Genomic DNA, 57,671 nt, shown 5'->3' with positions numbered 1-57,671 from the left:
TTCTTTGGTAGAATAGGAGATAAGTACGGCCGAAAAATCGTGTTAAGTACTACTATTATTTTAATGGCACTTTCTACATTATTCATCGCATTACTACCAACCTATGAACAAATTGGTGTATGGGCACCAATACTACTTTTAGTTGCCCGAATGATTCAAGGCTTCTCTACAGGCGGCGAATATTCAGGTGCAATGGTTTATATCGCAGAATCTTCTCCAGATAAAAAGCGTGGTATACTCGGTAGTGGTCTTGAAATTGGAACACTCTCAGGTTACATTGCTGCATCGGTAATTGTTACCATTTTGACGTTATTGTTAACAGATGAACAAATGCTCAGCTGGGGCTGGCGTATTCCTTTCTTAATAGCTGCACCAATTGGTTTGGTCGGTTTATATTTACGCCGTCATTTAGATGAATCTCCCATCTTTGAAGAGATGGAAAAAGCACAAGAGGAATCTGAAGACAACGAACAATTTTCATTTATGGATATATTAAAATATCACAAAAAAGACTTCTTATTAAGCACAGTAATTGTCGCCTTCTTTAATATTACGAACTATATGATTCTTTCGTATATTCCTTCTTATCTAACTCAAGTACTTAAAGTCAAAGAAACAACTGGCTTATTAATTATTTCTATTACGATGGCACTTATGATTCCACTAGCACTATATTTCGGTAAATTAAGTGATAAAATTGGTAATAAACGCGTCGTGCAAATTGGTTTACTCGGTTTAACAGTATTTGCAATTCCAGCATTTTTACTAATAGGTAACGGACATATTGCAGCTATATTTGCAGGTATTTTCATTTTAGGATTCTTCCTAAGCGTATATGAAGGAACATTACCTTCATTATTACCATCACTATTTTTCACTGATGTACGTTATCGAGCGCTTTCGATCTCATTTAATATTTCTGTATCGATATTCGGTGGTACAACGCCGCTCGTATGTTCATACTTAGTTCATGCAACCGGTAACCCGCTTGCACCAGCATTTTATTTAGCAGGTGTTAGTGTTATTGGATTAGTCGTATTTAGTGTATTATTCGTTACAACATCAGGACGTGCGCTAAAAGGTTCATATCCTACAGTAGAATCGAAAAAAGAAGCACACCAAATTGCTAAAGAAGACCCTGAAGAAACACTTTGGTGGCATGAAGAGTCATTAGAAATTGAAGCAGGGAAAAACGCTTCAATTTAAAAAGTAACGTAGAAGTATAGAAAGACTCCTATGAAAATAGGAGTCTTTTTGTTATGTTATGTTATTTCTTTCTTTTTTTCAAACTCTTCTGATACACATAAAGCTTATGAACCTCTTCCTTAAATTCCTGAAGTAGCATCATATTCTCACCATTTGAATAACGCACTGTATTATAAGCATCTATAATAATATGACTCTGAATATTTACAACTTCTTCACTATTTATTCTATCTAACCATGCCTCAATAGTTTCTCCTCGATTTCTATTTAAAGGGTGAGTTAACTTACTTTCAAGCTTGAAAATCTCTCTTCTAATTTCGTTATGTGGCGGTTTGTTCCGTTTCAAACGTTTTTGGCTCGTTCCTTCTTTATCAGTGATGATAGTAGATTCGAAGGCAGGCATATTTGGTAAACTGAATTGTTTTCGTCTTTTTATTATTTTCCAAACGACGTAAATAGCAATAGCAGAACAGGCTATTATGGTAATGCTATTTATGAGAGTTGGATCAAAAGCACGCTGTCCAAACTCATCCTTAATTTGAGGATCCTTTAAATTCCCTTTATTCGACCAAAAATCGTCAGTATCTTTTGATTCAGCTACCGAAAATAACGGATTAATGGCGTATCCAAATCCTAATGCAACTACTTGGACAATATAAGAAAAAAGAAGCCGAATGTATGGGAAAATAGGAATAAGGAAAGCACTAATTATTCCAATCGTAATAAGAGAAGCGAAACGTAATAGTTGTTGATTACGATTAGCACCAGTTAACCAAAATGCAATCATAATGTGTAAGACTAATAGTAACAATTTCCATAATGGTGGAAAAGGTGCATAAAATATAGCTGAAAAGACGAACCATACAATACTACCTAATGACTTTTGAACTGGATATCCTGGTCCGACTACATGTACGATAAAAAAGAAAAGCGGTAACATAATTGTGCTAAACAGAGAGAAAGGAAGAAAGAGTGAACAACCGATTATTTGAGTAATTAACAGTATGACAAATCCTGTTGTTCTTTTCTTCATAAATTTATTAATAAGAAATACACCCATATAGCCTATTGCTAAAAATATAGCAATAGCAATAAGTTCATCCCTTTCTGTTAATAACGAAAGGAGGAGCAGCAGAATAAAGTCATGAACGTGATAGAGCCAAGTTTTCAAGCTTTTCCACCATCCCTTCGTTATTAATGAGAAACGTAGGCTGAGGGTGAAGAGGGAGTTCATTTCTTTGTAAACCAATATATATCATTGTAGAAGATCGTTCCCTTTTTCTCTCTACGTAGTGAAGGAATCCTTGTTTTGGAAGTAACGTACTATCATTTGAAATACGCGCTAATTCCTCTAAAGATATTCCGTAATGTGTGTGTCCGTCATTTAATGGTAAGTGCAGAGGACCACCTTCAGCTAGTACACTAATAAATAATTCAAATGGTATTTGATGCTTCGTTGCGTATTGGCAAATGTATGTTGCAAATGAAATCAGGTCTTCTATATTATCTTTCCAGCCAAACCCGCGATCAGCAGCTAATGAAAGACAGATCGTCCAACTATAATTTTTTACAGGTTCATATTGCTTCGCCTGTAATGATTGCATTTTAGCAGATGCTTTCCAATGAATAGAACGGAAAGACTCACGTTCATATCGTTTAACTCCAATAATAGATGTTTCATCATTGTAAAAAGAAAAATTCGTTCGATAAGATCCATTTAAAAGTTGCTGTAGTTCTTGCAAACCTGCTACTTCCTTAGGAGAAGGGTACACAATAATTTCAGTTCGTAATTTATCGAAAATAGGTAAATGTACAGTTAAAAGATGAAAAGGATCTTTCAAAACGCATTCGAACTGTTCAATTTGAAACACACCACGCTTCGTCGCGGTTAATGTTAAATCCCATTTTTGCGCTGAATGAGCAGGCTGTGAAAACGGGAAAGAAAATAACGTTTTCGATATTTGTTCAATACCTTGATCTTTTTGTGGTAGTAGGGACGAATTTATATGAAAATAACAAACACCGTTAACGAGTGGTATATTTGCTCCATTTTTTAAATGAATGAAAAACTGTCCAGATTCATTAGGGAATAACCGAGTTGTTTGTTTCTCGTTTACCACTTCAAATTTTTTCTCTATATAAGCGACGTATTTATAAATAAAAAACGCAAATAAATAATAGAAGAAAAAGAGAAACATAATAATTCGTTGTGGCATAAAAAATGTAAATAGTATAGCGCCTGGGACAGTTAGTTGAATAATATGGAGTTGGAAAAATAACGGTACAGTTACAACGCGCTGTCCATTCATGCTTGCTCAATCTCCACTGGTACGTCAACTTCTTTTAAAATCCTTTGCATAATTTCATTTTTTGTCGTACGTAATGCACCTTCCATTGATAAGACGATACGGTGATTCCAAATAGAAGGAACTAAAAATTGTATATCTTCAGGCGTACAATATTCTCTGCCGCGTAAAAAGGCTAACGCCTGTACTGCACGCACTAAAGCAAGTGTGGCACGTGGGCTTACACCGTTAGCGATGTAATCATGATTTCTTGTAGCATGAGCAAGTTTAATAATGTAATGTTCTAACGGTTCTGATACGAAAATTTCTTTTACTCGTTTTTGTGCTTCTAAAATGTCTTCTAAAGAAATAACAGATTTGACGCTTTCTAACGGTACATCGCTACGAAAACGTCGCATCATTTGTAGTTCATCCTCTGGAGATGGATACCCAATTGAAATTGTCATTAAAAAACGATCAAGCTGTGCATCTGGAAGAGGAAACGTTCCTTGTGATTCAATTGGATTTTGCGTCGCAATTACAAAGAACGGTTTTGGAAGAGGAGTAGATTGCTTTTCAAGCGTTACTTGTCGTTCTTCCATCGATTCTAATAAACTAGACTGTGTTCTAGGCATAGCGCGGTTAATTTCATCCGCAAGCAAAATATTGGTCATGACGGGTCCAATTCTTAACTCGAATTCACTCGTTTTCGGATTGAAATATTCAATACCTGTTACATCACTCGGAAGTACATCCGGTGTAAATTGAACGCGAGAAAAATTACCACCTATACTTTTAGAAAGTGTTTTCGCAAGTAATGTTTTCCCCGTACCTGGCACATCCTCAAGCAGTACATGTCCATCAGCAAGCAATGAAACGAGTAATAGATCAATAACATTTTCCTTACCGACAAAAACTGATCCTATGTTTTCTTTCAATTTATTTATCATATGTATCATTCCTTTCAAAATATAAACGGATATTTCTATATTTTAACAAATTATTCAGAAAATTGATATGATTTTCAATTCAAAGAAATAAATATCCAGTTATTAAATTATACTTGCATATTTTGGAATGTAGTTATACAATATCGATATACGATGTATCGTTAGTCGATATATCAGAAAGCGATGTATCGGAGGTGGTTATAATGAATGCGAAAGCGAAAAAATATATTCCGTTAACAGAGGCGACATATTACATATTGTTATCACTAGTGAAACCAATGCATGGTTACGGAATTATGCAAATGGTAGAAGAGATGACAAATGGAGAAGTAAAGCTCGGTCCAGGTACTTTATATGGGAATACGACAAAGTTACTAAAAGAGAAGTTAATAGTTGAAGTGGCCTCTACAGATAGAAAGAAGTGCTATGAGTTAACGCCACTTGGTAGAGAAGTATTAGAGCTAGAGTATAACAGGTTGCAGAGATCTGTAAGGAATGGGAATAGTATTTTAGGGGAGTGAATGGAAGATGGAGACTAAAAGGGTATTTAAGTTTTTTACGGCATGGAATTTAGAAAAAGAAGAAGCTTTTTTACGAAAGATGCATCAGCAAGGTTGGGCATTACAAAAATACAATTTAATGTATCTGTTTAAGAAAACTGAGCCAAAAGATGTAATATACAAAGCTGATTTTAGATTGGTTTATAGAGATTCGAAAGAACAACGACAAGAGTATTTCGAAATATACGAAATGTCAGGTTGGAAACGCGTAACAAGTTTCACAAGCTGGAATTATTTTTGTAAAGAAGTAGAAGAAGTAAATGAATTGCCTGATATTTACTCAGAAAAGGAGACGAGAATACAAAAACTAAATCAGTTATTAGTATTCTTTGTTATTATGTTAGCAACTATATTACCATCAATGTACAATCTATTTATAAGCCCGATGGAATCAAGAGTGCCAATGTGGGCGAAAGCTATGACGGGTCTTACAGGTTGTATGTGGATATACTTCTTTATAAGACTCACTTGGAAAATTAAGAAATTAAAAAGTGAAATATTATAATAAAAAGTAGAGTTAAAAAGAAGTTGATGTTGTAGGGAAACTGGGATCAACTTCTTTTGTTTCTATATAATTGTATTTTTGTTCACTCTTTTTTATATAATAAAAATCTGTATGAATGTACAAAATTAACAGTTACAAAGATAAAGTTACAATACTTCAAAAATAATAAATGAAGAAAATACGATTTATTTTGAAAATCAAAAAATAAAAGATGACTAAAAAGGTGTGGGGTGTAATTTATAATAAGGAAGAAAAACGTTTTTCATTAACATATGAAACAAAAAACCCCCTATAGAAAATTGGTAGGGGGTAATAAAAATGTTTAAGAAAAAGACTGATTTTGCGCAGGTTTAATAAATTGTTCCGGGTTTTCAACGAGTCCGCATACAGCGCATTGGACTCTGTATGTTGGTCCTTGATAGGCCATATGAAAAGCATTCATATTTTCATTTGTGTATTCTTCTTCTACTTGACCAGTTTGTGGATTTAACTTGACTGGTTTTACTTGTTGCTCAAGAATATTAAAGCGAGTACGGTTCGTTTTACAGCTTGGACATAGCATTGGTTCCATATGTATACACCTCCATTTGTAGCATTTCTTAAATTCTTTAATTTTATGCAACCGAAAAAACTTTCTCAATATAAATAGGTGTTTAATGTATTTAAAATTCAGAAAAAATAAAATATAATAAAGATACGAACTGGTTATGTCCAAACCAAATCTCCTGTTTTATGCCAATAAGCTGGGGGGCCGAGAAATCGGCCTCATTTTTTTTGCTCGTTCCTATAGGAAACAAGGTTTTTATAAGACTTTTGTCGAAATTTTAGGGATAGATATAAAGGGGGATGTAAAATGAATTTAAAAATGAAGTATATCATTTTATACGTAGAAAAGTTTGAGGAATGTCTAAGATTCTATAAAGATGTATTACAGTTACCTATAAAAGCAGAGCACGGTACATATATTGAATTTAATACGGGTACTACCATATTAGCGATGAATACGCGGCAAGACGTAAAAGAATTAACAGGACTACCACTTACAGAAGGTGAGTTACAATCTTCCCATTTTGAATTGGGATTCGTTGTCGAAAATGTACAAGAAACGATTGAGCAACTTAGAGAGCAAGGTATTAAGATTTTAGTTGAACCAATTGTGAAACCGTGGGGACAAACAATTGCATACATTGCCGATCCAGATGGGAATTATATTGAAATTTGTAGTTCATTAGAATAGAAGGAGAAAACGAGATGGGGTTTCCGAAACTAGAAACAGAACGTTTAGTATTAAGAGAACTAACACTGTTAGATGCAGAAACGATGTTCCGTTATTTTTCAAAAGAATCTGTTATACGTTATTTCGGAATGGATTCTTTCGAAAATATTGAGCAAGCGAAAACGACTATTCAAACGTTTAAAAATCGTTATGAAGAGGGAAGTGTATTTCGCTGGGGAATAGAGAAAAAAGGGACGGGCCAATTAATCGGGACGTGCGGATTTCATTTAATAAACAAACATCATAAGCGAGCTGAAATCGGTTATGAATTAGACGATACATATTGGGGACAAGGGTACGCAACAGAAGCATTACAGGCAATTTTAACTTGCGGATTTGAAACATTGCAACTGATAAGAATTGCTGCTGTTGTATACGTAGAGAATAAAGCTTCTCAAAAATTATTAAGTAAAGCAGGTTTTCAAGAAGAAGGATTACTTCGAAAACATATGATTCAAAATGGAGTTGCTCATGATACGATTTTATATTCTTTATTAAAAGAAGAGTGGAAGAAGTAATGCGTACAAATGAGCTTATAAATATAATGAAGAAACATAAAGAAAACAGGTTCATTCTAGGTATAGATGGTTTAAGTCGATCAGGAAAAACAACGTTTGTAACAAACTTAAAGGAAAATATGAAACAAGAAAGTATTCCGTTTCATATTTTTCATATTGACGATCACATAGTAGAGCGTAATAAACGATATGATACAGGATTTGAAGAATGGTATGAGTATTATTATTTACAATGGGATATTGCATACTTGCAGGAGAAGTTTTTTCAAAAGTTACAAACTGAAACAAAACTGACATTACCGTTCTATTATGATGGGACAGACTCAAGTGAAATGAAAAAAGTACAGATCCCTATAGTAGGTGTAATTGTAATTGAAGGTGTTTTTTTACAGCGAAAAGAATGGAGAGATTTCTTTCATTATATGGTGTACTTGGATTGTCCAAGAGAGACAAGATTTCTGCGCGAGAGTGAGGAAACGCAGAAAAACCTTTCAAAGTTTGAGAATCGGTATTGGAAAGCAGAGGATTATTATTTAGAAACTGAATTGCCGAAGGACCGAGCGAATTTAGTCATAGAATCATTGAAAAATAGAAGGTGAACAGAATGAATATTTTATGGGATTTTGATGGGACGTTATTTGATACGTATCCAGTTTATACAAAAATTCTTTCTCAAGTTTTAGGGAAGGAAATAAGTGAAGAAGAGATCTATACAAAGTTAAAGGTTTCATTTTCACACGCAATTGATTATTATGAAATATCAACAAAACAATTAAGTGAAATTGATGTATTAGAAAGTCGCATTATGATAGAAGATATTAAGCCATTTGAAAAAGTGGAAGAGGTTTTAAAGTTTGCTGATAAAAATGTAATTATGACTCACAAAGATAGAGCAGGAGTATTATCAATATTAAATCATTACGGCTGGGACAAATACTTCGTAGACATGGTAACAATTGATGATGGCTACCCCCGAAAACCGAACGCTTTATCTTATAATCATTTACATAAAAAGCACAATATTGATCTAGCTATTGGAGACAGGGAGTTAGATCTAATACCTGCAAAAGAATTAGGTATTTCGACATGTATGTTTCAAGGGAATTGTGATGTAGCGGATTATTCTTTATCACATTACTCGGAATTTTTTAAGGAAGTGATTGATAGAGAGGTTATTTTATAAATAATTTAAATAAAACCTCTACTTTTTGATTGAAAGTAGAGGTTGTTTTCTATGCTTTATAAAAACGAAAGAAAATTAATACTTTCAAATATTTAGAAGGGGATTGGTATAACAATTTAAATTATATAGTTATAGATAAATCTATAAATAAAAAGATTTCTATAAAGCGAGTGATCACATGAGTATTTTCATATTAGAAGATGATGTCATACAAGCACAGCGAATGAAACGGCTAGTTGAAGAGATTTGCGAGAAATATATGTTGCCTTTTGATTTTATAGAGGTGACTAGTAAAAGTGAAAACATCATTACCAACATTCCTAAGGCGAGGTATGTTCCAATCTATTTTTTAGATATAGAGATAAAAAGAGAAGAGCGTAAAGGATTACAAGTGGCGCAAGAAATACGAAAGTATGATACGCAAGGGATTATTGTGTTTGTAACGACGCATTCTGAATTTGCACCTATTTCATATCAATACATGGTATCAGCTTTAACTTTTATTGATAAAGGGTTGCCATACGAGGAGAGGCGTAACGTTTTTGAACAATGTTTACTCCAATATGAAGCGCGTAATAAGCATCTTATTCCGTCCGATGACTTTATCGTTGAGAATAGTAATACGACTGTGCGGGTTCCTTTTCATGAAGTTGAATATGTTATGACTGATGAACCGCACCGTTTAGCATTAGTAACGTTAGATCGAATCGTTTCTTTTTACGGGACTTTAAAAGAAATTGAAATAATAGATGAACGTTTATTTCGTTGTCATCAATCATATATTGTGAATACGAAGCAAATGTCTTCTTATGATGCGAAGCAAAAAATGATAGTTTTAAAAAGCGGGAAACGTATTCCAGTAGCTCGTCGTTTAGTGAGTAAAGTACGTAACATATTAAAGGGTGAGATGTAATGTATATTTATGATTTATTTGCAATACTGCTTACTAGTATAAGCCATACGTTTTTATACATTCAATTAATCCGGTACAATAGATTATCAGTTAGAATGTTAATAGCTTTAAGTGCAGTATTCATTATTTTACTTGCTATTGTCGTAACTGTTACGAGATATCCAGAATTGAATAGTACCATTGTGTTGTTTCTAATAAGTTTAGGATTAATGCAAAATGAATTGAAATTTAAGCATAATGTATATTTTGCACTAGTGAGTATGGTAATTATAACGTTAGTAAAAATGTTGCTACTTGATTTAGGAATGAAAATCTTTATGCTAACAGCATTCAATTTATATTTATGGACAGGTAGCATAATTCATCTAATCGTATCGACACTTACTTTTATCGGTATTTTTGTAGCCCGTAAAAGAATCCAAAAAATTGCTCAATATATAGTAGGTAGTCCGCTATACTATGTAACTTATATATTATTAATTGCCGGGTTTATTATTGAATTAATCTTAACTCAGCCATCTTCTGCGTTATTAGCACAATTAAATCAACAATACAGTGAAGTAAGTTATATTTCAGCGATTATTATATTTTTATTATTACTAATCATTGTGCTAATAAGCTCACACTTATCGAAAGAAAAGTTGCAAGAAGAGCATGAAAAACGCTTAGATAAAGAGTTATTAGATTATGTGGAGAAATTAGAGGATATGCATGATGAGCTTGCTAGTTTCCGTCATGATTATATGAATGTATTACTATCGTTAGAAGAGGGCATACGTACAAAAAATGTGAAAGAAATTGAGCAAGTGTATTATGACGTTGTAGCTCCTACGTTAAAAACAATAAATGATCATGAACTTGATATTGCGAAATTATCTCGCGTACATATTCCTGAAGTGAGAAGTGTATTAAGAGCGAAAGTTGGCACTGCTCAGCAGCATCAAATAAAAGTAATGCTCGATATACCAGAGAACATTGAAAGTGTTTCGATGACGATTATTTCATTTATTCGCATCATTTCAGTTTTAGTAGACAATGCAATTGAAGAAGCGGTACATAGTGAGGAAAAGATATTGCAAATCGCCTTCTTTGAAATGGATTCACGACAATATTTTATCGTGCGTAATAGTTCAAAGAGTGAAGCGATTGATTTGCAAAAAATTTATGAGAAAAACCATTCAAGTAAAGACGGAGCTCGAGGATACGGGCTATTTTCGTTAAAACGGATTATGAATAAAACAAATAACGCGACGTTAGAGACAACTTATGTAAGTCCTTATTTCACACAAACATTTATATTAAAAGAGATGAAATGACCATCTATGATGAAAATGAAACCGAATAGGAAAGAACTACATACTTCCTTCACTTATTTTTATACACTTCAAGTAAGAGGTGAAGCGAGATGAATGGTCTTATTTTTACAACAATGATTAGCTTTGGTTTACCGCTTGTAGCACTTTTATATGCAGTTTGGAAGAAACGCTATATTCCATATATGTTAGGTGTATTGGCTTTTGTTGTATCACAAATATTGATTCGCATACCAATACTGAATTATGTAAATGGAACTAGCACAGATTTTCAAATGTTTTCAGTCATGCAGCCTGTATTATTTGTACTTTTGCTTAGTTTATCAGCTGGAATTTTTGAAGAGATAGCTCGTTTTATTGCAATGCGTTATTTTATGAAGCAACGAGATTGGCAGTCTGGCTTTTTATTTGGAGCAGGGCATGGTGGTATTGAGGCAGTGTTGATAGTTGGAATTCCGGTAATATCCTTATTATTGTCACAAACAGCCATTCAAAATGGCGACAGTTACTATTTCGGCGGTATTGAGCGCATCTTCGCGATGGTATTGCATATTGGGCTTTCCTTCATTGTATTGCAAGCTGTCGTCCAAAAGAAATTATGTTATGTTGTATATGCAATTTTCATCCATGGGACTGCAAATGCATTAGCGGGCATTATATCGCTATATGTACAAGGGAAAAGCGGGATCATTATGTCAGAAGTTTCAATAGCAATTTGTGCTTTACTTGTTTTTAGTTATAGTTTCATTTTAAAAAGAAAGGGTGTATGAAAATGAGAAGAATGTTACTTATTATTATAAGTGCTATCGCGGTGTTTGCACTTGCAGCATGTACCGGTAATAAAGTAGATGAAAGTACGTCTAAAAAATTTATTTCGAAAGCGGAAGAAGTTGTATCATTATTAAATGAGGCAAAATATAAAGAAGTGCATGAGAAATTTGATAGTAAAATGACAGCTGCATTGTCAGAAGAAAAGATGAAAGATCTTACACCTATAATCGAGAAAGCTGGTACATTCGAAAAAATTGAAAAACAATCGATTGAAGAAAAAGATGGTTTATATACGGTTATTCTTGTAGCGAAATATAGTAAAGAACAACGGACATTTATTATAACTTATAATGATAAAGAAGAAATAGCAGGTTTAGTTATTAAATAAAAAACAGATACAGTGGAAGTTCCCGCTGTATCTGTTTTTTTATTGATTTAACCAAATTATGGTTATTCATGCTAATATAAACACATAGCTATAGAGAAGGGGTGTGTTAGTATGAAAACTGAAATAGTTCCTAAAAAGAAGTACAGTATAATAAGCTACATATCTTTACTCATCGGCGTTTTCTGTTTTCTGTTCGTTTTTATAACACCGACAAGGATAGCCAATGCAGGTAATATAGTGGGGGATTATATTACAGTTGCCCTCACAGTTGCAGGTATCATACTTTCTGTCATTACGATGACGAAAAAAAACGAGAAGAAGGGAATTGCTATTCTTTCATTCATACTGTCCTTATCATTCTTTATATTTTGGATCATCGCGATTATTTTAGTTTTGACTGGTCGAGTTAGTTTTGCGCCATAATGCCGAATAAAAAGAGTCCTTCATACGAGAAGGACTCTTTTTATTCGGTATCTTCTGGTTGATATTCTAAAATATCCCCTGGTTGGCATTCTAACGCTTTACAAATAGCATCTAAAGTTGTAATTCTAATTGCTTTTGCTTTTCCATTTTTTAATATAGAAAGGTTAGCCATTGTAATACCAACCTTCTCTGAAAGTTCAGTTACACTCATTTTACGTTTCGCTAACATTACATCAATATTAATTATTATTGCCATGTTATTCACCTCAGACCGTTAAATCATTTTCTGATTTTATATCTATCGCATCTTTTAAAAGTCTTTGGAGAACGGCAGCAAAGACTGCGATAACCATTGAAGCAAAGATAAGGATCATTCCAATTATAATAATACCTGGCGCGTCATCTCTCTCTGCTACAAGATAGAAAAGTGGCATGCCTACTGCATATAATATACTAATTGTAACAGCACATTGTTTTATCTTTTTTAAAGCTCTAACAGATAATTTTGAGAAGGCGTTACCATTGTCAATGTAGCTTACAAGTTTAAAGGCTTGATATAGAGCAAAATAAAAAGGTATCACTGTTGCATATAGATTGATTAAAACAAGATATTTTATATATGCGATATCCGGGTACAATTTCGCTGCATAATTCCCGATATTAGGAATTAAAAATATACACAAAGCAAGAACAGGAATACCGATAAGGATGATTGCTGTCTTTAAAAAGAGTGTTGATCCTTGTTTCATATAAAGCACCTCATTTTTAAATTATCTTTTTAATTTAACACGAAATTTATCGTTTAACAATAAATTCTTATTTATTTTAATCGGATTTTTATTGATAAATAAATTTTAGGGAAGAGAATGATAAGACGGTTTTATAAAATAGGTGTGGTCCCAAGTTATTTGAACATAAAAAGCTATGATAGGTAGCGTTCGTTGCCTTACTAATAAAAGAAAGTGAAGGTAATGATTGTTAGCTTCATGAAAATTGGGGACTAATAAAACATATATAAATGAATGTAAAACATACGGAGGAACAACAATGTCGAATTTGGGTTTACTGATGAAGAAGTTACTGTTAGTAGGAACAATCACACTAAGTATGTTATGTACTGAAAGCATGATGAATTATTATTCGGTGGAAGCGAAAGTGAAAAAAGTAGAACGGCAACCGAAAAATGTAATCATAATGGTTATGGACGGAACGAGTTCTTCAGCAACGACATTAGCTCGTTTGTATAAAGGGAAACCACTTGCATTAGATGAAATGGTAACAGGAGGAGTTCGTACATATTCGGCGGAATCAGCTATAACAGACTCAGCCCCAGCAGCAACAGCTTTAGCGACTGGGAATAAATCGAATTCAGGATATGTAGGTGTATTACCGTCTATTGTAAGTTCACCTGGCTTAAAACCAATAAAAAAAGAGGACAAGTTACGGCCAGTTGCCAATGTTCTAGAAGGTGCCAAACGTACTGGTCGCGCTACTGGAATTGTTGCTACAGCTGAAATTCAGCATGCTACTCCTGCTGGATTCTCCGCACATCATGTGAATCGTAAAAATTTTGAAGTGCTCGCGGAGCAGCAAGTGTATCAAAATATAGATGTCGTATTAGGCGGGGGAAAAGCGGCACTTCTCCCTGTGAAAAGTAGTGGAATTCGAAAAGATGGTGAAGATTTAATAGAAGTAATTCAAAACAAAGGATACGAATTTGTGGAAACGAAAGAGGCATTATTGAAATCTAAATCTAATAAAATTTGGGGCTCTTTTTCACATAATGCCTTAGCTTTTGATATGGATCGTGAAGCAACAAATCCAAAGCAACCAACGCTTTCGCAAATGACGGAAAAAGCAATTGAAACGCTATCAAAAGATAAAGACGGATTCTTTTTATTTGTGGAAGGAAGCAAGCCAGACTGGGCAGCTCATGTGAATGATCCAATTGGGATGATTAGTGATGTATTGGCATTTGATAATGCCGTTGCAGAAGCATTAAAATTTGCAAAAAAAGATGGTAATACGATGCTAATAGCCGTAGCTGACCATGGTAACAGTGGTATTTCTATTGGCAATATGAATACGACAAAAGGATATAATACTACGCCGGTCTCTGCATATATTGATCCATTGAAAAAAGTGAGAATGACTCTTGAAGGGACTATAAATAATTTGAAATCTGATTTATCAAATGTAGAAGATGTAGCTAAGTTATACGGCTTGGATCATTTAACTTATGGTGAAAAAGAGAGGTTACAAGCGGCTAAAAAGAAAATAGATGTAGGTCCAATTTTCACTACATTATTGGCTAACCGCGCGAACATAGGCTTTACAACAGGAGGCCATACTGGTGAGGATGTATTTTTATATTCTTACGGTCCTCAAAAACCATGCGGTTTGATCCAAAACACGGATGTTGCGAAGACGATGGCGAAAGCGATGGGCTTTAACTTAGAAGAAGTAACAAACAAATTATTTGTAGAGAGTGAATTAGCTTTTAAGCAGAATGGTGCAACTGTAACAATAGATAAAACTGATGTAGCGAACCCTGTACTCATAGTAAAACATAATAATGTAACAGCTCAATTATTTGTTAACAAAAATATAATTCGTATTAAGAATAAAGATTATGAACTAGGAAGTGTTGTTGTAGAAAGCAATGGTAAGTTCTATGTACCAGAAGAAGCAAGCCGTTTATTCATAAAGCATTCTCTTTAAAAAAATGCCAATTCCTTAGCTACTACTTAGGAATTGGCATTTTTTGTGTAGATGAGATTTCACTCGAAAAAAAGAGGAAAGAGAATCACAAATTCTAGAGTGAACTTCCTGTAAATTTACCTATTTTATGTTTTTCACCCTAGAAAAAATATTTCTCAACATTTTAGCACTTTAAAAAGATTGAATATTCGTATTATAACGAATATTATATTGCTATCGGCAAAAAACGATAATTTGCAGACACTGGGGAGGAAATACATTGAAAAAGAAAAAGAAATTAAAACCTTTAGCGGTATTAACAACAGCAGCCGTGCTAAGTAGTACATTTGCTTTTGGAAGCCATGCAGCATATGCTGATGCGCCACCATCTCTACCAATTGATGAGCATTTAATACCGGAGGAGCGATTGGCAGAAGCACTGAAGCAAAGGGGAGTAATTGATGAATCTGCATCACAAGCTGAGACATCAAAGGCTGTCGAAAAATATGTTGAGAAAAAGAAAGGGGAAAACCCTGGAAAAGAAATCTTGACAGGAGATAATCTTACGCAAGAAGCTTCAGATTTTATGAAAAAAGTAAAAGATACAAAAATGCAGGAAAATGAACAGGCGCAGCAGCCCGAAGTAGGACCAGTAGCTGGACAAGGTGCAGGATTGAACCCAGGAAAATTAAATGGAAAAGTACCAACTACACCAGCGAAGCAAGCTGAGTACAATGGGGCTGTTCGAAAAGATAAAGTACTTGTGTTACTCGTAGAATTTAGCGATTTTAAGCATAATAATATTGATCAAGAACCGGGTTATATGTATTCTAAGGACTTTAATCGTGAACATTATCAAAAAATGTTATTTGGTGATGAGCCATTTACGTTATTTGATGGATCAAAGATTAATACATTTAAACAGTATTATGAAGAACAATCTGGCGGAAGCTACACAGTTGATGGAACTGTAACGGAATGGCTTACTGTTCCAGGAAAAGCGTCAGATTATGGTGCTGATGCGGGAACTGGTCATGACAATAAAGGTCCTTTAGGCCCAAAAGATTTTGTGAAAGAAGCATTGAAAGCAGCGGTAGCAAAAGGCATTAATTTAGCTGATTATGATCAATTTGATCAATACGACCAAGATGGTGATGGAAATAAAAATGAGCCAGATGGAATCATTGATCATTTAATGGTAGTACATGCAGGCGTGGGTCAAGAAGCTGGCGGTGGTAAATTAAAAGATGATGCGATTTGGTCTCATCGTTCAAAACTAGGCTCAAAACCATATGCGATTGATGGTACGAAATCTTCTGTTTCGAACTGGGGCGGCAAGATGGCTGCATACGATTATACAATTGAGCCTGAAGATGGAGCAGTTGGTGTGTTCGCGCATGAGTACGGTCATGATTTAGGATTACCAGATGAATATGATACAAAGTACTCTGGACAAGGTGAACCTGTTGAATCATGGTCTATTATGAGCGGCGGTAGTTGGGCTGGAAAAATTGCAGGAACAGAGCCAACAAGTTTCTCACCACAGAATAAAGAATTTTTCCAAAAGAATATGCAGGGTAACTGGGCGAATATCGTTGAGGTAGATTACGATAAACTGCGCACAGGAATCGGTACAGCAACATATTTAGATCAAAGTGTTACAAAATCAAAACGACCAGGAATCATTCGAGTTAACTTACCAGACAAAGATATAAAAAATATCGAATCGGCATTTGGTAAGAAGTTTTATTACAGCACAAAAGGAAATGATATTCATACAACACTTGAGACACCAGTATTTGACTTAACAAATGCAAAAGACGCTAAGTTTGATTATAAGGCATTTTATGAACTGGAAGCGAAGTATGATTTCCTTGACGTAAATGCGATTGCAGAAGATGGAACGAAGACGCGAATTGATAGAATGGGCGAAAAAGATGTAAAAGCCGGTATAGATACAACGGATGGTAAGTGGGTTGATAAATCATACGATTTAAGTCAATTCAAAGGAAAGAAAGTAAAATTACAATTTGAGTATGTAACAGATATTGCGGTAGCTTATAAAGGATTTGCGTTAGACAATGCAGCATTAACTGTAGATGGAAAAGTTGTATTCTCTGATGATGCAGAAGGCCAGCCAGCAATGACGCTAAAAGGATTTACTGTGTCGAACGGATTTGAACAGAAAAAAAATAACTACTATATTGAGTGGCGAAATTATGCTGGATCTGACACGGCGTTACAACATGCACGTGGTCCAGTATTTAATACAGGAATGGTTGTTTGGTATGCGGATCAAAGCTTTACAGATAACTGGGTAGGCGTTCATCCAGGCGAAGGATTCCTTGGGGTAGTTGATTCTCATCCAGAGGCAATTGTAGGAACATTAAACGGACAACCAACTGTGAAGAGCAGTACGCGTTATCAAATTGCCGATGCGGCATTCTCATTTGATCAAACGCCAGCATGGAGAGTAGATTCACCAACTCGCGGTATCTTTGATTATAAAGGATTATCAGGAGTTACGAAATTTGATGATTCTAAGCAATACATTAATAGCGTTATTCCAGATGCCGGACGTAAGTTGCCGAAACTAGGATTGAAGTTTGAAGTAGTAGGTCAAGCTGATGACAAGTCTGCGGGTGCAGTTTGGATCCATCGCTAAAATAAAATGAAAAGGAGCTGTCATAAGTTGGTGAAACCTGACTTGTGGCAACTCTTTTTTCTTGTGAAAAAGTTCTCTGCTTTTTTATGTATTTATTGGAAAAAAATAGATGTCTCTTTTATAAATGAAATGATCCATCAGTCCAATTATAGAAGCCTTTTTGGCCGTAAGTAATTTGTAAGTAATGAGTAAGAAAAAAGAAATTTTTATAATATATAATATTTATTACAGTTACTTTTAACACCTGATACTAATAGTATGCTATAATGTGAATTAGCAACAAAAAGGAAAGGAATAAGAACAATGACATTAGAAAATACTAAAAATTTAAAAAAACAAGTTGCTCCATATGAAAAATCAACGATTAAAAAAAGTGTGTGGCAACTTATTAACACAGTCGTGCCATTTGTTATTTTATGGTACCTTGCTTATAAAAGTTTGTCTGTTTCTTATCTGTTAGCATTAGTTCCATCTCTGTTAGCTGCTGGTTTTATGACACGAATTTTCATAATTTTTCATGATTGTACCCATTATTCATTCTTTAAAAGTCGACCTGCCAATAGAATAGTAGGGACATGTATGGGTGTGTTAACGTTATTCCCATTTGATCAATGGGGACATGAGCATGCTATTCATCACGCTACAAGTGGTAATTTGGATAAGCGGGGTACAGGAGATATTTGGACGCTTACGGTGGATGAATATGTGGCTGCGCCATTTAGACTTCGTTTAGCATATCGTTTATATCGCAATCCATTCGTAATGTTTGGATTAGGCCCGATTTATGTTTTCTTGCTTAAAAATAGATTTAACCGAAAAGGTGCTAGACAGAAAGAACGTATGAATACTTATTTGACGAATATTATAATCGTTGCTGTAGTAGCAATACTTTGCTGGGGAATTGGATGGCAATCGTTCCTGCTAGTACATGGTACGATATTCTTAATAGCAGGTTCAGTAGGGATTTGGCTGTTTTACGTACAGCACACATTCGAGGATTCTTACTTTGAAGAGGATAAAGATTGGGAATATGTGAAAGCAGCTGTAGAAGGAAGTTCATTTTATAAACTTCCAAAAATCTTGCAATTCCTAACTGGTAATATTGGATTCCATCATGTTCACCATTTAAGTCCAAGAGTACCTAACTATAAACTAGAAGAGGCACACAATAATACGCTTCCATTAAAAAATGTACCAACGATTACTCTTGCTACAAGCTTACGATCACTCCGTTTCCGTCTTTGGGATGAGGAAAGTAACAATTTTATTAGCTTTAAAGAAGTCAAAAAAATAATTAAAAACAATGTTTCTGTTCGGGTGAAATCTGAACTATAATTTTATCGGCTATAAAACTCCCCTTAATCATTTTCGATGTAAGGGGAGTTTTTGTTATATATAACAGATATCGAGGACGTGGAATACTCATGTGTAGGTATAAATATAAGAAGACGGTAATTTTATTATGTAAATAAGATGAATCATCATAATTTTTTTATTGTGAAGGACATCGTACATATATAATGGAAAGCAGAAGGTAGATGAAAGTATTGAATAGAACACATACAACGTAATAAAATAATTCTTTCAAAAGAAAGGGGACATGAAAGATGTTGAAATTACATGGAAAATACAATGAAGCGAAAGTATTTACGAATAACGTTGATGAGACTGCGACTGGGCAGATTATTGATCTTTGTAACCAAGAATTCGTAAAGAATAGTCAAATTCGTATTATGCCAGATACACATGCAGGAGCAGGTTGTACGATTGGGACAACAATGACAATACAAGATAAAATTGTTCCTAATCTTGTAGGGGTAGACATTGGGTGTGGAATGGAAGTTGTTGTGATTGATAAGAAAAAAGAAGAAATTAATTTCGATTGTTTAGACGAAACAATTCGTAAATTTGTTCCAAGTGGTTTTCGTATCCGAGATAAAGAACATCGATTCTCAAAAATGATTGATTTTGATGGTGTAAAGGCGCCATATACATTACAGCGGGCTCAAAAAAGTATAGGTACTCTTGGAGGTGGAAATCATTTCATTGAATTAAATGAAGATGAAAAAGGGAATGTATATATTGTCATTCATAGTGGTTCTCGTAATTTAGGTAAACAAATAGCAGAGTATTACCAAAATTTCGCATATGAACAATTAATTGATGTTACATCAATGAAAGATGAGATTATTAAGAGATTAACTGAAGAAGGGAGAGCAAAAGAAATACAAGAAACTTTACGAGGAATTCAGAAGCCTAAGATTCGTAAAGAACTAGCTTATTTAGAAGGGCAAGGATTCAAAGATTATATGAATGACATGAATATTGCCCAAAAGTATGCTGCGTTAAATCGTAAAGCAATGATTGATGAAATTGTTACGAAAATGGACTGGAAAATTACGGATCAATTTACTACAATACATAACTATATTGACATGGAAAATATGATTCTACGAAAAGGTGCTATTTCAGCTCAGAAAGATGAACGAGTCATTATTCCAATTAACATGAGAGATGGTTCAATTATTGCATTTGGTAAAGGTAATCCAGATTGGAATTTTTCTGGTCCGCATGGGGCAGGACGTATCATGAGTCGTAAGAAGGCTAAAGAATCATTGAGTCTAGAGGAATTTCAAAATACGATGACAGAGGTGTGGACTACATCGGTAGTAGAAAGCACAATTGATGAGGCACCAATGGTATATAAGCCAATGGATGAAATTATCGAAAATACGAAAGAAACAATAGATATAAAGCACATTATTAAGCCATTATATAATTTTAAAGCGAATTAAAAGGGGTAAATAAGCAGCCAGAAAAAACTATTTTTCGCATCTTATGTTCGCAAACAATCTAATGAAGGGAAGTAGTTTCCTTTTATGGCGATGGGATACGAAAAAAAGTCGATTTCCTGTGGAGTTAAGAAATCGACTTTTTTATTTTGTGAAACGAAAGCAATCATTAGCTTAATAGCAAATGATTATTACCGTCTATTTTTCCCAAAGCTCAATTAGACGACCATCAGGATCTTTAATCCAAATAAACTTTCCGAACTCACTAATTTCTTCTTTCTTTTCAAGAGGTACACCAATTTGTTCAAGATGCTGAATAGTCTCATTCATATTATGTACTTGGAAATTTAACATCACTTGCTGTTCTGTTGGAAAATAATTATCATTTTCGGTAAAGAAAGAAAAAATAGTTTCATTTCCTAATTGGGGCTTAATCACAGTCCCATTCCAATTGTCTATTTCAATTTTCAACACTTCACTGTACCATTTTTTTATAACATCAATATTTTTAGTTCTCCAAAATATTCCCCCGAAACCTTTTATCATCGTACATAACCCCTGTCTATTTTAAAATTTTTTGGCATTATATATTCAATATATCAAAACAATAAGTGTAAGGAAAATTATTAACTTATAAACAGTAAGAAATCAAAATTGCTAGTAGCATTGACTGTTGAAACGATATAAATATCATCCTTCGCATAACTTGAAATCAAAGAAAAAGTGAAAAGGATAAAAGACCGCACATAAGGTGAAAGTCATGTGCGGTCTTTTATATATAAGTATAGTATTACATAGTCTCGCTAATTTTACTTTCACTACGAGTGTTTGTAGCAATTCTTTTCTTAACTTTAAAATGATAGTAAGTGTAGCAAAAGATGATAAATGGTACAGTGCAATAGATTCCAAGTCGTTGTTCAGGGATAAAGATAAGACTAATTAATATAATGCCATACAATCCAAAACCAAGAATTGGTACAAGTGGATAAAGTGGAGTTTTAAATTTTAAGTCTTCTAGTCTTCCACCGTCTGCTAAATAATGCTTACGGAAAAAGAATTGAGAGATACAAATTGACATCCAAACAATGATTGTTATGACGCCAGAAATGGAAATTAACCATAAGTAAACTGTTTCAGCAGCTACGACGCTTGTTAAAAGAGAAAAAGCAGAAATAGAAATTGTCAAAATTAAAGCGTTTAAAGGTATCCCTCGTGAAGATAATTTCTTTAAAAAGGCCGGAGCCATTTCATTTTTTGATAATGACCAAAGCATGCGAGTTGCAGCGTACAGTCCAGAGTTTGCGACAGAAAGAACAGCAGTAAGAATAACAAAGTTCATAATATCAGCTGCATAGGGAATACCTATATTATCAAAAACAGCAACGAACGGGCTTTTTGTTAATCCTGCTTCTTCCCAAGGAATTAAAGCAACAAGAACAAAAATTGCTAAGACGAAGAAAAACATCGTGCGCCATATAATATTTCTAATTGAACGAGGTAAAGTTTTTGCTGGATCTTCACTTTCACCTGCTGCGATTCCAACAAGTTCTGTACCTTGGAAGGAATAATTGACAGTAACCATTGTTAATAGTATGGCTGCAAGTCCATTTGGGAATAAACCGCCGTGATTTACGAAATTTGATAATAACGGGGCTGGTTCGTCGCCTTTTAAATCAATAAAACCGAACATAGCGGCGCCGCCAAGGATAATAAAAGCTATAATGGCAGATACTTTTATACTTGAAAACCAAAATTCTGTTTCTGCATAACTACGAGCAGATAATGCGTTAATAGTGAAGATTGTAACGCCAAATATTAAACACCAAACCCAGACGGGAATATCAGGAAACCAGCGCTGCATTGTAATGCCGGCAGTTGTAAATTCAAGACCGGTCGTATTCGCCCAGCTTAACCAATATAACCATCCGATCGTAAATCCAGTTGCAGGATTGATGAACTTAGTGGCATATTCCTGGAACGAACCTGAAACAGGCATGGCTACAGCAAGTTCACCAAGACAAAGCATAACGAAATACATTAATAATCCACCAGCCATAAAGGCAAGTACGGATCCACCAGGTCCAGCTTGACTTATGATAAAACCAGATCCGTTAAATAACCCCGTTCCAATCACACCACCGAGTGCAATCATGAATAAGTGTCTACTTTTCATCGTTCGTTTTAATTCATTGTTTGTATTGCTTACTTGCGTCATTGTTTTCCTCACTTTCGTAGTTGATAGAATGAAGTTCGATGTTTTTCCGTATTATGGAATGTATTCCGTGATGTGAAATCTTGTTATAATTTTCAGATAATTAAAAAGAAAAGTCAATATTTTTTTGATTGCGTTTTCAATTTATTATTAGCGACATATTTTTATTTTTAGAAAATTGAATAAATAGATTGATTTCATTTTAAATTTTTGTTAAATTGATAGGTAATTGAGCGTACTAGCATATTACAAGTCAAGTTGAGGTGAGTTATGGTACAGTCCATTGATCGAGCGATAAGTATTATAAAGTTGTTAAATTCTACTAATGAAAAAGAGTATTGGGCTATTTCTGATATAGCGGATAGAACACATCTCCCAGTTAGTACAGTACATAGATTACTTAATTCTCTAATCGAGCATGGGTTAGTTACGCAAATTGCAGAAACGAAACAGTACAAAATTGGGCCAATGTGGATGGAAATAGGATTACGTCAATTGGAGAAAGTAGACTACAGATCTGTAGCAAGAGAAGTGATGAAGCGGTTAGCCTCTGAAGTGGAAGAGAGTGTGTATTTAAATATTCCAAATGGAACGCATTCTATTATCATTGAAAGAATTGATAGCCCTTTAAAGATTCGAGTTATTGATAACTTAGGGGAACAGATTCCACTTTCAATTGGTGCTGCAAACAAAACAATGCTTGCCAATATGAAAATGAATGAAATGGAACATATTGTAGAACGTTTATTGTCTTCTTTACCAGAACAAAAGCGCATTCTTTTAGAGCAAATAAAGCAAATAAGAAATGAAGGATATGCGGTAAGTTATGGTGAAAAAACAGAAGGGACGGCTTCAGTAGCTGCACCGATTATCGGATTTAATCATAAAGTAGTAGGAGCATTAAGTGTTGGGTTAATTAGTCATCGCATTAATGATGATCGACTATCTTTTCTTATTAGTAAGGTAAAACAAGCAGCTCATGAAATATCAATAAAAATCGGCAGTACATCAGAACTATAATTTTGATAACTGTCGTCATTTTTTATTCATATACTGGAATTCATTTTCATAATGCGGAAAAATAGGGGGATTTATATGTCAAAGTGGCAATCAAAAGAACAATTAATTCAATTATTAAGTAGTCTTGTTGAAATTCCTAGTATTACAGGTACAGAAGCTGAAGTAATATTGCCAGACCTTGTTGTGGAACAATTATCTGATTTACAGTACTTTAAAGAAAACCCGCAGTATTTGCAAAAAAATCCGACGGGAGACGGACGATATTTTGTTACAGCCCTCGTAAAGAAAAGCGATAGTACAAAAAATACAGTAATTCTAGTTAGTCACTTTGATGTTGTAGATGTACAAGATTACGGAGTGTGGAAAGAAGATGCATTCAACCCTAAAAAGTTAACGTCTATGTTTTATTCTCATAAAGATGAACTACCAGATCATGTACGTGAGGATATAGAACAAGGAGATTGGTTATTTGGTAGAGGAACAATGGACATGAAATGCGGCCTTGCGTTACAAATGGCGATGATTGAGCAAGCTTGTGAAGAAAGATTTGATGGGAATGTACTTTTATTAGCTGTTCCAGATGAAGAAGTAAACTCTGTAGGGATGAGAGCTGCTGTTCCAAGACTACTAGAGTTAGCAAGAGAACATAACTTGGATTATAAAACGGTATTAAATTCAGAGCCTATGTTTTCACGACACCCTGGTGACCAAAATAAGTATATTTATACTGGTACTATTGGTAAAGTGTTACCTGGATTTCTTTGCTACGGAAAAGAGACACATGTAGGTGAACCATTTGCAGGCTTAAATGGGAGTTATATGGCTTCATTAATAACAGCAGAATTAGAGTTGAATACAGACCTTTGTGATATTGTAGAAGGGGAAGCGAGTCCTCCGCCAACTAACTTACTTCAAAGGGACTTAAAGGAGGATTATTCTGTCCAAATTCCGCATCGTGCCGTTACATTATTTAATTTGTTTTTACTAGAAAAATCAATGACAGATGTCGTTTCATTGTTACGTCAAAAAGTAACGAAAGTAGCAGAGAAAATAGAAGAATCATATGAAAAGCAAGCATATCGTTTTTCTAAATATAATCCGTTTATACCGCCTAATATGAAAGTAAATGTATTAATGTATGAAGAGCTTATCGCTTATGCAATTGAACAACATGGGCAAAAGAAAATAGATGATATTCAATCTAGTATAATAAAAAATAGAGAAGATAAAGATGATCGTGCAGTAACGATTGATTTAGTAGATAAATTAGCTATTTTATGTAAAGAAAAGGCGCCGATGATTGTACTTTTCTTTGCTCCGCCATATTATCCAGCTGTAAGTTCACGCAACAACCCGTTAATTAAAGAAGTAGTTGCAGAAATGGAAAAGTATGCACACTACAATCATAACATTACATTTGAAAACCAAAATTATTTTGGAGGAATTTCAGATTTGAGCTATGTGGGTTTACAGAATCCACTACATTCAATGAGCTCTCTTGTAGACAATATGCCATTGTGGGATAAAGGTTACTCGATTCCGCTTCAGGAACTAGAAGAGTTTGACGTTCCAGTATTAAATATGGGGCCGGTAGGAAAAGATGCACATCAATGGACAGAACGTCTAGATGTAAATTACGCATTTGAAACATTATTAGATATGTTACCGAAATGCATTGAAAAATTATTAGTTTCTAATAAAATTACACAAGCGTAGTAGGGAATAAGGAAGGGATAAAACTAAAATCTTACAAGAAGAGATAAATAAAATTATCTCAGTATAACCAAAAGAACGGACAAACTCAAATATATATGAGTTTGTCCGTTTATCATTTAGTGAAAGCGAGATAGTATGTAGTCCACAATTTATCAACTAAATTCATAGCTAACGTGATCTCTTTTATCGTTTTATTTTTTTGTTTGACCAGACAGTTCAATAGACTTTTGCGTACAGCGCTGCATAGCTGAAATTATGGCTGTTCGTAAGCCTTTTTCCTCTAATGTTGCTACAGCCTCTATCGTTGTTCCACCAGGAGAACAAACCATATCTTTCAATTCACCTGGATGTATTCCTGTTTCTAGTACCATTTTAGCAGAGCCTAATACAGCTTGAGCTGCGAATTTATATGCTTGATTTCTTGGCATACCGTCTAGTACAGCAGCATCTGCCATCGCCTCAATAATCATATATACGTATGCTGGTGAAGAACCACTTACTGATGTAACAACATCCATTAATTTTTCACTTACGATTTCTGCTTGACCAAAGCTATTGAAAATGTTTAGCACATCTTCTAAATCTTTTTTTGTCACCATTTCATTAGGGCATAATGCAGACATTCCTTCTCCAACAAGAGCAGGGGTATTAGGCATTACACGTACAACTTTTAATTTCTTATCAAAAGATTCCTCTGTACTTTTGATGCTTTTTCCAGCAGCGATCGTTACGACGATAACGTCGTTTTTGATTACTTCTTTTATTTCGTTAATGATTGATGCGTATAGGTCTGGTTTAATTGATAAAATTAAAATATCAGCATTTTTAGCTACTTCATTATTGTCAGTAGTTGTAGTTAGCCCATATTTTTCGTTAGCGTGTTTTAAATTCGTAGTGTTTAAATCCGAACAAATAACATGATTTGCAGACACTATCTTTTTGTTTAGCATCCCGCCAATGATAGCCATCCCCATATTTCCGCATCCGATGAATCCAATTTGTTTGTCCATAATTACTCAATCTTGCTCCTTTTATAATAAATTATTTCCTTTCGAAATTGTTATCTTAAAATAACAATAACATCTTCATGCAATATAAAGAAACATTCTAAGAGAATATATTTCTTTTTGCAACACCAAAAGTTAAAAATCAATTATATTCGACGTTATGTAAATATATACACTTTAATTTAAGGTTCTATATTGATGAATCTGAGTTAAATTTATCCCGCTTTAATGGGCAGTAAGAGGGGCTGCTGAAAATGCCGCGTGATTAAAGTTTCACTTTATATCGATTTGTATTTTCATTCAGTAGGGTAATAATCTCATACAAGTAATTTGCCGCTCTATTTATTTTTAAAATACCTCTTGACACCAAATTAAATTATATCGCATAATATAAAAAATTAAACCGAAAATCGTTGAAGGGAAATAGTACATATGTCTTCTTGCGAAAGAGAGTGGAATTCACCGGCTGAAAGATTCCTCGTATAGAATATATCGAACCTATCCCTGAGTCTTAAATGAAAGTTTAGGCGTTCGCCTGCGTTATAGGCGCCAAGTGGATATCTATGTATATCAATTAAGGTGGTACCGCGGAACAATGACCGTTTCGTCCTTTTTATTTTATTAAGGGCGAAGCGGTCATTTTTATTTTGCTCTTTAATAGGCCAGGTGCAGCATTGGTGAGAATAGAAGTCGCTGCACCTAGCAGAATGAATAAAAGTGTAATCTATAAAAAACTTTGATTTTAGACTTGGGGGATACAAAAGTGAAAAAACAACGAATTGTTGTAAAGATTGGGAGCAGTTCCTTGGCAGATAGTCACGGAGGAATTTCTAAAGAACAACTTTCAGATCACGTTGCCGCATTGGCTCGATTGAAAGAAGAAGGGCATGAAGTTTTGTTAATTACATCTGGCGCCGTCGCTGCAGGTTTTTCTGCTCTAGGCTATCCTAGCAGACCTGTGACAATTAAAGGAAAACAGGCTGCTGCTGCTGTTGGGCAAAGTTTGTTAATGCAGGCGTACACGGAGGAATTTCGTAAATATGACATCGTTACTGCGCAATTATTGCTGACGAGAAGTGATTTTTCTAGAAAAGAACAATATAGTAACGCTTACGCTACTTTAGGAGAATTACTAAACCGTTCTGCTCTTCCAATCATTAATGAAAATGATTCCATCTCTTTAGAGGAGCTAACGTTCGGAGATAATGATATGCTGTCAGCTTTAGTAAGCGGACTTGTTTCGGCAGATATGCTTATGATTTTTACGGATGTGAACGGTTTATATGACAAAAATCCTCAGAAAAATGCGGATGCGAAAAAATATTATTTCCTTCCTGAAGTTACAGAAGAAATTGCTTCACTTGCAGGAGATGCTGGGACCAAACTTGGGACTGGCGGAATGAAATCAAAAATTGATGCTGCGAAGACATCACTTTCTCTTGGCGTGAGTGTATTTATCGGAACAGGGCGTGGACAAGAGAAATTTGTAGATGTTTTAAAGGGCAAAGGTGATGGAACGTATGTGGGAAATACTCCTCAAAAAGAAATGAAGATGAACAAGCAATGGATCGCTTTGCATTCGCTTGTTAGCGGACAAATTGAAGTAGACGCCGGAGCAGCTACTGCTATCATTCAGCAAGGTAAAAGTCTTCTTCCTGCTGGCGTTACAAATGTGTCAGGATTTTTCAAAGTTGGTGATGTCGTAGAAGTTATGACGCAACAAGGGCGAGTCATTGGAAAAGGGCAATGCACATATAGCGCAGAGGAATTAAGAGTGGTAAAAGGTATGCAAAGCCAGGATATTCAAGCAAGAGGCGAAAGACATAATTATGAAGTCATTCACAGAGATTATTGGGTTTCACTTTAAGAGTAGTGATGTTAAAAAGGAGGAAATAAAAATGAATGAAGTGTTGGCAAAGGGAAAAAAAGCGAAAGAAATTGCTAGAGAACTTGTACTAAAATCTACAAATCAAAAAAATGAAGCACTTGCTGCCATTGCAGATCAGTTAAGAGTAGAAGTAGCTTATATTTTAGAGGAAAACAAACGGGATTTAGAAGCAGGTAAGGCGAAAGGATTTACTGATTCACTCCTAGATCGTCTAATGCTGAATGAACAGCGTATTATTGATATGGCAGAGGGGATTAAGCAGTTAATTGAATTACGTGATCCTGTTGGAGAATGTGTAAGTGAATGGGAGCGACCAAATGGACTATCTATTCAGGAGATGCGTGTACCACTTGGTGTTGTTGGGATGATTTACGAGGCAAGGCCGAATGTAACAGTGGATGCTGCTACAATTTGTTTGAAGACAGGAAACGCAGTTATATTACGTGGTAGTTCTTCTGCTATCCATTCTAACAAAGCTATCGTTGCTGTTATTCATCGAGCGCTCAAACAAACAAGCTTGCCTCCAGAAAGTGTACAGCTTATAGAAGATACAACGCGGGATAGTGCAAAGCAGTTGTTTACATTAAATGATTATCTAGATGTTCTAATTCCAAGAGGCGGCAAACAATTAATTGATACCGTAGTGAGAGAAGCGTCTGTTCCAGTACTTGAAACGGGTGCAGGAAATTGTCATATTTTCATTGATGAAACAGCGGATAAGCAAATGGCAGTTGATATTATTATAAATGCAAAAACGCAGCGTCCATCTGTATGCAATGCAATTGAAACGATTATACTTCATGAGAAGTGGGCGCAGCAATTTGGTAGCGAATTGTTTTTATCTTTGAAGGAAAAAGGCGTGGAATTACGTGGTGATCAAAAAGCACTGGCAATTGATTCTTCAATTGTACTTGCTTCAGAAGAAGACTGGGGTACAGAATTTTTATCACTCACGCTGGCAGTGAAAGTAGTTTCTTCTATAGAAGAAGCGATTCATCACATAAATACGTATGGATCTATGCATTCCGAAGCAATTATTTCAGAAAACGAGGGAAACGTTAGCAAATTCTTCACAGCTGTTGATGCAGCTGCGCTGTATCATAATGCATCAACTCGTTTTACTGATGGATCTGAATTCGGTTTCGGTGCAGAGATTGGCATCAGTACACAAAAGCTACATGTAAGGGGACCAATGGGACTTCCTGCATTAACTTCTACAAAATATGTGATTCGTGGAAATGGTCAGATTCGAAAGTAAAAATAAAAGACACTCAATTCGTTTGGGTGTCTTTTGTTTTAAAGATTATTCATTTACCATACAAATAGCCCAACAAGCATGGCACTTAATAAGGAAACTGCCATCCCGCTAACAAGAAGCTTCCAAACATTTTTACCGATTATGGCTGATTTTTCTCCGCCAAATAATGAATTGTACGTTCCGTAAATCATACCTACTGTACTAAAGTTAGCAAAAGAAGCTAGAAATGTAGTTGCAACTGCAATCGTATGAGGTTGTAACGACTTTAGATTCGATTTTAAATCCATCATGGCAACAAATTCATTCGTCGTTATTTTGATTCCCATTAATTCAGCTACATACATTGCATCATTACCTGATAAACCGAGTAAGAAAGCAAAGGGACTAAAGATAATGGAGAAGATTTTTTGAATTGTTAAACCTGTTACGACAAAGCTTAATATCCCGTTTAAACATGCAGTTAATGCTACATATCCAATGACCATAGCTAAAATAACGATAACCATATTCATCCCGACTAACATACTGTTTGAAATAGTAGAAAAGAAATCCTTTTTTTCATCTTTTGAAGGTGTATATACGACATCTTCTTCTTGCGTAACTTCCACAGGATTTAATACATTGGCCAAAATTAATGCGTTAATACAGTTTAAGGGGATTGCGCTGAAAATATATGTTGCCGGAACCATTGATAAATAAGCGCCAAGAATGGATCCGCTTACGCTACTCATACTCATAATTCCAAAAGTTAATAAACGATTTTCTTTTAAAACGGATAATTGATCACGGACAACCGCAAGTGCTTCCGTGTTTCCTAAAAACATCATTTGAATCGAAAAGAAACTTTCTAACTTTGGTAAACGAGAAATCTTTGAAATAACTGCACCTACTTTATCAATAATCCAAGTTAAGATTCCAAAATAAGAAAGAATATCAAAGAACGTGATAACGAAAATGATAGGAAGCAATGCACTAAAGAAGAAATCAACGGTTTGATTTTCCATAGCGGAAGGAAATGCGAACCGAATACCTTCATTGGCGCATGATAGTAGCCAACTGAAAAATGAAGCAATTTTATTAATGATAATACTGCCGAGCTTCGTGCCTAACATAAACCATGTAATAAAGAGCTCCAATATGATTAGAATAACGATTGGTCTCCATTTTATATGTTTTTTATTAGGCGAACATAGGAAAACGAATAAGATTACAATGAAAATCCCTAACATATTTAATATGAAATGCATCTCAACAACTCCTTGAGAGTTATTATTTGTATATAAAAAAGCTCCTATTCTTCTTAATTTAGAATGGATGTGTTTCAACTAAAATTTTGTTGATTCTAAAAATATAGAAGGTGAAATTCGATAAAAATAGAATTTAATATATAGCAAACAAGGAGGGGATAAAAATGGAGGTCTATCACATAAAGAGTAGAAAGAGGGAAACTTATAACGTTCAAGTGAAGTATTCGATACTTTTCGAATGTGCACTAGGTATTGCGGCAATTACTCATAAAAGGTTAATCGATACACTTGAAAAGAGTCAAAATGAATGGGAAGAAGTTAAGGAATCATTAACAGAAGAAATGAGAGAGCACTTACAGTTTGTAGAAGAACATAATACGTGGAAAGCGTTGCTTCAGTTATTGTATGAAGGAGAGTTTCAGGATTTATCACAGTTTCATGCTAAAATCGATTCGCTTTCAGAAGAAGATTTGAAGTATATATGTTTACCGTTTTTAGGCGAGAAGTATGAAGGGAAAAGACATTTAGCAGCAAGTGGAGACGTAACTGCAATACATGAACTAATGGAACTGACACATGATCATCAGTTTTTCTCCGCCTATATTCATTTTATATGTGATGTTCATGTACAAGTGCTGAAATCCCATTTAATCGCTGTTATGACAGGATGGTATGAGAGTGTTATTCAGAAAGAGGAAGAGCAAATACTAACTATATTAAAACGAGATTATGAAGCGAAAAATGAAATGAATAAAAAGATGAAACCAGAAGAGTTTGTCGAGTGGGCGACTGGCGGCGTGAACTATATGCCAGAGCCAAGTGTTCACTACGTACTTCTTATACCGCAAATGACATACAGACCGTGGAATATTGAAGCGGATATTGAAGATACGAAAGTATTTCATTACCCAGTCGCAAACGAAAGCATCCATCCTGAAGATCTGTATGAACCGAATTATTTTTTAGTTCAAAAACATAAAGCACTTGGGGATGAAGCGAGATTACGCATTGTAAAAATGTTGTTCGAAAAAGAACGAACATTGCAGGAAATTACAGAAAGATTACAACTCAGTAAATCGACTGTACACCATCATTTGAAATTGTTACGTGCAGCGAAGTTAGTTGATATACATGATGGGAAATATGTATTAAGAAAGAAAGCAGTACAGTCATTAGCGAAAGAATTAGATGCGTTTTTAAATAGATAATATGCAACTAGAATGTACATAAAGGGAGGAATTTAATAGAAAAGTTGGTGTATGAAATTGAAAAATATGTTGAAAAATCGTTCGTTTTTTTTCATGTGGATTGGTAGCGCGATTTCAGAATTGGGCGGGAGCTTCGGAACGTTATGTAATTCGATTCTTGTTTACGAATTAACAGGGTCAAAAACAGCATTAAGTAGTATGTGGTTACTATATTTTATCCCATCGCTCATACTGCAACTTATAAGTGGTCCATTTATTGATAAATGGAGCCGGAAGTGGATTATGATTTTTTCGCAATGGGTGCGAGCTTCGGTTTTCTTATTGCCGTTAGTCATGTTATTTACTAGTAGTATAGAAGTTTGGCATGTGTATGTCGTACAAATTATAATCGGGCTTATTACGCCGCTATATACACCTGCAAGTCAAGCAATTACACCGAGTATTGTAAGTAAAGAACAGCTTCAAGGCGCAAATGCATATATTGATGGAATGGCTCGACTTATGATGTTTCTTGGACCAATTTTAGGCGGAGTAGCCGTCCATTTGATTGGAGTAGAACTTACACTATCTTTCGTATGTATTTGTCTATTTGTTAGTGGCGCTTTTTTACTCTATATAAAAGAAAAGAGAACAACACAATCCATTCGGAAAACGTGGCTAGAACAGTTTCTTCACGGTTTTACATATTTTTTCACAAAACCAGTTATCGTTTGGCTCGGTGTCTTTCTTACTTTCGTGCAATTTGGGGTCGGGGTAACGCTGGTTACAAATCTTCCTTATATAAAAGATGAGTTGTCAGCAGGGTATGCGGAGTTTGGTTATTTTATGGCAGGTTTCCCGTTTGGCTATGTAATTGGATCTATACTAGTCGGAAAAATAACATATAAAAGCCGGCGTATACTTATGCTTGGTGGATTGTTTATAGGAGGACTAACATACATTTCTCTAGGGTTCAATCATAGTATAGTAATTGCGGTGTTCATTGAAGTAGTTGCAGGCATTTGTATTTCATTTTTCAATGTTCATAACACAACAATTTGCCAACAAATAGTACCAAACAATATGATAGGACAAGTATTTTCAGTGCGTTTATTTTTCATACGATTCGCTATGCCGTTAGGTGTTTTATTAGGAGGCATACTAAGTGAAATGTGGGGAATAAGAGCACTATACTTTATTATCGGTGCGATTATATGTGTTACTTCTTTAATAGGATTATTACTTCCGTATTTCAAATTTTTAGATGAAGCTGTTGAAAAGAAAACAGCATAATTTAAACAATTAAAACTTTTTAATTGAAAATAATTATCATAATCAACTATAATGGAAGAATACTAGTATTCGTATTAAAAAGAGGGAGTGGAATAAATGTTTATCGAAACAAAAACATTTACAGTAAAAGAAGGTACATCAAATATAGTTGTAGAACGTTTCACTGGAGAAGGTATTATTGAAAAATTTGAAGGATTCATCGACTTAAGTGTTCTTGTGAAAAAAGTAAGACGCGGAGATGAAGAAGTTGTCGTTATGATTCGCTGGGAATCTGAAGAAGCATGGAAAAACTGGGAAACAAGTGAAGAACATTTAGCAGGGCATAGAGCGAGTCGTGGCAAACCAAAACCAGATCATATCATTAACGTTGATCACGCAGTTTATTATGTAAAATCATCGAAAGCGGCTTATCAACAGTCGTAATATATAGTTAAAGTTAGAGGATATTTGTTTAGTAATAAACAAATATCCTCTTTTTTTGATTTATAGTAAAATATGGATGTAAAGTATATTCAATTGTTTAGTTATAAATGGAGGTAAATGAAGTGGAAAAAATGTTTGGAGGTTACAAATGTTAGAAGCACAGACATCTATTAAACATGAACAACATAAAAAATTAGTGCAAACAATAGTAGCTGAAATCTTATCAATAGATAAGGTAACTGGATGTATGCTTATCGGATCTGTCGCAAGAGGTGATGCATATACTGATTCGGATTTAGACTTATATATTCTGTTAGAAGACGGACAAAAGAAGAAGTTTCATTCTGAAACGAGAGAAGCAATTTTAGTTGAATATAAGTATGCAGACATCAATCAAATACTAGTAAACTTTAAAAACAATCCGATGGAACTATACTCATTTTTAGAAGGGGAAATTTTATTTGATAAAAGCGGCGAGTTGAAAAGGTTAAAGGAGATAGCTACCTATGAATTTGAAAACTATCGTGTTTCTAGCGACAAAGTGAAAGGTATTTCTCATTGGTTGCATAGTTCACTCATTAAAATTCAGTCTGCTTTAAAAGCAAATGATGAGTTAAAATCTTCATTCATCGTTCATACGTCAACTTGGACATTGATAGAAGGGATATGGGCTATTAATAACAAACCTACACCGCCAGCAGGATCTGTTTTAAGGTATATTCAAGTGCTGCCTAATAAACCAATTCAATTGGAGGCAGTACTTCATAAACTATTTTTAGGGAATACGACAGAGCGTATCTCTTCAGCAATTTTCTTGATTGAGTGGGTTTTATACAATTTGAAAAGTAAATAATATGGCTATTTTATTTAGGTATATTAATATTTCATGTCGAATGGTTCATATACTGCATTCATTAAAAAATCGTTCTAGGCTACAGAAAAAAGTATTAGACTATAAAGCATAGTCTTAGACTGAACGCTTGAATATCTTTCCCTACATATTTAAGTATTATGAAAATGAGTCTACATACCCTCTGCTTAAAAGGAGATGAGTGAATGAAGTTAAATCATTTAAATCTATGTGTTGATGATTTATCAGAAGCAAGACATTTCTTTGAAACATTTTTTGATTTTCAATTTTTGGAGCAAAAGGGAAAGGCACTAGTAGTGATGAGTGACGAGAGTGGATTTTTACTTGTGCTAAGCGACCCAAAAGCATTTAAGGGGAATAAGGAAGTTATGTATCCTGAAGCTTTTCATATTGGTTTTTTAGTGGATACTTCAAATGAAGTTGATCAAGCATATAATCGTTTAGTAGCTGGAGGCATTGAAATAGAAAAGGCACCGTATGCAATGAGAGGAAGTAGTTATGGTTTTTATTTTTCAATGTTTAATGGATTGTTAATTGAAGTGTCCTGCCTTGACTATAAAGATGGTAAGAAAATTCAATAGCGATTAACAAGGGTAATTGTTTGATGGTGTATATATACCCCTTATCCAGTTTGAAAGGGGCTTAATCATTTTAAGGGACATAAAAGTAAAAACAAACGAATTTTAGTCATGAAAATGGCTTGTGAGACAGCTTCTTTATTAATCTATCTTAATTTCAAATTCAAGCACAGTTTGATCTTTCCTAAACGGCATATTGAGTTCTTTAAATCGTAAGCTTATTCCAGACAAATTATTAGGAAGGGCAGGAGATATAACGAAATGATGACTAAAATGTCCATCAGTGCCGCCACCACCTTCCGGCCAGCAGTCATATGTATCATCTATTGATAATTGGAAGAAACTATGAGGCTTATTTTCATTAAAAACTTCATCAGTGGAATCCCAATCGCTATATAAATAAACTACACTAGCATTTGCGTATTGCCGAATAAAAGTTACGGTATACATGATACCTTTATGTTCATACGTTTTAAAAACAGGTATATGTTTTTGGAATTTTGTTGGTTCAACGCGAGGTTTAAATTCACCTTCGTCCATCATGGAAGAGAATAGTGAATTTAGATAGTCTGGATAAAATCCGTACTGCTTTGCCCATTTATAAATAGCTTTATCATGTGGAAAACCTGGATCACCACCTGAAAGTTCTTTCCGTTCTTTTAATAGGGCACAAATTTTTTCATCGATAGTATATAAACTTTCATCGTAATAATCAGTAGGGCGTTCAAAACTCATTCGTTGCATAATCATTCCTCCTTTTCTTTATTTTAACAAAAAAAGAAAGGAGGATACATTTTAAAGTTTAAAATCATTCATAAATCAAATATTGTAGATTTAAAATGAAGTCTGATAACAAGGTCTATTTTGCAGAGAGATTGCTTATGCATAAAATAATAATAATGTATGAATCAAGCAGGTATCCCATTTGGTAAAGTACGAAACTATTATAAGTAGTGCAGTGATATGAATAGGAGGTTACGGCTATGACAGCAGTATTTAAAGATATGGCGTTCCAGTTAAAAACGGAACGACTCGACCTGAATATGTGGGAGGAAAATGATGCAGTCTGGCTGAGAAAATTAATTGGTGAACGTGGTGTGGATATGCCAACTGTTGACTCTGTTCGTAGTAATCTTATCGAGATGCGCAAAAAAGCAGCTGAAAATGGTATTTCTCTTCTTACTATACGAAGGCGAGAAGAAGGAGATTTCATCGGATACTGTGGCTTAATTATCGGTCGTGCCACGCTTGAAGAGCCGGAGATTGCATACGAATTGTTCCAAAGTGCTCATCGTAAGGGGTATGCGACAGAGGCAGCATCAGCAGTGCTGGAAGCTGCGATTGCTACGGGGCGTAAAAGACTTTGGTCAACTGTAGGCGCTTGGAATACTGCGTCTTTCCGGGTATTAGAAAAGATAGGGTTTAAGCGGCACCACAGTACGTGGGGGGAACGCGGTGAGATTGTTTGGAACGTACGCGATCTGTAGAAATTTGATCCAATTCAGAACAAAAAAATGTAAAAGAAAGCCTCTATGTTAGGTTACTTAGTAATCTAACATAGAGGCTTTTCCTTATAGTAAGTATTGATTTTGTTTATCTTTTAGCTTAATTTTTTACATCTTCAAATAATTGGAGTGCCTCTTTCACATTCAATCCATTCTTTACAATACCGTGTATCGCTTGAATCATCGCAGCAGGATGTTCAGATTGCCATATGTTCCGGCCCATATCTACGCCAATTGCCCCTTCTTGCAGTGCATTGTACGTAATGTTTAATGCGTCTTCAATAGAATCTAGTTTTGGTCCACCAGCAATTACGACTGGGGCAGGGCAAGTGCTCGTTATTTTTTCGAATCCTTCGCAGTAATACGTTTTAATAATGTCAGCTCCCATTTCAACACATACGCGGGAAGCGAGTGCTAGAAAGCGAGCTTCACGTTTTTGTAATTCTTTCGCAACAGCGGTTATGCCGAGTACTGGCAGACCGTAATCGTGAGCTTCTGAAACTACATTTGCGAGATTTGAAACTGTTTGTGTTTCATAATCGGATCCGACGAAAACAGAAACGCCGACGCCAATTGCGTTTTGTTTCACTGCTTCTTTTACAGGTGTAACAATTGTTTCATTCGCTAAGTCTTTACCGACGACAGTAGCTCCGCCTGATACACGCATAACCATTGGTGTGCTGCAGTTTTCAGGAATACAGGAACTAAGTACACCGCGCGTTAAAAAGAGGGAATCCGTATAAGGAAGTAAGTTTTTAACTGTTTCAAGTGGTTGTTCTAGCCCGTGAATTGGTCCTAAAAAGTAGCCGTGATCTATCGCTAACATAACCGCTCTGCCATCAGGTAAAATGGTATTTAATCTATTTTTGAATCCCCAAGTCATTTAAAATCACTCCTTCGTTAATGTTGGATTTTCCGTTTGTACCGTATCTTTATTTGGTAAATGTGGTGACTTAATAAAAACTGCTTTAAAAGGTTTGTTAGAATGGTTAATTAAATAGTGAGATTCATGAGGGCGAACTTGCAACACATCGCCTTGTTTAATTGGCACTCTTTCGTTATTCACATAGAAATCTATTTCACCTTCTAAAGCATAAAAGACTTCCTCACAAGTTGTATGATAGTGGTTTTGAAACTCTTGCCCAGGCTGAATGACAACAAGGCCAAGATCAATATTCGGACCTTGTATTAAATATTTCGGTCCGTTATCACCGAAGCGATAGGAAAAGTCATTTTCATTCGCTTTTAACATACATTTCACTCCTTTATGTAATGTGTTACAGAGCACCAGGCGCAATCCACATATGTGAGGTGAGCCCTTTATCAGCTAAAGCGAGTTGACTGTCATACACAGTTTTCCATGTTTCATAGAATTCTTTATAAAGTTCATGATTTTCAGTAACAGGTTCGAATGTGTGCTCCCACTGTACAAACTGTTCAGCAGTTTCTTCCATAGATGAATATATGCCAGCGCCAATTCCAGCAGCAATCGCAGTTCCTAAAGCAGCTGCTTCTTTTACAACTGGTACTTTAACAGGGATGCCGAGTACGTCTGATAAAATTTGTGGCCATAGTTTTCCTTTAGCAGCACCGCCAGCAAAAATGACTTCAGAAGGGAATGTCCCTGTGAGATTTTCTATTAATTTTAAGTTACCAAGTGTAACGAAGGCAGCATTTTCTTCAATAGCACGGAACAGTTCTTTTTTTCCGCATTTGTCAGCATCTAAACTTAAATTTAAAAAAGAAGGTGCGGCATGACGCCAAGAAATGTAGTTCATAACGTTTGAAAAGGTAGGGATAATACCATGTGAACCGACAGGTACGTCTTTCGCTTGTTCTTCTAATAATTCATAAGCATCTACACCGAGTTTGTTAGCAAGTTTCTTTTCTTCTTGGCAAAAAACGTCTCGAAACCAGCGCATAACAAGGCCCGGGAAAAAGGCAATCGTTTCATATTGCCATAGGTTCGGAACGACGTGACAATTTACTCGAATTGCAGCATGTGGATCCGTAATTGGCTCAGTAACATTCACTTCTTGTTGCCAAAAACTACCTCCGCATATTAATGTTTGATTAGGCTTCACGACTCCTGTTCCGAGCGATGCCATTTGAGCATCTCCGCCCCCGGCGACGACAGGAGTTCCTTCACGTAATCCAGTTAATGTGGCACACTCTTTTGTAACGTTGCCGATAACGGTACCAGCTTCATTTACTGTTGGTGAAAATGGCAATGTTAAACCACATTCTTTAGCGACATCGTTATCCCACACTCTATTTTGTAAGTCAAAAATACCGGACGTACATCCATTTGAGGCATCGATTTGCAGTACACCGCTTAGTTTATATAAAATCCAATCGTTTAACATTGTAAAAGAGTGAATATGATTATAGATGTCTGGTTCATGTTTTTTAATCCAAAGTAGGCGGGGTAAAGCACCTAATGAAAAAGTTTGCCCAGATCTTGTATATAAATCTTCTTCAAGATGTGACCGGATTTCTTTTAGTTCACTAACTTCAGCGGATGCGCGCCCATCAACATTTGCGCAAGCCCATATTTCTTGCCCATCTTTATCATATAAAACAAAACCTTCACGCATACTAGTAGCGCTAATAGCTTGAATAGAAGAGGGAGGTATATTACTTCTTTGCAGAACTTCTTTCGTACATTGTTGTACTAGCTTCCAGTTTTCTATTACATCAAAATTCATAGAACCTGGGTAACGAGGATCCGTTTTATGAACCCATTCTTTTTGACTGACCGCAATTTGATTACCTAGTAAATCAAAAAGAACAGCTCGAATGCTTCCTGTACCAGCATCAAAAGCTAATAAATGAGACATTAACAATCACCATCCTTTCGTAATAAGGAGAGGGCCGTTTCCTCATCGGTAATTAATGTATGAATGAACCTTCCTTTTAAAGCACCAAAAATTGCATCTATCTTTTCTAGACCTCCAGCAACACCAACGACATGCTTCATTTTGCGTAGAATCGAGAGCGGTGTACCAATTAGTCGATTATGATGCGGGAGGTTTAATAAATCACCATTCGTATTATAAAACTGCCCTAAAATATCGCCCACCCCGTTTTGACTACGAATATATGTCATCTCACGTAGCGTTAATTTTTCTTCCTTTACAATCGTAGCGTCTTGAGATAATCCTCCAATACCGACAACTGCCGTATGTGCAAGGGAAGCGACATGAAGCATATCTTTTACACTCGGTTCTGATAGAATACTTTGTGCCATTTCGGTTGTAGATGCTAGAAACGGAGTAGGGATAATGTGAAGATCGCCCTGCATGTATTGTAAATAGTTTTGTTTTCTCGGGAGATAGTGATTTACTCCGCCAGTTAGCGTTACGATTGAAAGATTAATGGAACTTTCAAAATGAATCTTTTCTAGCATTTTGCTAATCGTTTCGCCCCATCCAATGCCGAGTAAATCACCTTGCTGGAGCTGAGTTCCTATATATTGTGCAGCAGCTTTTCCGAGAGAAGCGTGATAATTGTTTACTGGAGTAGGGATTATGAAAGCATCTTTTAAATGGAATTTTTTCATTAGGTCACGCTCAATACTTAAACAGTGTAAACCAGTCCCTTTTACGTTAAAGGTAACGATACCTTCATTGCGCGCCTTTTCTAATAACCGGACGACTTTATTTCTTGAAATATGAAGAAGTGAAGCGATATCCTGTTGTGTTAATTGATCTTTATAATAGTACCAAGCTACTTTCGTTAATAAATTTTCTTCAAAGTTCAGCTGTGTCATACTCGTCATCCCTTTCAACAATTGACCACTGCTTAAACATATGTGCCACATATGTTGTTTATTCCAGTTGAAACGATGAATAGTCTGATGAAAAAGGTGTTCTAGATATGAAAAAAGGAATATACAATGCTACAGAACAAGTAGAACAAATAATCATTTTCTCAAAAAATGTTCTGTATGAAGGCAGGTGACATCATGTGGAGGACGTACATTTATTACAAGTAAAGGAAATGAGTAAGGCGTTTTCAAATCAACTTGTGCTAAAAGATGTGAACTTACAAGTAGAGCGTGGTGATATATACGCTTTAGTTGGAGGAAATGGTGCTGGAAAATCAACATTAATGAAAATATTAACGGGGTTATATTCGTATGATAGTGGAGAAATGTATGTAAAAGGAATGAGGAAACAATTTGCAAATCCGAAAGAAGCACACGGAGATGGGATTTACTTAATACCACAAGAACCACTCATTTTTCCGCATATGACCATTGAAGAAAATATATGTATCGGACTAAAAGGAAAGAAAAAGGAATTAAAAGTAAAGATTCAGCGATTGATTGACAGTTTAGGATGGGATATTGACCTTAAAGAACTAGGAGGATCACTATCCATTGCGCAGCAACAGTTAGTAGAAATCGTTAGAGGATTAATACGGGAAGCCGAGATTCTTATTTTAGATGAACCAACATCGACATTAACAACTCACGAAATAAAGAGTCTTTTTGTGCTGATGAAAAGTTTACAAGAAAAAGGAATTGGAATGATATATATTACGCATCGCTTTCCAGAAATCTTTGAAATTGCCAACAAAGTAGCGATATTACGTGATGGAATGATTGTAAGCCAAGGTGATGTATGTGACTATACATATGACATGCTAATGGAGGGGTTATTGCCGAAAGGGTATAAACAAGAAGAAAAAAGAGAAATAGTGCAAGAGACAAAAGAAACGAAAAAAATATTAGAAGTAATTGATATAACGAGTCACGCATTCGGAAATATATCATTTACCGTACATGCTGGGGAGATTGTAGGAATTACTGGCATTGTTGGATCAGGCAGAACAGAATTAGCAGAAACCATATATGGATTGAAGTCTATAAAATCAGGTTCTATTTTATTAGAAGGAAAATCAATTGATGCATGCTCTTTGCATAAAAGGCTAAGAGAAGGACTTGTTTATGTGCCAGAGGATAGAGCAAGAAATGGTATTTTCTCAATTGCATCGGTTAAAGAAAATATGACTGCAGCATGTTTACATCAGAATAGTCGTTTTTTCATCAATCAAGAAAAAGAAAGCGCTTTAGTAAAGTCGTATATAGAGCAGTTTCGAATTGTTGTACGAAGCATGGATGAAGTACTAGCATCTTTATCGGGAGGTAATCAGCAAAAGGTCGTGCTGGCAAAATATCTTGCGTGTAATCCGAAAATTATTATTCTTGATGAACCGACACGCGGAATTGATGCGAAAGCAAGGCTTGAAGTATATGAGACGATAGAAAAAATGAAAAGGGAAGGACTCGGAATATTATTAATCTCTTCAGATATTGAAGAAATTGTTCAATTAGTAAACCGTGTATATGTAATGCGAAATGGACAATTTGTTTCTCATCTGGAGAAAGAACAAATAAATGTAGAAGAAGTTACACGTCTAGTATACGGAGGTGTAACGGAATGAAACGTATGTATAAAATGCACGAAACATCTATCATACTGTTATTACTAATTTACATTGCCATTGTCGGAATGGTAAATCCAAGTTTCGTTCAGCTTAACTCGTTATCTTTAATGATGAAATCAAGCATTATTTTAGTCGTGTTAGCAATTGGCCAATCATTTGTTTTATTTACGAAAAATATAGACGTATCAGTTGGCTCGATTATGGGATTAAGTGCAGCGGTTTGCGGGATGTTGTTATCGGATGGATATCATGCATTCTTGTCTATTACGGCTGCTATTTTACTTGGTGCTATTATAGGATTAGCAAATGGGATTGGCGTTGCAAAGTTTCGGGTACCAGCTATTATCATGACATTAGGTATGTTAGGGGTCATTAGAGGTGCGATGTTAATTTTCACAGGGGGAAAGTGGATTGAAGATATACCAAACGACTTTAAGCAACTGTCATCTATCGTCATACTCGGTTTGCCGATAATTGTATGGATTGTTCTTATTATTTTACTACTACTATACTTCTTTTTAAGGAAAGTGCCATTTGGAAGATACTTTTATGCGGTAGGTGATAATGAAGATGGCGCGAGACTCATTGGTATACCTGTTAATACAGTGAAGATATATGCGTTTATGATTTCAGGCATAAGCGCTGCGCTAGCTGGTTGCATATTCGTTATGAATATCGGGTTCGTTCCGAATCAAACAGGAACGGGGATAGAACTACAGGTTATCGCAGCTGCGGTACTAGGGGGAATTCATTTAAAAGGCGGAACGGGTTCTATAGTTGGAGCTGCATTAGGAGCGTTATTTTTAGAGGCGATAAGCAGTTCACTCGTCTTTTTAAAAATACCAGCATTTTGGAATAATGCTATTTCAGGTTTTTTATTATTACTAATCGTCATATTAGATAGTGTTATGAAAAATTGGAAGGCAGAAAGGAGAATGAATCTATGAAGTATTTATACAGATGGGAAGGTGTTCTAATTGTATTACTTCTTATCGAATTCATTCTCTTTAGTTTTATAAGTAGTGATTTTTTAAATATTAGTAATCTCCTTTTTAGTACAAATGATTTCCTATTTATCGCAATCGCGGCGATACCAATGACTTTCGTTATTGTAACAGGAGGAATTGACGTATCGGTCGGCTCAATAATGGGGCTCACTTCAATCTTAATCGGTGTACTTTGGATGAACGGAATACCTATTTTGTTTGCTGTCATAATAGCCCTAATAATTAGTTGCTTAGCAGGAACTTTAAACGGAATCATTATAAAAATGACAGATGTAGAGCCACTTGTCGTTACACTCGGAACGATGTTTTTATACGGCGGAATTGCACTCATCATTTCAGGAGGGGCAGGTGCTTCTGGATATGAAGGGATAAGTGGTTTACCTGAAACATTTGTACAACTGGCAAATGGTAGTTTTATAGGGATACCGAATTTATTATGGATACTGATCGTATTAACGGTTTTATGTACTTTATTATTTCACCGAACTGTATATGGGCGCCACGTAAAATTAACAGGAGCGAACGAGAACGCAGCAAAATACACTGGGATCAAAACGAAAAAAGTAGTCATTATCGCTTACATACTTTCTGGGTTAGGAGGTGGATTAGGAGGCACTTTCTTAACTGCATATTTTGGTTCCGCACGTGCTGATATGGGGAGTGAAACGATTTTACCAATCATTACAGCAGTCGTATTAGGCGGGACACTTATTACAGGGGGAAAAGGAAGCATTATCGGTACTGTACTGGCGAGTATTTTTATAGGGCTAATGCAGTATGGCTTGCAAATGACTGGTTTAACAAATGAACAATCTAACGTAGTTATTGGTATTCTTCTTATTCTTTCGGTTATTATGAGACATTTCAAATTACATCAATTCAAAACGGGGAAAAGAAAGAACTTGCATAAGGGGGAAATGTCATGAAGAGAAAACTGGGGATTGTATTCATTGTATGCATTTGTTTAATCGGTTTGATCGCTTGCTCTAGTCAAACGGCAGATAAGAAAAAAGCGGATGATGTGAAATTTGCATTCATTCCGAAATTAACTGGAGTTGGCTTCTTTACATCTGGTGGTGAAGGAGCAAAAGAGATGGGAGATAAACTAGGCGTACAAGTGAAGTATGATGGACCATCTGAAGCAAGCGTATCAGGGCAAGTGAAATATATAAACAATTTTATTAACCAAAACTATGATGCACTTATGGTCTCTTCTACTTCAGTGGATGGTCTATCACAATCATTACAACGTGCTAAGAAAAAAGGGATGACGGTGTTAACGTGGGACTCTGATGTGAATCCGAAAGACCGCTCATTTTATATAAGCCAAGGTACACCAGACCAACTTGCTAACTTATTAATTGAAATGACATCAAAGCAAATTGGAGATAAAGGAAAAGTAGCCTTCTTTTATTCTAGTCCAACAGTAACGGATCAAAATCAATGGGTAACGAAAGCGAAAGAAATTATTAAAAAGAAATATCCAAACTGGGAAATTGTAACGACGCAGTACGGTGAAAATAATGCGCAAAAATCTTTATCAGTAGGAGAAAACATATTAAAAACGTATCCTGATATTAATGCGGTTATTTGCCCAGATGCAACGGCACTTCCGGCAATGGCACAAGCAGCTGAGAATTTGAAAATGGATAAAAAAGTAGCCGTAACTGGCTTCTCTACACCAAACGTTATGCGTGATTACGTAAAACGAGGAACGGTACAACAATTTGGATTATGGGATGTAAAACAGCAAGGCGCACTTGCAACGTATGTAGCAAATGAAATTGTTGTAAAAGGGAAGAAGTTAAAAGTAGGGGATAGCTTTGAAGTAAAAGGAATCGGAAAAGTGAAGGTAGAACCAAACTCTATCCAAGGTTATGATTATGAGGCAGAAGGAAACGGAATTATCGTATTGCCAGAGCGGGTTGTATTTACGAAAGAGAATATTGATAAATATAATTTCTAGTAACGAAAAAACGTCCGAATATATCGGACGTTTTTTTATTTAGTTATGAACTGTTTCTTTTTCATTTAATCCAAGTGTACGACCAGTCGAAGTGTGAAGGTCTTGGAACAATCTTGGGTTTTCAGTTAGTGAAATGCCGTAAGAAGGGATCATTTCTTTTATTTTTCCTTCCCATTCTACCATGCGGCTTGGGAAACATTTTTCTAATACTTCAAGCATGACGTGAACAGCAGTAGAAGCACCTGGTGAAGCACCTAGTAACGCAGCGATTGATCCATCAGCCGCACTAACAACTTCTGTACCGAATTGAAGTGTACCTTTACCGCCAGCATCAGTATCTTTAATTACTTGTACACGTTGCCCAGCAACTACAATATCCCAATCTTCACTTTTCGCGTTCGGAATGAATTCACGTAATTCTTCCATACGCTTTTCGTGCGATAACATAACTTGCTGGATTAAGTATTTAGTTAATCCCATTTCTTTTACACCAGCAGCTAACATTGTTAAGACGTTATTCGGTTTTACAGAACCAATTAAGTCAAGGTTAGAGCCAGTTTTTAAGAACTTAGGAGAGAACCCAGCGAACGGTCCAAATAGTAAAGCTTTTTTATTGTCTATATATCTCGTATCAAGGTGAGGTACAGACATTGGCGGTGCACCGACTTTAGCTTTACCGTATACTTTCGCATGATGTTGCTCTACAACTTTTTGATTTTTACATACCATAAATAGTCCACTTACTGGGAATCCACCGATATGTTTTGATTCGGGAATGCCAGTCTTTTGTAGTAGAGGTAGGCTACCGCCACCGCCGCCGATAAAGACGAATTTTGCAGTGTGATGCTCGATTTTACCACTATTCATATCATGTACTTTCACTTCCCACAAACCATTTTTCGTGCGTTTAATATTTTCGACACTATGTTTGTAGTTTAGCTCAACATTTTTCGTTTGTAAGTAATCAAACAACATACGTGTTAATGCACCGAAGTTTACATCTGTTCCAGAGTCAATCTTCGTTGCAGCCATCGGTTCGTTTGGTGTACGTCCTTCCATAATGAGTGGAAGCCATTTTTTTAATGTTTCAGGAGCATCGGAAAATTCCATACCTTGAAACAGCGGATTTTTTGAAAGCGCTTCAAAACGGTTTTTTAGAAACTCAACATTTTTTTCACCTTGTACTAAACTCATATGAGGTAGAGGCATAATAAAATCTTGTGGATTACGAATTAATTTGTTTTTTACAAGATATGCCCAAAATTGTCTTGAAAGCTGGAATTGCTCATTCACTTTTACAGCCTTACCAATATCTATAGATCCGTCAGATTTTTCGGAAGTATAGTTCAGTTCGCATAGCGCAGAATGCCCTGTACCTGCATTATTCCATTCATTAGAGCTTTCTTCCCCGGCACTTGCGAGTTTTTCAAAAACTTTAATTTCCCATTCAGGTGCTAATTCTTTTAGTAATGAGCCTAACGTTGCACTCATAATTCCTGCACCAATTAAGATAACGTCTGTTTTTTGCTGCATGTTGCTCATGATAATCTCTCCATCCCCTATATTGGCAAAAAAGAGTAGGTGTTTTCTATGTCTAAGCCGTAAAAGAGAAACACCGCCTAGGCCCCACCTAGGTATTTACCTTTTTTGTCTCAATTGTATAACCATCTCATACTCTATTATAATAATTAATAGACTAAAATATCTAGTGTTATCTGATAATTTTAAACTATTTAACGTTTTATTCGCCAAAAATCTTATTTAACAAGCTCTTTCAAGGTGATAAATAGAAAAAAATTACAGTTTGAAATTATCTCGAAAAAGCTTACGTATCGTAAAGTGGGTAGAAAGGATACCTTTTTATGGAATTTTTGCACTATAAATAGTAAGATTATTCTGTAAAAATAAAAGGAGGGATACCAATTCGTACACAAGAACAAATCGCAAACTTATTTCGAAACTTTTCAATAAAGGAATGTAAAGGGTCAAGTGACTTATATGAATACTTATCAATACAAATTGCTGAAGATGAGGAAGTGCTTACACTATCTTCCTACGCTCAAGTAGGCCAACCAGTCCCAAACTTATTATTAGGCGCCGTACATTATTTATTACTTGCAGGGAAAGAACATCAGTTAAAAACGTATTATAGTAGCTTAGTTGAAAATAAGAATACAAATTTAGACCAAGCGTTTGATCATTTTAAAGACTTTTGTAAAGAGTACCGAGAAGAAATCATTACTTTGTTACAAACAAAACTCGTTCAAACGAATGAAGTAAGGCGATGTGCGTACTTATACCCAAATTTTTGCTATATATTTAATAAAGTGGAAAAGCCGTTAGCGTTAATCGAAATTGGGACAAGTTCTGGATTACAACTATTTTGGGACCAATATAGCTATTCGTACGGAACAGATGAAATATACGGAAATGTAAATTCGAATGTACATTTAACTTCTGAAATAAGAGGGGAGAATGTACCACATTTTCTAAAAGAAAGTCCATCTGTCGTAGAAAGAATCGGACTAGACTTACATGTAAATGATTTACATAGTGATGAAGATTATTTATGGCTACGTGCACTCATTTGGCCAGAACATAAAGAAAGACTTGAAATGTTTGATCAAGCCGCATCTTTAGTGAAAAATGAATCTGTCCAATTAATAGAAGGAGATGGTGTGGAGCTATTGCCATCTATTATTGAACAAATAAGTGATGATGCTGTAATCTGTATTTTCCATACACACGTCGCAAATCAAATACCTGAACAAGTAAAACATAAATTAGAAAAACAAATACAAGAAATCGGCGCAAAACGTGATGTATTCCACCTATATAACAACATGTGGGACCGTGACCTTCATATTGATTATTATATTAACGGAAACGAATATCGTGAAACGGCTGGGGAAACGGAAGGGCATGGGAGATGGTTTAGTTGGAAGCTTTGGGATCGAACTTTATGCTAAAGAAAACCTATCAATTATGGGTTTATTCACCAATGTTTGTAATAAAAACAGTTGGCAGAAGGTAATCCGTCAACTGTTTTTTCTTTTTATTAAACTTGTTTTATGTATCCAATGTAAGTGTTAAACATGTCCATGCTGCATGTTGCAAATAGCCCATGAAATAATCTTCTTCCAAGAGAAGCTAAAGAAAGTGGATTATAAAACTTTTGCTAGTGCCAAAAAAGAAGCTATTGGTAAATGAGCTATATTACTAGTTTAAGAATTTATTACTTCAAACGGAAAAACCAAGGGAAAGTAAATATTTAAAATGAATATATAATACATGCGAGAATGAGCAAAATTGGATAGGAGGCTTCCAAATGCATATGGACGAACGAATGAATTGGCAGGTAACTAGTCAGGCTCTTCAGGTAATGAATAACGGAATTGCTGTTATAAATCATGATGGAATCATCACATATAACAACAAACTATTCTGTAGCATGTTACATAAAAAAGAAAATGAAATAATAGGTGAGCATATATCAATGATTATTCCTGATCGTAAAAAGTTAGTAGTGAATCAAACTGATAGTTTGTACAGGTATGAATGTAGGGGTGGCAACCAAGTTTTAATTGCGAATGAATCCCGTGTATATCAGAATGAGACAGAATACGGATCAATTGTCATTCTGGAAATAAAAGGGGAGAGTATGCAGTCTTTGGAAAGCATCATAAGTCGATATGAAAGTGCCCTAAATTTACTGTCTGAGTGCATTCTAGGGGTAAATGAACAAGGGATTGTCAATTTTTTAAGTGGTTCTTATGCACAATTTTTAGGGATTAATGATCCGAAAGAAGCGATTGGAAAGCATTGTACGGAGGTTGTTGAGAATACAAGGATGCATATTATCGTAAAGACGGGACAGATGGAAATTGGGCATATCCAGCGTATAAGTAATCGGAATATAATTGCAACACGCATACCTATCATAAAGGAAGGCAAGATTATTGGAGCAATTGGTAAAATTATGTTTCATGATATACAGCAGTTTAAAGCTTTGGGAGATCAAATTAGTGAAATGGAATCAAAGTTATCTTACTATCAAACTGAATTACAGCGGCTGCAAGAAGGGCGACTTTCCTTTCAAAGCATAATAGGAGAGAGTGCAAAAATGAAAGAAGTCAAAATGATGGCTTTAAAGGTTTCTAAAAGTCGGTCTACCGTTTTGATAAGAGGAGAGAGTGGTACAGGAAAAGAGCTCTTTGCACATGCGGTACATCGTGCAAGTCCGCGTGCTAGTGACACATTTATTCGTTTGAATTGTGCTGCGATTCCAAGGGATCTTTTGGAGGCGGAATTATTTGGATACGAAGAAGGGGCTTTTACAGGAGCAAAAAAAGGCGGTAAGCCTGGGAAGATTGAGTTAGCCCATAAGGGAACGTTGTTTTTAGATGAAATTGGTGATATGTCTTTGGATATGCAGGTGAAGTTGCTTCGTGTATTGCAAGAGAAAGAGATTGAAAGAATTGGAGGTACGAAAATTCAAAAGGTTGATGTCCGTTTCATTGCGGCGACACATCGAAATCTCCGTGAAATGGTGCAAAGAGGGGAATTTAGGGAGGATTTATATTATAGGTTGAATGTGTTTGAGATTGATATTCCTCCGTTGCGAGAGAGAAAAGAAGATATGATACATATAACGGAATTTTTAATTAAGAAATTGAATGGTGAGCTAGGTAGTAATGTTCTTTCGTTGGATAAGAGAGTAAGAGACATATTCATGGAGCATGATTGGCCAGGGAATATTAGAGAGCTAGAGAATGTGTTAGAACGAGCGATGAATGTTATAGAAGAAATGATTATTCAAGTGCATCATCTTCCGGCATATTTACGGAAAAAAGATTTGGAAGAAGAGCTAAACCATGTAACATTTACGACGGACCAAGATAAGTATGAGATGAGTTATGTACTGCAGGCGGAAGTGGAAGCTGCTGAAAAACGTGCGATTACGAGAGCTTTGGAAAAAACAGCTGGAAATATAAAAGAGGCAGCCGAGCTTTTAGGAATTCATCGGGCCAGCTTATATCGAAAAATAGAGAAGTACGAAATGTCATGAAGGAAAGCAAAGGGCAAACAGGCCCTTTTTTTGTTTGTAGCAATAAACATTGTCTCTCTTTTGCGACATTTTCTTATATATGCGACATGGTTACTAATATTTGTAGCGCAAATGCGACATGTAAAATTAGACAAGTAAGGGAGAATACGAAGGAATAAGGGAATAGGGAATGAGTCGATTTTTGGCATGCTTCTTGCTATATAAATAAAAAGGATTTTAGCAGGAAGGGGATGGAATTCAATGTTGAAAAATCAAAGTTTACCGCATTTTATTATGCAAAGTATCGAAAAAACACCTAGTAAAGTGTATTTACAATTTGAAGAACAAAGGATTACATATGAGGAGCTTTATCATCGAATTGCAAGAGCCATAGCAGGATTTTGTGAGCTCGGTATTCAAAAAGGAGACAAGGTTTGTATTATGCTTCATAACACTCCTGAATATCTGGATGTTTGGTTTGCTTTATCTTTCATGGGAGCAATTGCGGTACCTCTGAATGTGCATTTAAAAGGAGAAGGCTTGCAGTATATTGTAGCCCATTCTGATTGTAAGTTAATTATTGTTGATAAGGAGTTTGTTCCTCAAATTGCTTCTTGTTTGTCATGTATACAAAGGGACATTCAAATTGTTGCTTACGGAAGAAATGAAAGCGCGTTCATTAAAGGCGATGGTAAGGAGCGGTCAGTAATCGAATTGAAAGATGTACTACATACAAATAACCATCACCTTCCAAACGAATTTGTTTCTTCCACTTCTATTAACAGTATCCTATATACCTCTGGAACAACTGGATTACCTAAAGGAGTCATGTTAAGTCATTCTGCCTATGTAAATTCTGCGCAGTCATTTGCCAACTATATGGTTGGTGCAAGTTCAAAAGATGTCTTATTTACAGCGCTTCCGTTATTTCATATAAACGCCCAGGCTCATACAGTACTTGGGGCTATTTCTTCTAATGCGACGATCGCTCTTGGTAAACGGTTTAGTGCTTCTAGATTTTGGAGTGAAATTCGCAGTCATGGTGCAACCATTTTTAATTCTTTAGGATCTATGATTCCTATTCTTTACAAGCAGCCAGAAAAGGAAAACGATAATGACAATTTAGTAAGGGTGACGGCTTGCGCTGCTACGCCTAAGGAGTTTTGGAAGCCGTTTGAGGAGCGATTTGGCGTCCGGATTGTGGAAGGTTACGGATTAACGGAAACGACTGGTTTTTGTGTAACGAATCCAATTCATGCCAACAAGCCACCTTCTATAGGAAAACCATATTCTTACGTAGAGACGAAGGTTGTCAATGAAGATGGAAATGAGGTACGGACTGGTGAAATTGGAGAGATTTTTATTCGTTCCTTACAGAGACAAGCATTCATGGAAGGTTATTATAAAATGCTTGATAAAACAGAGGAGGCAATGAAGGAAGGATGGTTCCATACAGGAGATCGAGGTTATCTAGATGAGGAAGGTTATCTATACTTTTGCGATCGAATCAAACAGTGTATCAGGAGGCGTGGTGAAAATATCTCCTCTTGGGAAATCGAAAAAGTTGTGAATAATCATCCAAAAATACTTGAATCAGCGGCTATAGGTGTCCCGTCAGAAGTGGGAGAAGAGGATGTCAAATTATATGTGATTGTAAAGAAAGATGAAACGATGTCCCATGAAGAGATTATAGATTGGTGTCAAGAACGTATGGCTTACTTTATGGTACCTAGATATGTTCAGTTCAGTGAAACTTTCCCAAAAACCGCGACGGAACGGATTCAAAAATTCAAGCTGCAGGAGGAAGGAATCGGCGGTGCTTGGGATCGTGAACGGGTCGGTTATGTAATTAAAAGAACGAGTTGATGTGCTGATTTTACCTCATATCATATTAGAAAGAAGGGAATGGATTGGAAAATAAGCGAGTTGTTACATGGTCCAAAGAAAATGGAATCGCAACGATTATCATTGATAATCCTCCTGTAAATGTACTAAGCGGTGCTGTGGTAGAGCAACTGACGGTAGCGGTCGATGAAATTGAACGGGACGATGAAGTAATTGTTGTACTTCTAACTGGCGCTGGTGGAAAGGCCTTTGTTGCAGGAGGGGACATTAAGTCGTTTCCGGAATGGATTGGGAAAGGAAGTGAATACGCGGAGGAAAAATCATTGTGGCTTCAGAACCCGTTAAATAAAATTGAAAGATTGCCGAAGCCTGTAATTGCTGCTATTAACGGACTAGCGCTTGGGGGCGGGTGTGAATTAGCTTTATCGTGTGATTTACGGATTATTGAAGAACACACCCAAATCGGGCTTCCGGAAGTAAAATTAGGCTTGTTTCCAGGTGCGGGAGGAACGCAACGTTTACCTCGATTAATCGGAACTGCAAGTGCAAAGGAAATGATGTTTACTGGTGAACCACTCACTGCTGAAGTAGCATGGAGAGTTGGTTTGGTGAATCATGTTGTTCCGCGTGGCGAATCGCTGAATAAGGCGAAGGAACTAGCATTGAAAATAGCTCGGTTTTCTCTTCCTGCATTATCTTTGATGAAGCAATCTATCGATAAAGGGATATCTTCTTCTCTTGAGGACGGATTAAAAATAGAAGCTGAAAATTTTGGACATGTGTTTCAAACGAGTGATGTAAAAGAGGGAGTGGAGGCTTTTATAGAAAAGAGGGCACCAATCTTTTATCATAAATAAAAAGCTATAACTATAATATGCAAAAAGTAATGCCTGCTCTGACAGGCATTACCACAATATATACAAACAGAAAAGGATACAAAGTTGAAAAATCCATATTATGGAGGGGGATTGGGGTTATGGATTTATTGATTGTATTGTTATCGCTTGGCTTACTCATTTTTGTAGCTTACCGAGGATTCTCAGTCATTTTATTCGCTCCGTTATGTGCGTTGCTCGCTGTATTTTTAACAGAACCAGCGAATGTTTTACCGTTCTTTTCTAATGTTTTTATGGCGAAAATGGTCGGATTTATAAAATTATATTTTCCTGTATTTTTGCTTGGAGCGATATTCGGTAAAGTGGTAGAAATCACTGGAATAGCAGAAAAAATCGCGAAAATTATTATCCATTTTATAGGCGTGAAAAGAGCAATTCTTTCCATCGTATTAATGGGAGCGATTCTTACATACAGTGGTGTCAGTTTATTTGTGGCAGTATTTGCGATTTATCCATTTGCGGCGCAATTATTTCGCGAGGCAAATATTCCGAAACGTCTCATTCCAGCGACAATCGCATTCAGCGCATTTACGTTTTCGATGGATTCACTTCCTGGATCGCCTCAAATCCAAAATGTTATTCCAACTACGTTCTTTAAAACAGATATTTATGCCGCTCCTACATTAGGAATTATCGGAGCACTGTTTATCTTCATATGTGGTATGTTGTATTTGGAAAGGTGTAGGAAGAAGGCTGCTGCTAAGGGAGAGGGGTACTTCGGAAAAGGCGGTGCCACTTCTGAGATGGCTGCCACAACTAGTGCACAATTGGTGCAAAATCCGATTGCTTCAAGTGATGTAATTCCAGTTAGTTACTGGATTGCTTTCCTTCCGCTTATGCTGGTTGGCGTAATGAATAAAGTCTTTACAGCATTCATCCCTGTTTGGTATACAAAGGGATTTGATTTTGCATCCATAGGTTTGAAGGAGTACGGAACAATTGATATGGGACAAGTCGTGGGGATTTGGTCTGTGGAAATGGCACTACTTATCGGTATATTGTCTGCTATTTTATTAAATTTCCAAGCAGTAAAAGCACATTTTCAATCAATTACAAGCGTGGGCGTAAGTGGTTCAATCCTAGCTGCCATGAACACTGCAGCTGAATATGGGTTTGGTGCCGTTATAGCAGCTTTACCTGGATTTGTCATGATTCAAAACTATTTAACGGGGACTTTCTCAAATCCTTTAATTAGCGGAGCGGTCATGACGAATATATTGTGCGGATTGACGGGATCAGGCTCGGGTGGAATGAGTATTACATTAGGTTTAATGGCAGAAAAATATATTGAAGCGGCAGCGAACTTTGATATTCCGTTAGATGTGCTGCATCGTGTAATTGCAATGGCGGCAGGAGGTATGGATACTTTACCTCATAACGGAGCAGTTATAACCTTACTTGCAGTTACAGGATTAACGCACCGGGAGGCTTATAAAGAGATATTTGGTATTACGATAATTAAGACACTTGCCGTATTCTTCGTTGTTGGAATGTATATGATGTTTTCTATTGTATAGTAGAGAGATTGATTGTCTGCTATAAATAATGCAGACTTCAATTTGAAATTATGAATAGTGGTAAATAGAAAAAGCCACCATTGCATAAGATGATGGCTAAGAGGAAAAGGAGATACTACAAGTAGTATCTCCTTTTATTTAGTTAAATATATGTACATAATATCTCCCCAGGTAATCCATCAATCTCACAAACTTTCTCCGATGTAAAACCTACATGTATTAAAATTTTGCGAGAAGAGATATTGTTTGTATCGATAATTGTTTTTAGGGCATTTATATCTGTCTACTTCGCTATATTCATTAATTCCTTTGCAATCCTGCTACCATATCTTTTTCCCCAGTGCTCTGGCAAAATCATATATCCAATTTCAGCTTCTCTGACATTATCCTCGTTTACCGTAACATGTCCAAGACCAACATACCCATTTGTAATAGAATCATATACTTTATAAGATCCGAATAGTTGATGTTTTTCATTGCGCTTTAACAGCCTTGTAAAGTCATTCTTTGCTGCATCTAATGGAATAGCGCGCTCAGTAATTTGTGCCATTAGTTCTTCATTTGATACGAGTTGGAAATATAAATTGAAATCAGTTCCTTCAAATTTAGTAAAATATATTATTTATGTAATATTCCTCCAAACTAATTTTCAATTGTTCTTCAGAGAAGACAAACGATACGTAAATTATAATTTCAATTATAAAATGATTCATAAAGGGGATTGTTAATTTTTGGTTGATATCGTACATACAATATGTAATTAAGTACGTGTACTATGGAGCGAATATAGAAAAGGGTGAAGGTGCTTATGAGTTCATTTGAGCAAATGATGTACGTTGGTGTCATTATGTCTATTGTATTATCCGTAATGATTTTAGGATCTTTATATTATAATCCTCGTCTTTCGTTAACTGATTATCCGAAAGATATTCAAAAGGTAGTTTTTCCAAAATCGATTCATGAAAAAAAGCAAACGATTTACTTTAACATTGCATATAATGCTATTCTTTTCGGTACTCCTTTCGTTTCTACATATATACTACATAAACATGGAAAATTATTATATATTGATGCCTATTTACATACTTTTGGTATTTTAATGATTTTTAATTTAGTAGATTTGTTTATACTTGATTGGCTAATCTTTTGCTGGATTACCCCAAGATTTGTTGTGATTCCTAGTACAGAAGGCATGAAGGGATACAAAGATTATAAGTTTCATTTAAGAGGGGCTATAGTCGGCACAAAATTTTTAGCAATCGTAAGTTTGTTTTTAGCGGGACTTGCGACAACTATATAGCATAAAAAGTATTGTTTCATTTTGTTTGGATAGAAGAATTTTAGGTGACTTTAATCAAACTATTAATAGCGTATTTTTCGTTTTTATAATATAACCTCATAAATATTAATATATGTTATATAGAATGAAAATTTATTTTATAAAAAGGGGTGTGTTATGAAAGAAACGAATGAATCTTCAGGAAACGATTTAGGGAAAGATATAAAGTTTTCTATTATAATCCCTGCGCATAATGAAGAAAAGTACATTGGGAAATGTTTAGATTCAATTTCAAAGGCAGCGGAAGCATATAAAGATCAAACTGAAGTGATAGTGGTTTTAAATCGTTGTACAGATAAAACAGAGGAAATCGCAAAGGTGTATAACTGTATTACATTAAAAAATGATGATAAAAATTTATCTAAAATCCGAAATGCAGGGGCCATGATAGCTACTGGGGAAATAATCATTACTATAGATGCTGATACCCAAATGACAGAGTCTTTTTTGTCTAACGTAGACAAATATTTAGTTTCAGGTAAATACATTGGCGGTGGGGTAACTGGAAAGTTTGAAAGAATATCTTTAGGAATAATTGTTTCCGCACTGTTAATTATAATTCCAATATTTTTTAAGTATGGGGCTATATCTGTCGGGATTTTTTGGTGCTATAGAAAAGACTTTATGGCGATTAACGGATTTAACGAAAACATGCTTATGGCTGAAGATGCAGATTTTGCAAAGCGGTTAAAAGAATGGGGGAAACAAAAAAATAAGAAATTCGGTACAATAAAAAATGGAATGATAACTTCGTGCAGAAGATTTGATACATATGGAGATTGGACTTTAGTTAAAAATCCAAAAATAATCTTAGCTTATTTAAAAGGAAATGATAAAAAATATGCAGATAAAACATATTATGATAATCAAGAAAGATAACTGTAGAAATTCTTAAACAAATAGCCTTTCGTTCACCTCATTTTATATAAGATGAGGTGATTTTTTATTTAAAGAACGCAAATGTATAAATTTGATTTTTTTGAAGAAAAAGGATATTTTTAACAACAATATATTAAGTAGTATTAATATATTGTTACAAAAGTTTTGATATTCTGTGAAAACACCTAATTTTATGGAAGCATTTGATATAATAGAAGTCAAAAAAACGTAATGGAGGCCTAATATGAAAAAAGTAATTGGCGCAGCAACAGCAACAGTTTTGGGGATGGGGGCTTTTACCACAGTTGCTACTGCAGAAACAATCGTAACAGCAGATGTACTCAACGTACGTGAAAAACCGACTACTGAATCAAAAGTTGTCAAAAAAGTAAAAGAAGGAGAAAAGTTAAAGGTTATACATACTGAAGATGGATGGTCAAAAATTGATTTAAACGGTAAAGAAGTGTTTGTAAGCTCAGAGTTTACAAAAGATGTGTATTATGTAACAGCGAATTTGTTAAATGTCCGTTCTGATGCAAATACAGAATCAGAAATACTTGGTAGACTGAAAAAAGATGATGTTATTGAATCAACGCATCAAGTAAAAGACGGTTGGCTACAATTTGAGTATAAAGGAAAAACAGCCTATGCAAATGTTTCTTTCCTATCAAGTACAGCACCAGTTGAAAAAAAAGCTGAAGAGAAAACGAAGCAAGTAGCAAAAGTACAAAAAACGGTTAAAGCTAAGGAAGAAGCTAAGACTCAAAATGTAGCAAAAGCAAAGGAAGAAGCGAAAGTACAAGAAGTAGTAAAGCCTAAGGAAGAAGTGAAAGTACAAGAAGTAGTAAAGCCTAAGGAAGAAGTGAAAGTACAAGAAGTAGTAAAGCCTAAGGAAGAAGCGAAAGTACAAGAAGTAGTAAAGCCTAAGGAAGAAGTGAAAGTACAAGAAGTAGTAAAGCCTAAGGAAGAAGCGAAAGCCCAGGAAATCGCAAAAGCTAAGGAAGAAGCAAAAGCAAGAGAAATAGCAAAGGCTAAGGAAGAAGCAAAAGCTAAAGAAGAAGAGAAAGC

At 35.5% G+C, this 57,671-nt stretch carries 54 protein-coding genes, 1 pseudogene and 1 other annotated feature (1 of these 56 running past the window's edge); of the genes and pseudogenes, 38 read left to right on the top strand and 17 right to left on the bottom strand.

Going from position 1 to position 57,671, the window contains the following annotated elements; translation table 11 throughout:
* Positions 1 to 1,206, top strand: the 3' portion of a protein-coding gene (locus tag K5S59_RS16705; RefSeq protein WP_001186929.1) for an MFS transporter. 252 nt of this gene lie to the left of the window's left edge; the window shows 1,206 of its 1,458 coding nt (coding positions 253–1,458); its start codon lies beyond the left edge, outside the window; the stop codon is at positions 1,204 to 1,206.
* A gap of 61 nt (positions 1,207 to 1,267) precedes the next feature.
* On the opposite strand, the gene K5S59_RS16700 is transcribed toward K5S59_RS16705, so the two are convergent.
* Genes K5S59_RS16700 through K5S59_RS16690 form a run of 3 tightly spaced genes read right to left on the bottom strand, consistent with a single transcriptional unit; the run spans position 1,268 to position 4,441 of the window.
* Positions 1,268 to 2,377 (bottom strand): DUF4018 domain-containing protein, encoded by a 1,110-nt coding sequence (locus K5S59_RS16700; RefSeq protein WP_120450397.1) that lies wholly within the window; start codon positions 2,375 to 2,377, stop codon positions 1,268 to 1,270.
* Positions 2,349 to 3,515 (bottom strand): DUF58 domain-containing protein, encoded by a 1,167-nt coding sequence (locus K5S59_RS16695; protein ID WP_001014376.1) that lies wholly within the window; start codon positions 3,513 to 3,515, stop codon positions 2,349 to 2,351. Before K5S59_RS16695 ends, K5S59_RS16700 begins: the two co-directional genes overlap by 29 nt.
* Complete coding sequence (locus K5S59_RS16690) at positions 3,512 to 4,441, bottom strand: AAA family ATPase (RefSeq protein WP_120450395.1); 930 nt, start codon at positions 4,439 to 4,441, stop codon at positions 3,512 to 3,514. The genes K5S59_RS16695 and K5S59_RS16690 overlap by 4 nt, the downstream gene beginning before the upstream one ends.
* Positions 4,442 to 4,644: 203 nt before the next feature.
* On the opposite strand from K5S59_RS16690, the gene K5S59_RS16685 reads away from it, so the two are divergent.
* Both K5S59_RS16685 and K5S59_RS16680 read left to right on the top strand, forming a co-directional pair.
* Positions 4,645 to 4,962, top strand: coding sequence for a PadR family transcriptional regulator (locus K5S59_RS16685; RefSeq protein WP_000991838.1), 318 nt, complete (start codon positions 4,645 to 4,647; stop codon positions 4,960 to 4,962).
* Positions 4,963 to 4,969: 7 nt separating this feature from the next.
* Positions 4,970 to 5,506, top strand: coding sequence for a DUF2812 domain-containing protein (locus tag K5S59_RS16680; protein ID WP_000448677.1), 537 nt, complete (start codon positions 4,970 to 4,972; stop codon positions 5,504 to 5,506).
* Positions 5,507 to 5,828: 322 nt separating this feature from the next.
* On the opposite strand, the gene K5S59_RS16675 is transcribed toward K5S59_RS16680, so the two are convergent.
* A complete protein-coding gene (locus tag K5S59_RS16675) occupies positions 5,829 to 6,077 on the bottom strand; it encodes a hypothetical protein (protein WP_000433607.1) in 249 nt (82 codons plus the stop codon).
* Positions 6,078 to 6,359: 282 nt separating this feature from the next.
* On the opposite strand from K5S59_RS16675, the gene K5S59_RS16670 reads away from it, so the two are divergent.
* The 9 genes from K5S59_RS16670 to K5S59_RS16630 all read left to right on the top strand — a co-directional run bounded on the left by K5S59_RS16670 (position 6,360) and on the right by K5S59_RS16630 (position 12,291).
* Entirely contained in the window at positions 6,360 to 6,743 is a 384-nt protein-coding gene (locus tag K5S59_RS16670) for a glyoxalase/bleomycin resistance/dioxygenase family protein (RefSeq protein WP_087955879.1), read from the top strand.
* Between the two features lie 14 nt (positions 6,744 to 6,757).
* Positions 6,758 to 7,300 carry a GNAT family N-acetyltransferase gene (locus K5S59_RS16665; RefSeq protein ID WP_000506681.1) on the top strand — a complete coding sequence of 181 codons (543 nt, stop codon included), beginning with the start codon at positions 6,758 to 6,760 and terminating at the stop codon, positions 7,298 to 7,300.
* Positions 7,300 to 7,899 carry a kinase gene (locus K5S59_RS16660; protein ID WP_120450392.1) on the top strand — a complete coding sequence of 200 codons (600 nt, stop codon included), beginning with the start codon at positions 7,300 to 7,302 and terminating at the stop codon, positions 7,897 to 7,899. The genes K5S59_RS16665 and K5S59_RS16660 overlap by 1 nt, the downstream gene beginning before the upstream one ends.
* Before the next feature lie 5 nt (positions 7,900 to 7,904).
* Positions 7,905 to 8,483: an HAD-IA family hydrolase gene (locus tag K5S59_RS16655; RefSeq protein WP_001024256.1), complete on the top strand. Its 579-nt coding sequence runs from the start codon at positions 7,905 to 7,907 to the stop codon at positions 8,481 to 8,483.
* A gap of 178 nt (positions 8,484 to 8,661) precedes the next feature.
* On the top strand, positions 8,662 to 9,396 hold the full coding sequence (locus tag K5S59_RS16650) for a response regulator transcription factor (RefSeq protein ID WP_000021641.1): 735 nt from the start codon (positions 8,662 to 8,664) through the stop codon (positions 9,394 to 9,396).
* Positions 9,396 to 10,712, top strand: coding sequence for a GHKL domain-containing protein (locus K5S59_RS16645; RefSeq protein ID WP_120450390.1), 1,317 nt, complete (start codon positions 9,396 to 9,398; stop codon positions 10,710 to 10,712). Before K5S59_RS16650 ends, K5S59_RS16645 begins: the two co-directional genes overlap by 1 nt.
* Positions 10,713 to 10,801: 89 nt before the next feature.
* Positions 10,802 to 11,479 (top strand): YhfC family glutamic-type intramembrane protease, encoded by a 678-nt coding sequence (locus tag K5S59_RS16640; RefSeq protein WP_120450388.1) that lies wholly within the window; start codon positions 10,802 to 10,804, stop codon positions 11,477 to 11,479.
* Positions 11,480 to 11,481: 2 nt separating this feature from the next.
* Positions 11,482 to 11,868, top strand: a complete 387-nt coding sequence (locus K5S59_RS16635; RefSeq protein WP_001253801.1) for a DUF3887 domain-containing protein — start codon at positions 11,482 to 11,484, stop codon at positions 11,866 to 11,868.
* A 111-nt stretch (positions 11,869 to 11,979) separates the two neighbouring features.
* On the top strand, positions 11,980 to 12,291 hold the full coding sequence (locus K5S59_RS16630) for a hypothetical protein (RefSeq protein WP_000845554.1): 312 nt from the start codon (positions 11,980 to 11,982) through the stop codon (positions 12,289 to 12,291).
* Between the two features lie 40 nt (positions 12,292 to 12,331).
* Here K5S59_RS16630 and K5S59_RS16625 read toward each other — a convergent pair whose 3' ends face one another.
* Positions 12,332 to 12,547: a helix-turn-helix domain-containing protein gene (locus K5S59_RS16625; RefSeq protein WP_000974615.1), complete on the bottom strand. Its 216-nt coding sequence runs from the start codon at positions 12,545 to 12,547 to the stop codon at positions 12,332 to 12,334.
* 10 nt (positions 12,548 to 12,557) lie between these two features.
* A complete protein-coding gene (locus K5S59_RS16620; protein ID WP_000809090.1) occupies positions 12,558 to 13,040 on the bottom strand; it encodes a DUF2975 domain-containing protein in 483 nt (160 codons plus the stop codon).
* A 298-nt stretch (positions 13,041 to 13,338) separates the two neighbouring features.
* Between K5S59_RS16620 and K5S59_RS16615 the strand changes: the two genes are divergently transcribed.
* The 4 genes from K5S59_RS16615 (at position 13,339) to K5S59_RS16600 (ending at position 20,451) form a co-directional block, all read left to right on the top strand.
* Entirely contained in the window at positions 13,339 to 15,012 is a 1,674-nt protein-coding gene (locus K5S59_RS16615; protein WP_098258998.1) for an alkaline phosphatase, read from the top strand.
* Positions 15,013 to 15,271: 259 nt separating this feature from the next.
* A complete protein-coding gene (locus K5S59_RS16610; RefSeq protein ID WP_120450386.1) occupies positions 15,272 to 17,656 on the top strand; it encodes an immune inhibitor A domain-containing protein in 2,385 nt (794 codons plus the stop codon).
* Positions 17,657 to 17,959: 303 nt separating this feature from the next.
* Complete coding sequence (gene desA / locus K5S59_RS16605) at positions 17,960 to 18,991, top strand: Delta(5) desaturase DesA (RefSeq protein WP_000171514.1); 1,032 nt, start codon at positions 17,960 to 17,962, stop codon at positions 18,989 to 18,991.
* A gap of 272 nt (positions 18,992 to 19,263) precedes the next feature.
* On the top strand, positions 19,264 to 20,451 hold the full coding sequence (locus tag K5S59_RS16600) for an RtcB family protein (protein ID WP_098258996.1): 1,188 nt from the start codon (positions 19,264 to 19,266) through the stop codon (positions 20,449 to 20,451).
* Between the two features lie 195 nt (positions 20,452 to 20,646).
* Here the strand turns inward: K5S59_RS16600 and K5S59_RS16595 are convergent, their stop codons facing one another.
* A complete protein-coding gene (locus K5S59_RS16595) occupies positions 20,647 to 20,994 on the bottom strand; it encodes a VOC family protein (protein ID WP_000589578.1) in 348 nt (115 codons plus the stop codon).
* 244 nt (positions 20,995 to 21,238) lie between these two features.
* Positions 21,239 to 22,663, bottom strand: coding sequence for an amino acid permease (locus tag K5S59_RS16590; RefSeq protein WP_120450384.1), 1,425 nt, complete (start codon positions 22,661 to 22,663; stop codon positions 21,239 to 21,241).
* 267 nt (positions 22,664 to 22,930) lie between these two features.
* On the opposite strand from K5S59_RS16590, the gene K5S59_RS16585 reads away from it, so the two are divergent.
* On the top strand, positions 22,931 to 23,680 hold the full coding sequence (locus K5S59_RS16585; protein WP_000250764.1) for an IclR family transcriptional regulator: 750 nt from the start codon (positions 22,931 to 22,933) through the stop codon (positions 23,678 to 23,680).
* 51 nt (positions 23,681 to 23,731) lie between these two features.
* Complete coding sequence (locus tag K5S59_RS16580) at positions 23,732 to 25,396, top strand: M20/M25/M40 family metallo-hydrolase (RefSeq protein WP_120450382.1); 1,665 nt, start codon at positions 23,732 to 23,734, stop codon at positions 25,394 to 25,396.
* Positions 25,397 to 25,587: 191 nt separating this feature from the next.
* Here the strand turns inward: K5S59_RS16580 and proC are convergent, their stop codons facing one another.
* Positions 25,588 to 26,406, bottom strand: a complete 819-nt coding sequence (gene proC, locus K5S59_RS16575) for a pyrroline-5-carboxylate reductase (protein ID WP_000360697.1) — start codon at positions 26,404 to 26,406, stop codon at positions 25,588 to 25,590.
* A 401-nt stretch (positions 26,407 to 26,807) separates the two neighbouring features.
* Positions 26,808 to 27,018, top strand: a binding site (T-box leader).
* A gap of 148 nt (positions 27,019 to 27,166) precedes the next feature.
* Between proC and proB the strand changes: the two genes are divergently transcribed.
* Both proB and K5S59_RS16565 read left to right on the top strand, forming a co-directional pair.
* Positions 27,167 to 28,270 (top strand): glutamate 5-kinase, encoded by a 1,104-nt coding sequence (proB, locus tag K5S59_RS16570; protein WP_098258993.1) that lies wholly within the window; start codon positions 27,167 to 27,169, stop codon positions 28,268 to 28,270.
* A 31-nt stretch (positions 28,271 to 28,301) separates the two neighbouring features.
* On the top strand, positions 28,302 to 29,549 hold the full coding sequence (locus K5S59_RS16565; protein ID WP_097843580.1) for a glutamate-5-semialdehyde dehydrogenase: 1,248 nt from the start codon (positions 28,302 to 28,304) through the stop codon (positions 29,547 to 29,549).
* 53 nt (positions 29,550 to 29,602) lie between these two features.
* On the opposite strand, the gene K5S59_RS16560 is transcribed toward K5S59_RS16565, so the two are convergent.
* On the bottom strand, positions 29,603 to 30,796 hold the full coding sequence (locus tag K5S59_RS16560; RefSeq protein WP_000545475.1) for a NupC/NupG family nucleoside CNT transporter: 1,194 nt from the start codon (positions 30,794 to 30,796) through the stop codon (positions 29,603 to 29,605).
* 164 nt (positions 30,797 to 30,960) lie between these two features.
* Between K5S59_RS16560 and K5S59_RS16555 the strand changes: the two genes are divergently transcribed.
* From K5S59_RS16555 to K5S59_RS16535, 5 genes are all read left to right on the top strand, one after another.
* Positions 30,961 to 32,004, top strand: coding sequence for an ArsR/SmtB family transcription factor (locus tag K5S59_RS16555; RefSeq protein ID WP_098258991.1), 1,044 nt, complete (start codon positions 30,961 to 30,963; stop codon positions 32,002 to 32,004).
* A gap of 51 nt (positions 32,005 to 32,055) precedes the next feature.
* Positions 32,056 to 33,276, top strand: a complete 1,221-nt coding sequence (locus K5S59_RS16550) for an MFS transporter (protein ID WP_120450381.1) — start codon at positions 32,056 to 32,058, stop codon at positions 33,274 to 33,276.
* Between the two features lie 96 nt (positions 33,277 to 33,372).
* A complete protein-coding gene (gene hmoA / locus K5S59_RS16545; protein ID WP_000469503.1) occupies positions 33,373 to 33,699 on the top strand; it encodes a heme-degrading monooxygenase HmoA in 327 nt (108 codons plus the stop codon).
* A gap of 148 nt (positions 33,700 to 33,847) precedes the next feature.
* A complete protein-coding gene (locus K5S59_RS16540; protein ID WP_000888520.1) occupies positions 33,848 to 34,552 on the top strand; it encodes a nucleotidyltransferase domain-containing protein in 705 nt (234 codons plus the stop codon).
* Between the two features lie 203 nt (positions 34,553 to 34,755).
* Positions 34,756 to 35,151, top strand: a complete 396-nt coding sequence (locus K5S59_RS16535; protein WP_000773091.1) for a VOC family protein — start codon at positions 34,756 to 34,758, stop codon at positions 35,149 to 35,151.
* A gap of 138 nt (positions 35,152 to 35,289) precedes the next feature.
* Here the strand turns inward: K5S59_RS16535 and K5S59_RS16530 are convergent, their stop codons facing one another.
* Positions 35,290 to 35,898, bottom strand: coding sequence for a hypothetical protein (locus K5S59_RS16530; protein ID WP_002072135.1), 609 nt, complete (start codon positions 35,896 to 35,898; stop codon positions 35,290 to 35,292).
* A 233-nt stretch (positions 35,899 to 36,131) separates the two neighbouring features.
* Between K5S59_RS16530 and K5S59_RS16525 the strand changes: the two genes are divergently transcribed.
* Entirely contained in the window at positions 36,132 to 36,635 is a 504-nt protein-coding gene (locus tag K5S59_RS16525) for a GNAT family N-acetyltransferase (protein WP_000127641.1), read from the top strand.
* 118 nt (positions 36,636 to 36,753) lie between these two features.
* On the opposite strand, the gene lsrF is transcribed toward K5S59_RS16525, so the two are convergent.
* From lsrF to K5S59_RS16505, 4 genes are read right to left on the bottom strand one after another with little or no spacing between them, the layout of a single operon-like run.
* Positions 36,754 to 37,536 carry a 3-hydroxy-5-phosphonooxypentane-2,4-dione thiolase gene (lsrF, locus tag K5S59_RS16520; RefSeq protein ID WP_000219776.1) on the bottom strand — a complete coding sequence of 261 codons (783 nt, stop codon included), beginning with the start codon at positions 37,534 to 37,536 and terminating at the stop codon, positions 36,754 to 36,756.
* A gap of 6 nt (positions 37,537 to 37,542) precedes the next feature.
* Positions 37,543 to 37,905, bottom strand: coding sequence for a cupin domain-containing protein (locus tag K5S59_RS16515; RefSeq protein ID WP_000909988.1), 363 nt, complete (start codon positions 37,903 to 37,905; stop codon positions 37,543 to 37,545).
* 25 nt (positions 37,906 to 37,930) lie between these two features.
* Complete coding sequence (gene lsrK / locus K5S59_RS16510) at positions 37,931 to 39,493, bottom strand: autoinducer-2 kinase (protein ID WP_120450379.1); 1,563 nt, start codon at positions 39,491 to 39,493, stop codon at positions 37,931 to 37,933.
* On the bottom strand, positions 39,493 to 40,425 hold the full coding sequence (locus K5S59_RS16505) for a sugar-binding transcriptional regulator (protein WP_212981894.1): 933 nt from the start codon (positions 40,423 to 40,425) through the stop codon (positions 39,493 to 39,495). The genes lsrK and K5S59_RS16505 overlap by 1 nt, the downstream gene beginning before the upstream one ends.
* 197 nt (positions 40,426 to 40,622) lie before the next feature.
* Here K5S59_RS16505 and K5S59_RS16500 point away from each other — a divergent pair, with 197 nt between their 5' ends.
* From K5S59_RS16500 to lsrB, 4 genes are read left to right on the top strand one after another with little or no spacing between them, the layout of a single operon-like run.
* Complete coding sequence (locus tag K5S59_RS16500) at positions 40,623 to 42,104, top strand: sugar ABC transporter ATP-binding protein (protein WP_000390356.1); 1,482 nt, start codon at positions 40,623 to 40,625, stop codon at positions 42,102 to 42,104.
* Positions 42,101 to 43,054 carry an ABC transporter permease subunit gene (locus K5S59_RS16495; protein ID WP_000827675.1) on the top strand — a complete coding sequence of 318 codons (954 nt, stop codon included), beginning with the start codon at positions 42,101 to 42,103 and terminating at the stop codon, positions 43,052 to 43,054. The genes K5S59_RS16500 and K5S59_RS16495 overlap by 4 nt, the downstream gene beginning before the upstream one ends.
* Entirely contained in the window at positions 43,051 to 44,040 is a 990-nt protein-coding gene (locus tag K5S59_RS16490; protein WP_000876512.1) for an ABC transporter permease, read from the top strand. The genes K5S59_RS16495 and K5S59_RS16490 overlap by 4 nt, the downstream gene beginning before the upstream one ends.
* The gene (lsrB, locus tag K5S59_RS16485; protein ID WP_000823632.1) at positions 44,037 to 45,080 is read left to right on the top strand and encodes an autoinducer 2 ABC transporter substrate-binding protein LsrB; all 1,044 of its coding nucleotides are present in this window, start codon (positions 44,037 to 44,039) and stop codon (positions 45,078 to 45,080) included. The genes K5S59_RS16490 and lsrB overlap by 4 nt, the downstream gene beginning before the upstream one ends.
* 39 nt (positions 45,081 to 45,119) lie before the next feature.
* Here the strand turns inward: lsrB and K5S59_RS16480 are convergent, their stop codons facing one another.
* A complete protein-coding gene (locus K5S59_RS16480; RefSeq protein WP_000069146.1) occupies positions 45,120 to 46,622 on the bottom strand; it encodes a malate:quinone oxidoreductase in 1,503 nt (500 codons plus the stop codon).
* Between the two features lie 380 nt (positions 46,623 to 47,002).
* On the opposite strand from K5S59_RS16480, the gene K5S59_RS16475 reads away from it, so the two are divergent.
* From K5S59_RS16475 to K5S59_RS16455, 5 genes are all read left to right on the top strand, one after another.
* Entirely contained in the window at positions 47,003 to 48,049 is a 1,047-nt protein-coding gene (locus K5S59_RS16475; protein ID WP_033656100.1) for a DUF2332 domain-containing protein, read from the top strand.
* A gap of 359 nt (positions 48,050 to 48,408) precedes the next feature.
* Complete coding sequence (locus K5S59_RS16470) at positions 48,409 to 50,148, top strand: sigma 54-interacting transcriptional regulator (protein WP_120450375.1); 1,740 nt, start codon at positions 48,409 to 48,411, stop codon at positions 50,146 to 50,148.
* A 240-nt stretch (positions 50,149 to 50,388) separates the two neighbouring features.
* Positions 50,389 to 51,993, top strand: a complete 1,605-nt coding sequence (locus tag K5S59_RS16465; RefSeq protein ID WP_098873189.1) for an ATP-dependent acyl-CoA ligase — start codon at positions 50,389 to 50,391, stop codon at positions 51,991 to 51,993.
* Positions 51,994 to 52,037: 44 nt separating this feature from the next.
* Positions 52,038 to 52,829, top strand: coding sequence for an enoyl-CoA hydratase (locus K5S59_RS16460; protein WP_098258981.1), 792 nt, complete (start codon positions 52,038 to 52,040; stop codon positions 52,827 to 52,829).
* Between the two features lie 119 nt (positions 52,830 to 52,948).
* The gene (locus K5S59_RS16455) at positions 52,949 to 54,385 is read left to right on the top strand and encodes a GntP family permease (protein ID WP_000364900.1); all 1,437 of its coding nucleotides are present in this window, start codon (positions 52,949 to 52,951) and stop codon (positions 54,383 to 54,385) included.
* 142 nt (positions 54,386 to 54,527) lie between these two features.
* On the opposite strand, the pseudogene K5S59_RS16450 reads toward K5S59_RS16455, so the two are convergent.
* A pseudogene (locus tag K5S59_RS16450) lies at positions 54,528 to 55,007 on the bottom strand (GNAT family N-acetyltransferase).
* Between the two features lie 186 nt (positions 55,008 to 55,193).
* Between K5S59_RS16450 and K5S59_RS16445 the strand changes: the two are divergent.
* The 3 genes from K5S59_RS16445 to K5S59_RS16435 all read left to right on the top strand — a co-directional run.
* Positions 55,194 to 55,685: a nitroreductase gene (locus K5S59_RS16445; protein ID WP_120450371.1), complete on the top strand. Its 492-nt coding sequence runs from the start codon at positions 55,194 to 55,196 to the stop codon at positions 55,683 to 55,685.
* A gap of 156 nt (positions 55,686 to 55,841) precedes the next feature.
* Complete coding sequence (locus tag K5S59_RS16440; protein ID WP_120450370.1) at positions 55,842 to 56,603, top strand: glycosyltransferase family 2 protein; 762 nt, start codon at positions 55,842 to 55,844, stop codon at positions 56,601 to 56,603.
* 244 nt (positions 56,604 to 56,847) lie between these two features.
* Positions 56,848 to 57,671, top strand: an 824-nt coding sequence (locus K5S59_RS16435; protein WP_220784069.1) for an SH3 domain-containing protein, incomplete at its 3' end; no start/stop codon positions are given.

Origin of the sequence: Bacillus sp. BML-BC051 (assembly GCF_019656175.1) — a bacterium.
GTDB lineage: Bacteria > Bacillota > Bacilli > Bacillales > Bacillaceae_G > Bacillus_A > Bacillus_A mobilis.
The sequence above is the reverse complement of the archived record's forward strand: the minus strand, read 5'-3'. Positions and strand labels throughout refer to the sequence as shown.

Excerpts from the sequence above, each read along its gene's own strand:
- K5S59_RS16695 (WP_001014376.1), bottom strand. The coding sequence starts at position 3,515 with ATGAATGGACAGCGCGTTGTAACTGTACCGTTATTTTTCCAACTCCAT.
- K5S59_RS16690 (WP_120450395.1), bottom strand. The coding sequence starts at position 4,441 with ATGATAAATAAATTGAAAGAAAACATAGGATCAGTTTTTGTCGGTAAG.
- K5S59_RS16685 (WP_000991838.1), top strand. The coding sequence starts at position 4,645 with ATGAATGCGAAAGCGAAAAAATATATTCCGTTAACAGAGGCGACATAT.
- K5S59_RS16680 (WP_000448677.1), top strand. The coding sequence starts at position 4,970 with ATGGAGACTAAAAGGGTATTTAAGTTTTTTACGGCATGGAATTTAGAA.
- K5S59_RS16675 (WP_000433607.1), bottom strand. The coding sequence starts at position 6,077 with ATGGAACCAATGCTATGTCCAAGCTGTAAAACGAACCGTACTCGCTTT.
- K5S59_RS16670 (WP_087955879.1), top strand. The coding sequence starts at position 6,360 with ATGAATTTAAAAATGAAGTATATCATTTTATACGTAGAAAAGTTTGAG.
- K5S59_RS16665 (WP_000506681.1), top strand. The coding sequence starts at position 6,758 with ATGGGGTTTCCGAAACTAGAAACAGAACGTTTAGTATTAAGAGAACTA.
- K5S59_RS16660 (WP_120450392.1), top strand. The coding sequence starts at position 7,300 with ATGCGTACAAATGAGCTTATAAATATAATGAAGAAACATAAAGAAAAC.
- K5S59_RS16655 (WP_001024256.1), top strand. The coding sequence starts at position 7,905 with ATGAATATTTTATGGGATTTTGATGGGACGTTATTTGATACGTATCCA.
- K5S59_RS16650 (WP_000021641.1), top strand. The coding sequence starts at position 8,662 with ATGAGTATTTTCATATTAGAAGATGATGTCATACAAGCACAGCGAATG.
- K5S59_RS16645 (WP_120450390.1), top strand. The coding sequence starts at position 9,396 with ATGTATATTTATGATTTATTTGCAATACTGCTTACTAGTATAAGCCAT.
- K5S59_RS16640 (WP_120450388.1), top strand. The coding sequence starts at position 10,802 with ATGAATGGTCTTATTTTTACAACAATGATTAGCTTTGGTTTACCGCTT.
- K5S59_RS16635 (WP_001253801.1), top strand. The coding sequence starts at position 11,482 with ATGAGAAGAATGTTACTTATTATTATAAGTGCTATCGCGGTGTTTGCA.
- K5S59_RS16630 (WP_000845554.1), top strand. The coding sequence starts at position 11,980 with ATGAAAACTGAAATAGTTCCTAAAAAGAAGTACAGTATAATAAGCTAC.
- K5S59_RS16625 (WP_000974615.1), bottom strand. The coding sequence starts at position 12,547 with ATGGCAATAATAATTAATATTGATGTAATGTTAGCGAAACGTAAAATG.
- K5S59_RS16620 (WP_000809090.1), bottom strand. The coding sequence starts at position 13,040 with ATGAAACAAGGATCAACACTCTTTTTAAAGACAGCAATCATCCTTATC.
- K5S59_RS16615 (WP_098258998.1), top strand. The coding sequence starts at position 13,339 with ATGTCGAATTTGGGTTTACTGATGAAGAAGTTACTGTTAGTAGGAACA.
- desA (WP_000171514.1), top strand. The coding sequence starts at position 17,960 with ATGACATTAGAAAATACTAAAAATTTAAAAAAACAAGTTGCTCCATAT.
- K5S59_RS16600 (WP_098258996.1), top strand. The coding sequence starts at position 19,264 with ATGTTGAAATTACATGGAAAATACAATGAAGCGAAAGTATTTACGAAT.
- K5S59_RS16595 (WP_000589578.1), bottom strand. The coding sequence starts at position 20,994 with ATGATAAAAGGTTTCGGGGGAATATTTTGGAGAACTAAAAATATTGAT.
- K5S59_RS16590 (WP_120450384.1), bottom strand. The coding sequence starts at position 22,663 with ATGACGCAAGTAAGCAATACAAACAATGAATTAAAACGAACGATGAAA.
- K5S59_RS16585 (WP_000250764.1), top strand. The coding sequence starts at position 22,931 with ATGGTACAGTCCATTGATCGAGCGATAAGTATTATAAAGTTGTTAAAT.
- K5S59_RS16580 (WP_120450382.1), top strand. The coding sequence starts at position 23,732 with ATGCGGAAAAATAGGGGGATTTATATGTCAAAGTGGCAATCAAAAGAA.
- proC (WP_000360697.1), bottom strand. The coding sequence starts at position 26,406 with ATGGACAAACAAATTGGATTCATCGGATGCGGAAATATGGGGATGGCT.
- K5S59_RS16565 (WP_097843580.1), top strand. The coding sequence starts at position 28,302 with ATGAATGAAGTGTTGGCAAAGGGAAAAAAAGCGAAAGAAATTGCTAGA.
- K5S59_RS16560 (WP_000545475.1), bottom strand. The coding sequence starts at position 30,796 with ATGCATTTCATATTAAATATGTTAGGGATTTTCATTGTAATCTTATTC.
- K5S59_RS16555 (WP_098258991.1), top strand. The coding sequence starts at position 30,961 with ATGGAGGTCTATCACATAAAGAGTAGAAAGAGGGAAACTTATAACGTT.
- K5S59_RS16550 (WP_120450381.1), top strand. The coding sequence starts at position 32,056 with ATGAAATTGAAAAATATGTTGAAAAATCGTTCGTTTTTTTTCATGTGG.
- hmoA (WP_000469503.1), top strand. The coding sequence starts at position 33,373 with ATGTTTATCGAAACAAAAACATTTACAGTAAAAGAAGGTACATCAAAT.
- K5S59_RS16540 (WP_000888520.1), top strand. The coding sequence starts at position 33,848 with ATGTTAGAAGCACAGACATCTATTAAACATGAACAACATAAAAAATTA.
- K5S59_RS16535 (WP_000773091.1), top strand. The coding sequence starts at position 34,756 with ATGAAGTTAAATCATTTAAATCTATGTGTTGATGATTTATCAGAAGCA.
- K5S59_RS16530 (WP_002072135.1), bottom strand. The coding sequence starts at position 35,898 with ATGATTATGCAACGAATGAGTTTTGAACGCCCTACTGATTATTACGAT.
- K5S59_RS16525 (WP_000127641.1), top strand. The coding sequence starts at position 36,132 with ATGACAGCAGTATTTAAAGATATGGCGTTCCAGTTAAAAACGGAACGA.
- lsrF (WP_000219776.1), bottom strand. The coding sequence starts at position 37,536 with ATGACTTGGGGATTCAAAAATAGATTAAATACCATTTTACCTGATGGC.
- K5S59_RS16515 (WP_000909988.1), bottom strand. The coding sequence starts at position 37,905 with ATGTTAAAAGCGAATGAAAATGACTTTTCCTATCGCTTCGGTGATAAC.
- lsrK (WP_120450379.1), bottom strand. The coding sequence starts at position 39,493 with ATGTCTCATTTATTAGCTTTTGATGCTGGTACAGGAAGCATTCGAGCT.
- K5S59_RS16505 (WP_212981894.1), bottom strand. The coding sequence starts at position 40,425 with ATGACACAGCTGAACTTTGAAGAAAATTTATTAACGAAAGTAGCTTGG.
- K5S59_RS16495 (WP_000827675.1), top strand. The coding sequence starts at position 42,101 with ATGAAACGTATGTATAAAATGCACGAAACATCTATCATACTGTTATTA.
- K5S59_RS16490 (WP_000876512.1), top strand. The coding sequence starts at position 43,051 with ATGAAGTATTTATACAGATGGGAAGGTGTTCTAATTGTATTACTTCTT.
- lsrB (WP_000823632.1), top strand. The coding sequence starts at position 44,037 with ATGAAGAGAAAACTGGGGATTGTATTCATTGTATGCATTTGTTTAATC.
- K5S59_RS16480 (WP_000069146.1), bottom strand. The coding sequence starts at position 46,622 with ATGAGCAACATGCAGCAAAAAACAGACGTTATCTTAATTGGTGCAGGA.
- K5S59_RS16470 (WP_120450375.1), top strand. The coding sequence starts at position 48,409 with ATGCATATGGACGAACGAATGAATTGGCAGGTAACTAGTCAGGCTCTT.
- K5S59_RS16465 (WP_098873189.1), top strand. The coding sequence starts at position 50,389 with ATGTTGAAAAATCAAAGTTTACCGCATTTTATTATGCAAAGTATCGAA.
- K5S59_RS16455 (WP_000364900.1), top strand. The coding sequence starts at position 52,949 with ATGGATTTATTGATTGTATTGTTATCGCTTGGCTTACTCATTTTTGTA.
- K5S59_RS16445 (WP_120450371.1), top strand. The coding sequence starts at position 55,194 with ATGAGTTCATTTGAGCAAATGATGTACGTTGGTGTCATTATGTCTATT.
- K5S59_RS16440 (WP_120450370.1), top strand. The coding sequence starts at position 55,842 with ATGAAAGAAACGAATGAATCTTCAGGAAACGATTTAGGGAAAGATATA.